This window comes from Xylophilus sp., assembly GCA_009914555.1.
Lineage (GTDB): Bacteria > Pseudomonadota > Gammaproteobacteria > Burkholderiales > Burkholderiaceae_C > WNDY01.
This window is the reverse complement of the sequence record WNDY01000033.1, coordinates 1-52,112: the sequence shown is the minus strand read 5'-3', so window position 1 is coordinate 52,112 and position 52,112 is coordinate 1. Positions and strand designations below refer to the sequence as shown.

The following is a 52,112-nucleotide window of genomic DNA, read 5'->3' as shown; positions in this document are numbered from 1 at the left end:
TCGCAACAGTGCCTGCTGCCTGAACTCCAGGCTGAACTCCTGCCCCTTTCTGCCTGCCTTGCTCTTGGTCATCGTCCACCTCCTATTGCGATAGTTAATCGCTTATAGGGGTGTCCGTGAAACGGGGGCAAGATCAAGGTTCGTCAGCCTGGCTGGGTCTCCGAGCTGATGGTCGCCTATTGGTAGCGCCGGTTTTGGAAATTCGATCGACGTTTACTGCGAGCACGCGATGGTTTGATATTCGATACCCTTGTCACGGGAAGTCGGGGGGCGTGAGAGCGCGTCGAATAGGTCAGGGATGATCCATGGATGATTTTGATCAATATTTGGCAAAAGCGTGCATTGCTCGCCTTTCTCTGGCGCACGATAGTGTTCATTCATGACATAGGATCGACGCGATGCGACGCATTTTCGCCCTTGTATGCCTTCTTGCGCTTTGGACGGGCCTCGCTCATGCGGCACCTCCGGCGAGTTATTTCGATGCACCCAAGGATGAAACGCCGCTCGCGGGCGGGGCGAGGATGATCACCATCGACACGCCCAAGGGAAAATTCCGGGTGTGGACGAAGCGTGTGGGCAACAACCCCAAAATCAAAGTCCTTCTCTTGCATGGAGGCCCGGGGGCCACGCACGAATACTTCGAGGTCTTCGATAGCTTTTTCCCGGGGCAGGGCATCGAGTATTACTACTATGACCAGCTTGGCTCGGCCTATAGCGATCAGCCCAAGGATGATTCCTTGTGGGATCTATCCCGTTTTGCTGACGAAGTGGAGCAGGTACGCCAGGCATTGCACCTGGACAAGGACAATTTCTACTTGCTGGGGCATTCGGCGGGTGGTGCCATCGCCATCGAATATGCCCTGAAGTACCAGCAGCATCTCAAGGGCCTGATCATCTCCGACATGATGGACAGCGGCCCGGCTTACGACGCGTATGCCCATCAGGTGCTCATGCCGGCCATGGACCAGGCCAAGCTCGCGAAACTGAAGAAGCTGGAAGCCGCTGGCAAGACGGAGGATCCGGACTATATGGGCATCCTCATGCCCGAGCATTACGAGAAACACATTCTCCGCATGCCGGCTGCGCAATGGCCGGATCCTGTGCTGCGTGCTTTCGCCCACCTCAACCAGCAGGTGTACGTGTCAATGCAGGGCCCCAGCGAGCTGGGCATCGGCAGCAAGATGGCCAAGTGGGATCGAAGCAAGGATCTGTCGAAGATCACCGTTCCTACGCTGGTGATCGGCGCCACTTACGACACCATGGACCCAAAGTACATGGCATCGATGGCGAAGAAGCTACCGCAGGGGCGCTTCCTCCTGTGTCCGAATGGTTCGCACCTGGCCATGTACGACGATCAGCAGGCCTACTTCACGGGCCTGATCAAGTTCATCAAGGATGTGGACGCGGGAAAGGCGATGCGTTGAGCGATGCCCGCGATCGAGGACGTCGGTCCTCGATCCCGATATGAAAAAGCCAGGATTGCGAAAAGCAATCCTGGCTCGAAATGACGCTAAATCTTTGGTGCCGGAAGTGGGACTCGAACCCACACGCTTTTAAGGGCGGCGGATTTTGAGTCCAGACGTATGGTCCAATAATTACAATAGCTTAGATCAATTTCCGGTCCGCAAACGCCATAAAATCATGGTGGGTTTCACCCGCGATTGCTCGATGTTGGCCATGAATTGCGGACCGGAATCCGGCTATTTTGTGGGGGTTACCTTGTCGCCCTTGCGCCTGCGCACATAGTGCTCGGTCATGGTGACCGTGGTGTGCCCGAGCTGGGCCTGGGCCTTTCGAATGTCCCCTGCCGAATCCGCCTTGTCGGTGCCGGCCTTCGCCCGCAGGTCGCGCATCTGGAAGCCCTTTGCCAGGGTGCCGGCCGCCTCCCGGGCGTTCCGGAAGTGGTCGTACAGCTGGTTGTAGGTCAGCGGCTGACCGTCCACGCCGACGATCAGGCGTGTGGCATGGACCGGGTAGGCGGCCTTTCTCGCGCGGATCCGTGCCAGCAGGGCAGCGAGCTGCCCTATGACCTTGATTCGGTTCTTGGCGTTGGTCTTCCCCTGCTTCACCTGGATGAAGCCATCCCGCACCATCGTCTCGTCCATTCTGAGCACATCACCCACGCGCTGCCCTGTGAGGTAGGCCAGGTCGAGCGCATCCTTCAGGGGCTCGGAAGCCTTGGCATAGACCGCCTCTAGAATCTCGTCCTCGATGTAAACGTCTCGCCCCGATTCCTTGTTGCCCTTGACGCCCGCACAAGGGTTTGCCTTGGACGTGTAGCCCTCTTCGCGTGCCCAGTTCCAGATATGCGAGAGGAGAGCCTTCTCGCGATTGGCCCGTACCTTGGCAGTCTGGCTCCGCCATTTCACGTAGCGCTTCACGTCGGACGGATCGATCACTTCGAGCGGCGCCGGCGGGTCGTTGAAGAACTCCTTGAGCTTGGCGATTTCCTGGACGTTGTCCTTCTGCGTGCGCGTAGCCTTCGTCGGCACCACCTCGGCAAGGTATCGATCTGCCACGTAGGCGAACGTTACCACCTGGGCGACGACGTCCTCCGAAGTCCGGCTGCGTTCCAGCTCGGCCCACTTCAGGATGGCAAGGCCATAGTCGCTCCCCAGGGGCTCCTCGCGGCGCGGAGATCCCCCAAGGTCATAGTAGTAATAGAGCGTCCCCGATGGCTTGCGTCGAGCGCGCAATCGGGGGATGGCGTCGGGGCGGGTAGAGCGTCGTCCCATATCAGGCGGCCTTGTTGGAAGTCCACTTCTTCGCTGGGCCGGCAGTGAGCTGATCCAGAGCCGTCCCCACGACGTTTGCCCAGGCGACCGAGGGCCACCCATCGGCGCGGATCGAGTGCCGTATGCCGTTCTTCCGCAGGTTCGCTAGAATCTTGCGCTTGGTCCCGGCGCCCGTCAATTCCTTGACTTCTTCGAGGCTCAAAAAGGGATGCGGCTCAGCGGCGCCCACGGCGCACCTCCTGGTTGATAGTCGCGAGGGTCCGGCGCACCATCGTCAGACCGTAATAAGTGGGGAGAGCGCCATGAAGATCACCCATGGTGAATTCGAGATCTACCTCGGCCTGCCCCTGATGGGGATAGACGGTAGGTGCGTGGTGGCTTGGGCCCTCTACCGCATGCCGAGGACGATGGGCGACCAGCCCGAATACCTGGGCGCGACAAACGGCATCTCCGACGAAGGCCTGGCCATGTCCACCGCGCTCGCGGAAAGCAGGCTCAAGGCCAACGAACTTGCCTAAGCCGTGTACCATCGGCGAACTGAGTTGAAAATCTAGCCGGGCTATGTCACAGAAAGAGGTCATTTCCGGGTTCGTTGGAGAATTCGTCTGGTCGGCTCGAGTGGAGTCGGTGGAGAGCCACCGATACCTTCTTGATGAGGTGCTCCTGGCCTCAGGCGAACGTGAAACAGTAGGCCTGCTCTTTGGAACGCTAGCGCAACTGCGCGAGTACGCACAGGAAGTCGCGGAAGTTATGGTCAGCTCACGCCCGCGTTCAAGCGATGAATGACCGGAAGCCCCCGGCGAATCCTGAACCTTGGATCTGCGAGCGCTGCGGGATGCCGGCCAAGCACCGCGTCCGGAAATTCGACGCGCAGGGCGAGTACTTCCCCTGCCAGGTCTGTTGGCATAGAAACGCCCTGCCGACCAACCCGTGGTTCGTCCGGCCGCCGTCCCGATGATTGCTGCCTCGGATTGCGCCAAGCGCAAGGGCTGAGGCACCATCGGCGCACTTAAATGGATGGGGAGTTCAGGCATGGGATGTGACCTAGCTTTTTGGAGCATGACAGTTGGGGACCTAGCGACGTGGTTTGGCGGACTCGCATCCGCAGCCGCAGCGTTTGCTGCCTTGAGGGCAGCTAAGAATGCTGTTGCTATCGCTCAGGTCCCCGCTAAACAGGCTGCGGACGATCGAGCGCGAACCGCTAGCATCTTTGCTAAACCTCTTATCCAGGAGCTCAGCGACATTCGAGATCGGGCCAGCAAACTTCCAAACGAAATTGAGAGCGCCTCGACGAAAGGTCCTGGAAGCGTAATTCCCTATATCGAAAGACAAACTCTCAATCCAATGCTGGCACTGTCGCAAGCAATGCCTTTCATTGATTGTTTCGGACCTGAATCGGCTGCACTTCTTATTTCTGTGATTGCAGCTAAGGGGGCGTATCAAGACCGAGTCAGCAGGCTCATTGCGATGCCTAGGCCAAGTGCATATGGCGTCGGTATGATGAAGGCTGTCGGCGAAGTGAAAGAGTGCGCCACGGAGCTCCACCTCGCTGCTGAAAAGGCGATCACCGCACTGGAAACGATAATTTCCTGATGCAGTACGCAGCTTACAATTAGCGATCGCATTAATCAGGATTCTATCCATTATTAGCGCTATCACGCCCCACCTCCCGCCCTGTCGATGAGGGCGCGCAGTGCGTCGGCACTGACGTACTTCCGCATCACGCCGTTGATCCTGAAATGCTGTACTTCGAGGCACAGCATTTCGTCTAGGCCCATGGCTTTTCTGCGCTGCTCACAAGATCCCAGCCAGCCCTCCCAGGCGCCACGAGTTGCGGAATACAGATAGTCGCCCGAGTCATCGCGGTGACAGCGATACCCATGACTATGCGCCCACGGCTCGAAATTCCAGCGCTCGATCTCCACCATCTCGGGGGTGAGGGTCATGGCTGGGGCTCCAAGTCGGCTTTGTGCATGCGCCAGTTGCGGCGATCCGTCTCCTTGCAATACCGCAGACGGTCGTCCCATGTGACCTCGATGCGCGCCGACCATGCGTCTTCGGCGGCAGCCGTCACGGTGCCAAGCGCGTTAGGCTTGGGCGATACGTAGAAAGGCGTGTAGCCACCGACGTAACGCACTCGGTCGCCTACCTTGAAATCAGCCATGTCCCGGCACCTCCTGTTCGGCACGCCACTCAGCCCAGCTCCAGTGCGTAGCCTTGTGGTGGGTCCATTCGGCCGTGTCGGCCGTAGGCTCAAAGGGAGGCTTGCCGGCGGTGCAGCGCTCGCACTTGCCTTCGTCGCCGCGATGCTGCTCGCAGAAGTACAGGCCGCACCCTTCGTTTCCGCCGTACGGCTCCTCGTCGCAGCACACGTACGACAGCCCGCGATCGATCTGCTTGCCGCATCCAGGGTGATCGCACGTCGCCGGCACGCCGTAGCCGATATCACGTTGCCATCGCTCGTCAAAACCGATTGCCCAGCTCATAGTCACCACTCCGTGCCAGCGAAGAAGCGAGGCGTAGGGTCGTTGTGGTCTTCGAGAGCAAGCTGCTCCCGGAAGGTACGCGTCAGCGACAGGTCGTTCTCGTCGTAGTAGAAAGGAGTGGAATCGAGAAGATCGTCGGAGAGTGCGTATACCTCATCCTCCATGCCCTCGCGCTCGCCATACTCTTCCTGGAACGCGGCGATCATCTCGGCTTCGGTGGCATCACCGATCCACCACTCGCAGTCGTCCATGTAGAAAATCCTAAGCATTGGGCACCTCCCTCGCGGCGGCGATCTTCGCGTCTTGCTTTGCGCACCAAGCCAAGAAGCTGTCTGCGTCGATGGGTGGAAGCCATCGTTCAGTCCCGTCAACACGCTTTATCCGAAGAATAAGCGTTCCGCTGATATCCGCCGATGGTTTGTCGAATGTGCTCGTGTCGATGAGCATGGGGCCGCATTTGACGTCGACCACGGTTACAAGCTCACCATGAGCCTCAAGTTGCTTTCCAATGCCAGGGTGACCTGGCCAGTTGCGCTTAGCCATGGCTCACCTCGGCGGCGATGTAGTTGGTCGTCATGCTGCGCTCCGGGCCGCTTGGATGGCGGCATGAAGGGACGCCATGGGCGCCTGCAATTCGGGCACTGAAATGCCGTTGTAGTAGAGGCATCCTTCGTCCCACTCGGTATGGTCGATGAGTGTCGATTGAAGCGCCGTTGCAGCGTCTATGAGATCTGATACTTGGTCGAGAATCTTCATGAGCGCGACAGCCGATTCATGTAACCCGTTCACCGAACAGGCATCAACCTCGCGACCAAGTGCTTCAACGACCGATGTTCTTAGTACATCACCCACGATCCACCCCCATCCGCCCGGCTGACGGGGCGGCGAGAGTTGCCATTGCCCGGTCGCGGCGCTTGGCGAACTCGTAGATGCCTCTGTGCATGCCGCACCAGTGCTCGTGAGTCGCCTGTTGAGCAGATTCCAGTTCAGACACCTGCTCATCGCTCGGATCGCCTGCTCCTTCGACCTGCTCAAACGCCAGGTTCTCGGCGTTCCGCGCTTCCATATAGTGCTCTACGTCCGTCACGAGATATCCGGCATGCTCAACCGCCCGACGCCACGGATTGTTGGGGTCGTTCAGCCCATCCGGCACAGCCTGTCGCGGGGCGATGTTGATATCACCGGCGACAATCGGAAAGGGAGTGTAGAAGTCGCCGTCCGGGTCCATCATTTCCTCGGCGGCCTCCTTCGCGTCTTGGTAGTCCAGCCAGATGCAGGTTTCGTCGAAGTAGGTGCCGCCCTGGTCATCGCGAAGCATCCAGCCGATGACATCGCCCCTTGTCTGCTCGGCAGGGTGGGATTCACCGGCCTTCGGCTGGGCGGCGAGCGCTTCAATGTCTTCACGGGCGTCGTTCACGTACTCCTTGACGCCGCGAAGAAACGAAAGGATCGCCGACTGGTGCTTTCCGGTTTCGATGTCTTCGACGGCGCTGGAGAGATCGCTAAGCGCCTTGTCTAGCTTCTGCACGATTGGCTCGCCAACTTCATCGGTCAGCGGAGTTACCTCGGCATCGCCCTGTACGCGCGGGGCGGCGAGCATCGCTTTGCGACAGTCATTCCAGCCCCGGCGATAGCCTTGGCCCGAAGTCATGTCATCGAATTCTCCACCGACCTGCTCGGACAGCCATTCCGGTGGCACCACATCCCCGCCCACTACATCGGGGGTGGGGGCGATAGCGGCGCGTTCGGCGAGCACGCCATTGATCGCGGCACGCAAAGCTTGCTGGGTGTTGTAGCCGAGATACGTGTTGTTGAAGGCTTCGTATGCTCGCCAAAGCTTGGGCGTCGGTCCGTTCACGACTTCCGGGATCAATTCGAAAGGATCGGACATCCCGGGCGCGGTGCTGGTCTTGTCGGTCATGGTCATCACCAGTCACTCCCGCAGAGCCAGCCGGGTTCGTCACCGTGCTCGGCGAGCATCTGGCGGATGCTGGTCATCTCGCCGGTCGGCTGCTCGTTCTCGTCGAATGCCGGATACTGCACATTCAGCTGCGCATCCGTCAGCTCCTCGGGATAACCTGCCGATGGCTTCGCTCCAGTAAGGTCATCCATTAGCTCGGCCGCATGCTCCGCGTTGGTCGCGGCATAGACTTCCGATTCGTTGCAGTAGAAAGCTTTCAGTAGGCCCGTCTTGTCGGTCATGCGGATGCTCCTTCCAGGGCTTCGCGGGCGATGTCGCTCCAGTGTTTCCATTCCGGGTTCAGTTCCGGCCCCTGGTTTGCGATCTTTACCAGGGCATTTCTCAGCCGGTCCCGCTCACCAAGCAAAGCAGCCACATTGGCGTAGATGACCACCTTGTGGTGGCAGTCAGGATTGAGCCGGTTGTGCGGATCGACGAGCAACCGACTTTGGAAAACCTTGTACGTTTTCACTTCGGCAACCTGGCTGGTCTTGTCGGTGGTCATGCGGATTCCTTTAAAATGGGACTTGCTCATTCCACGCATCGCAGCCATCAAGCTGCGCGCTTTCCGGTACGGTTTGCTTCCACTGCTGACACCAGCCATCCCGGAACTCGGCGCACTCCAGGCACGGCGTCAGCACCGGTAGTGACTCCATTGCCATCAAGGCGTTGCGCATCGCCTCGATCAGATGCAGGCGCTGGTTCGCGTTCGGCCTCTGCAAACTCATGCGCCAAGATCTCCGGGTACTTGTCGGTTTCGTCGACGGTGATGAAAAGGGGGCGCGGTAGCTGCCAAGCGAGCGGCAGGGCCTCTTCGATGGTCCGCGGGCACTGTTCGGCACTCCTCGCCTGCCACCAGCGCAGGGCCTTGGCTCTCGGCATGCCGGCGTGCTCGATGCAGACCCACTCGTTGAAGCGACGCATGCCGCACTGGTAGGTCACCTTGAGGGATGGAGTTTTGCCACCCTTCTCGTGCCTGGCGTATGCGACGGAATTCACAGGGTGCACGTGGATAGCCCGTTCGCGGCAATGGGAGAGCACCGGCGCATCCACTGGGCGGTCCGAATGGGCTGGGTCTAGGCTTCCCCAAACCTGCGTGCACTGATTCCCTTGAGCATCGCGACCTGGGCAGATGCGTGCCTGCATGGGAACTAGCTCCCTGCACTTGGGGCATTCCTTGGATGTGCCGCGCTCGACGTGCGCGGCCTTCCTTGGGCGCGCAGCTCGGACGCGGATCGCATCCACCGGCCCGTGCTCGAGCATATTCCCCGCGTAGTCCAGGACCAGGCAGTTTGGCTTGCCGCCGGACGCCAGGGCCGCCAAGCGCTCCGACAGCTCTTCGAGGTCATAGCCGCTCGCGTAAACCGGGCGGAAGCCTCGGCCTACCTGCTGGTAATACATGCCCGGAGACTTGGTCGGCCGCAGCATGGCGACCACGTCGATGATCGGGTTGTCATAGCCGACGGCAGCGACATTGACATTCACCATCCAACTGTACTTTCCGGACCGGTGACCGGAGAACGCATCGTCTCGACCGGCGCTCCCCTGGTGGACGATGCAGACGGTCTCCCCGTGTGCCAGTAGCGCATCCCTTACGGCGAGGGCGTGCTCCACGTTGACGCAGAAGGCGATTCCGCAACGCCTGCCCGTGGTGCGCGCCAGGAGGTCAGCCACGGTGCTGCGAACCAGCGGAAGCATGGCGCCGGCCAACTCGCCCTCGACGTATTCGCCGCCACGTAGCCGAACCGTCGACAGGTCCGGCAGCTGCCCCCCTTGACTGACCAACTGGGAGAGATAGCCGTCGTGAATCAGATCGCCGACGCGGGCCTCATAGGCGATATCGTTCACGACGTAGTTCGGTCCGCAGATCGGTACGGCCTTTCCCTGGAGGCGGTAGGGCGTCGCGGTCAGCACGATGACCCTAAGGTTCGCGTTGAACTTCTGGCACTCGCGGATGAAGGTCAGGTACATGCCATCGCCGCCGAGTGGGATGTCCTGCCCCTCGTCCACTACGAGCAGATCGAAACGGCCGAGCTGATGAGCTCGTTTGGCGACGCTCTGGATCTGCATGTACAGGATCTTGTTGAAGCGGTCTCGCCTGCGCAGGCCCGCGGCATAGATGCCAACGGGCGCCTCGGGCCACAGTGCCTTCAGCTTTTCGCTGTTCTGCTCCACGAGCTCTTGGCGAGGCGCCAAGATGCCAACGCGGCCGCCCCAGCCTTGAACGGCTTCCATGGCGATCGCAGCCATGAGGGGCGATTTGCCTGCGCCTGTGGGCAGGACCAGGGCTGGGTTGCCTTCGCGATTGCGGAGGAAGTCCCAGCAGGCGGTGAGGGCCTTTTGCTGGTAGGGGCGAAGTTTCATCACGCCACCTTCCTCGTGACCGCCGCACGGTGCTTGTAATGGGTGCCGCCGGCTATGCGACGCTCGCGAACTGTCTCATCCAGGTCGATCGAGATCTGGCGCCACAGTTCGAAGTGGCCGCGCTCCGCCGTGTACACACCGACCAACTCGTTATCGATCACATGATCAGGGGCCTCGACAGTCACGGTTCCGTCCGGCGCAATACAAACTGCCCGAGCCACGGCATATTCGACAACAAAGGCGGCAGCGCGCTCCGCGCAGCTTGATACGGTGTGCTTGCCAAGACGGCCACAGTTACGTTCGTTCATGAGTTTCTCGCGGAGTGATCGTGTGTGATGGGCCGGTGCATCGAGTCGCGATCAGGCCGCGTTCTCGGCGGGAACAAATCGCCCATCGAATTCATTCCGGATCTCGTTCGCCAGGCGGTCACCCAGCATCGCCAGCGACATAGCCGCCAATTCGCTCGACGCGAACGACCCAGGACCGCGGACGCCGTTGCGGAAAACTACACGCTCGGGCGTCGTGTACTCGATCCAGTTCTCGGTCTCGCTGGCGTCAGTCGCAGATCCCCAGCGAGAAAGGAGCGCTGGAATGTATCGATGCTCGTCGCACCCCGTCCTCTGGGCGTCGATAGGGATATCCGATTTCCAGCGAGCACAAGACCAACGGCCGTCGCCGTCGCGCTCCGGCGTCGCGTGGGCACACGTACGGCATGAGACGGAGGGCAGGGCGGTCCCATGGCACTGCGAGGCCATGACGCATGTCTTGCACTTCCAGAACGTCGCGTCGCCGCCGATTCTTGCCAGCGGCTCGCCCGCGAAGATGACCCGCTCCGCTTTGGCCTTTAGGCGCTCAGCCTCGGCATCGTCAGCGTCCGTACGGACGCTCGTAATCGGTAGGCGGCCGCCTGGTGATGTGCAAGTTAGATAGTGGCGATCCATAGCGCCGTAGTGCATGTAGAGGATTGCCTGGGCGTGATAGGTAGGGTTCCATGCGGCGAGCGCCGCCTTCTCCCCGTGCTTTTCCTTCGCCTTCGCCAGCTCGTGCGGGCCCTTCTCGCTGGCCTTGTTCTCCCACATATGCCAAGCCTTCGGAGCCTGGAGGATGCCCCGGATTGCCCCATCGATGTGGCCACGGAAGTGACCGCCAAGGTCGGAGAACCCGAACTGCTGACCCGTCGACGGGTCGAGCGTGTACAGCTCCACGCCCGGCACCATCCGAAGGCGATCGGCCATGAGATCCTCGGTGCGGTGACCATCCTCGAAGTTCATGAGGGATTTAGCGTCGAATCCACCGCCAGACGGGCCACACCAACGGAAGTTCCGCCACAGGAATGCCTCACACTCCATGCCAATCGCGGACATGCCTAAATACGGGCGCGGCTTTTGGAGGTTGTTTACATTCTGGACCGCGGCGTTGATCGCATCCAGAGTGGGGTCGTTGACGGCTTGAGTTGGGAGAAGGGCCATGTTCGGGTTCTCTTTCGATAGGGATGCCGGTCTATTCCCGGCGGTCACTCGATCTGTGGCTTTACGCGGAACTTGTATCGAGACTCCCCGCGCTGGCTTCTCGGCGAGTGGTGGATCGGCCGGAGCAGATCCACGTGAACTCGGTGTTGCCGCTTCCGACTACGCTCTCGCATTACCTGCGCGGCCATCCGCGCTTTGAGTCAGGTCGCAGCTCGCACCGAGCGGAGGTACCCGCCTTAAACCAGTGCCGGTGTTATGTGCGCCACCGCCGGCTGGGCTGATTTGATCAGGCTGCCTGGTTGCGCTTCCAAGGTGGCGTCTCGGCCGACTGGTTCGCGGCAGGTGCCGAGCTCGCGGCGCCGACGATCGGCGTAACACCCTCGATCTTTTTCCAGGCTTTCACTTCGTTGGCATCGCGATTCGTGACGTAGCCATTCTTCTGGCTGGTACCCGACGGGATGAACTCGACGCGAATGATGTGGGGCTTGTTGTGCAGCTCCTGGGAGTCGCGCGGATTCGCCACGCCGGTGGCTTCGCGGATGCTGGCGAACTGGCGGTTCGCGATTTCCTGAGCCTGTGCGTTCGGGGTTTTCAGGTTGAGACGTGCCCACACCTTGCGTCCCTTGTACTCGCCTTCGCTCACCTGGTAAGTGAGCTCGAGAAATTCGCCATCGCCGCTCTTGGTTGGCTTCATGTCGCTATCGACGATGACCGAGAGATACTCGCCGGTCGGGATGGCGCTGAATTCAGCTTGCGCCTCGGCATTGGGATCGTAAGAGCCAAAAAGGTTTGCCATGTTCGGGGTTCCTGTGCTTTCGTAGAGGATCGAGAGTTATGCCGCCTGCGCGGCGGGAGTCATCGCGTTGACGAGGGCACCCCAGGACAGATCGACGGTGTCTGGCATCCCATAACGGTTGCCGGCGATGAACGAGGGTTTGGAGTTGACGTGGAGTACGCGCCGGCCAGTTCCGATGCCACGTGCGCGCGTATTGTTGAAGCCGTCCTTTTCCTTCTTAATCGCCATCTCTTCCTGTGCGAATCCGATGATGTCGGCCCACTCGATGGCGAGACCCAGTGGACCCTTCTGGAGCTTCAGCTCGTAGCGATCGAAGGCCTCGACATCGGGCGCCTCGAAGCGCTTGACTGCGCTGTGTGCGATGAGAATGACGGCCTTGCCGTGATGCGCCCGAAGGTCGCTCAGCGCATCGAAGAAGCGACGCCAGTCGGCGTTGGCCTCGACATAGCCCTTCCCATAGCCGGGCTGCTCGATGGACGACCAGTTGTTGCGCTTGCATGCCGAGGCCCAGACCAGGGGCTCAAGCCAGTCAAGGGAGTCGACGACGACGGTGCCGAAATCCGATTGCTTGATCACTTCAAGCCAAGCCATGACGTCGTCAAAGGTTTCGACGACACGACCTTCGTTTACGGCGTCCGTCTCGATACCGGCCAAGCCGTCCTCAAGGCAGATAAAGACGGGCTTGTAGGTGCCGGCCGCGAAGGTGGTCTTGCCGACCTTCTGGGCGCCATGGATGACGACGCGCGGCGGCAGGCTGTTTCTCGTGGTTCGGGAGATTGAGGCAAGGCTGATGCTCACGTTAGTGCTCCGGGTTCGGGTTGTGGATTCAAGCAGCAGCCGCGAGGTCTTGAGGAATAGCCTCGATGCGGACGCTTGGTTTGGCCGGCTTGGAAGTGATGACCTGGGCGAGCAGTGCGTATGCTCCGGGCTGGTTCGATTGCATGTAGCGAAGGCCAGTGATCGAGAGGCTCGGCTTGTAGTTGATCACCTGATCGAACAGGTCGGTTGCGATCTCGTCCTTGACGGCCGATAGCGCAGCCTCGTCCACGGTCCGGTTGTAGCCGTAGGTGATCGAGACCTTGTAGTCGTTTCCCTTCATCGTCACTGAGCCCTCGTCTTTCGTGGGCAACAGTGAAATGAGCTCGTGCTCGGCCTCGATTCGGGCCTGAGTAGCCAAGAATTCGGTGCGCTTTGCCAGCTCGAGGTTGCGAGCGGCCAGATCGATCGGGTTCATGTTGATGGTTCCGAGTTATGCGGCAGCACGTGCCGGCGTCGGTGGCTGGTAGGTCGGGTCGTTCGCAGCGTGTCCTGCAGCGATCCGGACGATCAATGGCGTGCTCATGCGGCGTGCCTATCGATGAGGTTGTCGGAAGCGCTGCGCTCCAAGCGCTGCTTCGTAAGACCAATCACGCGTTCGGTCACTTCCTCCATATGACCGTCGATGAGGTCGCTAAGCGCCTTCTCGACATCACGCGGATCGGCGATGACAGTGCCACGCTCGGTCTCGATCTCGAATGGCGCGGCGACGAGGGCCGAGACCGAGTCGTTGGCCGGTGGAGCAAAGGGAGCGAGCGTGCGGGCGATAGTGGGGTGCATGCCTTTCATGGGGAGCCTCCTGGAGCAGGCAGGGCGGGGTATGCGATGCCGATGACCGCAACGGCCAAGATGGGAAGGACCAGGAACAGAATCGCGCGGCGCTCGTCAAAAGGTGCGGAGCACCACCAGGCGATGGCCGACTGGATGCGCTGCTCGACGCGGTCACCGCAGGCGATGAAGGCGTTCATGGCTGCGGCTCGCACGGCTGGTCCGTGACCTCGACGATGGGCGTCCCGGTCACGCCGATGGCGCCGATCTGCCGTGCCTTGTGTCCGCCGACGCACGTCGCCGTGTCGTTGGGCGAGGCGAGGGTGGTGCGACGCAGGTCCGGGCGAGCCTCGAACTGTCCGCACGCAGCAAGGGCAAGCACCGCGCCGCACAGCATGGCGATGACCATCCATCCGCCGCGCTGCTCAAGCCAGGTCTGGACGGCCGGCACTGACGACCGCGGGCTCACGGCGCACCCCCTACGCGGGCAGCATCAATCAGGCGGACGATGGGCAACAAAAATTGCAGTTGGCTGGATACGCCAGCCGCAGAGCTGCCATGCGCCCTTGTCGGAGCCGACTCGTGATGAGTCGTGACCTCATCCTCAATGTTGACGACGGTACGACCATCGTCCTCGCGCTTATACGTGGTCATAGCGACTGACCGTAGATATGGGTAAGGTTTCCGGGGACTCTTTGTATCTGAGCCGGGGCTTCATCGGGGTTGAGTACCGTGAGTGATCGATCGAACCAAACCACCCGGCCACGATTGCAGTCGTATTGGCTCACGCATGCAAGGGCGTGTTTTTCGAGAGATTCGACGGTGCTTCGCGTGACAATGTCCGAGTAGTCGCGGCCCCAGACCTCGCCATCACGACCCTCGAATCGGCTGTGAAGGTAAAACTCACGAAGAAAATCTTTTGCGGCCTCGAAAGACGGCATCGGTAGGGTCCGATCGCCACCGTTGACTACATCCACCTTCTTCTCGGTGCTCATGCCACGCTCCCCGCAACCTGATCAGCCGAGGCTTCGACAGCCAGCTTCATGTAATGGGCAACAGCACCACGACTGGAATCGTTGGCAGCGTCGTGCAGCATGGCGTTGTGCGCCAGGGCCAGCTCATCGCGGGCAAGCCGCACATGGAAGGCGACATCGCGGGGCAGGGTGACATCGTCTTCGACGGCCATGGCGAGCACATCGACCCCAGCTACGAGCGTCCCGGCGTACTGGGACACGGAGAACGGGGGCTTGGCCTTGGTCGAGCTGGTATGCAGTGCGTTGCGCATGGTCCTCTCCCTTGCCGGTAGGCCCGGCTTGGAAGAACGATAAGTCACCTAATCATACGGTGTCAAGTAGGCTAATCACTCGATCGTGCAAAATATCGATTGAGACTGATCCGGCGCGCGAGCGCCAAGGGATGGCGCATGCATGCGCTTTGTTAGATACAGGGGACAGGGACAATGAAAAATTACTTCATCGTGGCTGGAGTCGCGCTGCTTCTTTCTGGCTGCGTGAGTCCGGCGCAGCGCGCCAAGAATCAGGAAGAGATAGATGCTTCGGTGCCTTATTGCCAGACAGAAAAGCAGTGCAAGGTTCAGTGGGAGGCTGCGGCAACATGGGTTAGCCAGCACTGCGGAATGAAGATCCAGACAAGCACGGATTCGCTGATCCAGACATTTAACTCGCCACCGAATTCCCCAACCACGAGCTGCACCGTTACAAAGGTCCAGGGCCCCGGTCACCAGCAAGCTTTCACGGTGCATGTCGGATGCGCGAATATCTTCGGGTGCGTACCAAGCTCCAAGGACATGATCATCGCTTTCGGCGCGGCACTAAAGAACGCCGGCGCACCATTCCAGCCACTGCATGTGGGAGTGCAATTCCAGGCAGTCGACTCTCGAGGACGGCCGACCGTGGTACTAGCCGAGTCAATGGGTCTTGCAGTCAAGGCGGTGGAGAGTGGTGGTCGAGCACAGATGGCGGGACTGCTTCAAGATGATGTCGTCACCGGGATGAACGACAAGCGGATCCGAACCCTGGACGACTGGACGGACACTCTTGCCGCTTATGGCCCCGGAGATGTCGTGACCCTAAAAGTGCGGCGCGCCGGGCGAGATGAGTCCGTGTCCATGCCCCTCTGACGCCTAGCCAGCTACCGGCGGCGCCGCCGCCGGTGCTCCATCATGGTCCCGATCACTTGGCCCGGGTTGCCTGGGGTGACGCTGATCGTGGGCCAGTCCGGATTCAACGGTACTAGGTCGAAGAGATCTACTCCCGTGGCCTGATCCACGCCCCTGGACCGGTATTTCTTAAACGTCGCCGATTCATCGTCGTCGAGCTTTGCGACCACAAAATCTCCCGGCCGCGGCTTCACCGCCGGATCGATGATCACCACATCCCCCGGGCGGAACTCGTCCATCATCGACTCCCCATCGATGACTAGCGCGAAAGCTAGGCGCCCCAACTCTGCCGCCATACCGCGATCCACCCCTATCTGCTCCGACCCTTGACCCAGCGAGTAAGGGTCGACAGCGCCCTTGCCGTAGCCAGCCTGCACATAGCTGATAACGGGCACCATCCGGACGCCATCGTCCGCGAGAGTCATTCCGGGCGGGGCATCACCGTGCTCGCGCCTATCCTTACCAGTCCGCAGTAGACCAACAGGGACCCCGAGTGTCCCTGCCGCGAGCTCGAGTAGCGCGCCGCGAATGTTTGCAGGGTCGGTGACCCCCGCCTCCCAGTTGCTGATCGTTGCACCCGTGATGCCGATCTTCTTTGCAAAAGCGCGCTGGGAGAGGCCGGTGGCCTCACGTGCTGCCCGAAATCTTTCTGCGAACGTACTCATAGTGCTAAGAATACTTGGCAGATTGATTATTTCGCTTGACAAGTGAGTGATTAGGCGGCTTATCATGCACCACCATGACCAAGTCCGAATTGCTCAGTCGCCTTTGCATCCGCCAATCCGAACTGGCGCGCCTTCTTGGCGTCTCTCGTTCGGCTGTTGCGCAGTGGCCTGATGACCAGCCCATCCCTGAAAAGCAAGAGCTGAAGCTCCGTTACGAGCTGCGCCCCGACGTCTTCGGCGAGAAGGTGGCCTAACCCATGGTCGAAAAACTGATCAATCGCCGTGTCGCCATCATGGGCATCACGTTGATCGTCGATATGGACTCCGAGGGAAAGGAAGTTTATTCGGTGCTCGCGCATGGCTTCGACAACGGCGACATTGTCATCCCGATTCCCACTTTCGAGCTCGCTGTGGAAGCCGCTAGGGCGGCTGAAGCCGTGTGGACCAAGGAGGCGGATCCAGGCTCCTTCAGAGAGCAGCCCGAGCCGGAAGGGAAGGTGGCCTGATGTTTCGCCGATCTCGCCATCGAGTCGTAACGGCGGCGCCGCTCCGGGCTGGCGATGACCTTGTGATTTCAGTGCTCGAGCTGGGAGCAGGTGAGGACGCCGTTTCCCTCTTGAATGCACTGAAAGACCAATTTCCCGGAGTTCGACTTCACCTCTTGGTGGGCTTTGGGGAAAGCGTGGTCGTAAAGCAGCACGCCGAGCGTGATAGCGGTCATGGTGGTAGTGACGAGCCACTTCCAGTTGCTCCGGAGCCACTTCCGCACCCTCTCGATTCGGCGTCTCCACTTGGTCCGAAGGGAAATGTTGTGCAGCTTCGATACCTCTCCGGTAGCCGGGTCGTAGCCGTCTACGTCCCGCCAGAGAATCAGGGCAATGCGGTCGATGATTCTCACGGTACGGCTCCCTCAATGACCCATAAGGAGCAACGTGCCCGTGACCAGTGAAAAGTCCATGAGATTCCCCGTGTCGGTTGTTGGTGTGCTGGCGCATCCAGCATACCGCGCGGGGAGCCTCACCAATACCGCAGGAGCGGCCTGACATGTTCACGGACGCCCTGACCCTGATCGGCTTCGCCCTGGTGCTGGCGCCGGTCCTATCCATCAAGTTCCCAACTCCCGAGAGGCACCCATGAACTGGTCCCTGATCCTATCGATTGCGGCGCTGGCGCTGCTCGCGCTCATCAGCCTGGCTGGCACCCGCGTCATCCTCAGTCGGCTTGGCAAGGTCTCGTCTGCGATTCTAGGGAGCGGAGACACGGCGGATGAGGGTAGGAGACTCCCGAGCAGGGAAGTTGTTCGCTGCTCGGCAGATTGGCATACCCCATCACATGTCCAGCAAGAGCGTACCGCCGCCCCCGGTGCCGATGGCGCGGCCAATAGTGCAGCGAAGGCGAAGCTGGACAACAACGATGCGGCCATGGTTCGCCCGCGGGATGCGGAAGGGCCTTTCGTGGTCAACGCATCGTGCGTTTCTCTCCGCGACGCCACTCCCTCCGAAGTCGACCCGTCGCTGTCCGAGCAGATGGAGAAGATCGCCACGTCCGTGATTCGTAAAGCCATGGAGCCGGGCGGCTTGCTTTGGCGCAGCAGGAGATGAGTTCGTCGAGCGTCTCTAGGTAGGCGTCGATGCCGGCCCGTGATCCATTGGGCGATGCACCGATTGTCGCTTTGACATCGGTAAGCACCCCGCTCAGTGCCTCCGGCTCCGGGTGAGTAGATATCAAAAGGGCCATTGCGGCTTTCATTGCCGCGACTTCTCCCGCAATTCGCTCGATTTCCATGGGTTTCCCTTCGTTGGTTGTTGGTGGTGTCGCAGCTCGATTCTGCCACGAAGGCCAGCCCACCCATTCCGTACGCCGTGATGTCCATGGCGCAAGTGTCGCAACCACTGAGACAAACCGCATGAAGACCAATCCTCAGCCGTCCCGCGCCGTGGCGCTCATGGAGATCACCGCCCGCGCTGTGCTGGCTTCGCGCGAGGGCGTGGTGGGTTTTGCCGATCGTGTCGCGGACATCTACCTGACGACAGTGCCGGTGGACCAGCAGCGCGTGAAATTCCGGCCGATGGTTGGGGATATCCAACAGATCAGCGCGGCGCAGAAAGCCAACCGGCAAACCGTCGATCGACTCATCAAGGGCGAAGTCCTGTCATTCCCCATCGATCTGGAAGACGCATGGGTCTTGGCGCTTCCCGAGCCCCATCAGGCGGACGCGCTGCGCATGCTTTCCGGGCGCCTTGGGCTGCTGCCAGCCAAAGCGCGCAGTCCCCGCGAGGCCATGGAGAGCGTGGCTGACGCGACGCGTGCGTACGCCGACTTCATTGCTCGCATGGCTCCGATCATGGCCGACGGCGTGATCGACTCGCGTGACCAGCCATACCTCAAGCCTGCGCTAACCGAGTTGGCAGACCTGCAGGCCGCGCTGGCCAGTTTGCAGGCGCAGCTCACCGCGGCGCTACCCGGTGAGGGCGGCAAAGTCATTCCCATGCGTGGCGCAGCTTGATCCGCCGAAACCCAAAAGGCTCAGCGCAAACGCGTCCATTTCTCCCGTGCGTGAACGTGGCAGCCATTCAAGATGAACCCGCGTCACTGAGACGAGGAGATCCGCATGAACGCCCAAATGAAAGAGCCGCCGCGCGCAGCGAACTTGAGCCACACGCTGACCGGTTTCGAGTTGAGCAAGCGCTACACCGATCTGCTGAAAAAGTTCGACGCGATGTACGACTACATGAAGCTCGCCAACAAGACGCCGCCGTGCCTTCGCTTAAAGCGCGCGGACTTCGTTGATCTCAATGCTCTGGTCCGGAGCCAGTCTCAGGGGCAGCGCACCCTGGGTGCGCTGACGTACCGCGGCCTCCCCATCCTGTCCGCTGGAGAGTAACCATGGACGATCTTGACCGGGCAGAAGTCATCGAATCCCTTGAGCGTGAGGCCGCGCTGCGCCGACACGCGGCGCGTCCGCGAGTTGTCCCTGACTGCGAGTCGTGCGGCGAGGTGCCGGCGCACGTGACGTCAGCGGGCGTCACGTGGCGTTTCTGTGCCGACTGCGCGGCCGAACACCTGGCGATGAGGAAGGCGGCGTGAGCCAGCAGGTAGGTGCGCCGTATGACCCGTCTTGAACACGCCCTCCGCTATGCCGCGATGGGCTGGGCGGTCCTGCCGCTCCATTACATCAAGCCGGGCGGGCAGTGCAGCTGTGGTGACCCGCACGACGGCACGGGGCCCACGAAGCTGGCGGCCAATAGCGTAGGCAAGCATCCGTTCCAGCAGCTGGTGCCCCACGGCGTGCACGACGCCACCGTCGATACGGCGCGAATCACCGAATGGTTCACGTCGGTACCGCAGGCCAACATCGGCATAGCCACCGGCGCGGCCTCTGGCATCGACGTCCTGGACGTGGACCCACGCAACGGTGGTGACGACACCCTGGCCGTCCTGGAGCAGACGCGCGGCAAGCTGCCGGAAACGGCCATCGCCCTGACCGGCGGTGGTGGCTTCCATTACTTGTTCCGCCACGACGGATCTCGCCTGCGCAGCCCGGGTCGGGGCATCGACGTGAAATCCTCCGGCGGCTACATCGTGGTTGAGCCATCGACCCACGTATCCGGCGGCACCTACGCGTGGGAGGGGAGTGCCGATCCCACCGACGGCCAGATGATCGCCGACGCCCCCACGTGGCTACGCGCACCCGCCGTAGCCGTCGTGACCGGAGCACACATCAGTGGCGCAGGGCACCTGGATGCACAGCGCATCGCCGACCTGCGTGCCGCTCTCGAGCACCTGGCCGCCGATGAGTATCAGACCTGGATCTCCGTGGGACAGGCTCTCCACAGTACCGAGGCGCCCGAGGCCTTCGAGATCTGGGACACGTGGAGCCGTGGGGCGCCCAATTACGACGGCAGCACGTCGGCGAAGTGGCGTACCTTCCGCGCGAACGGCCCGCTGCACGTCGAGAGCATCTTCGTGTGGGCACGGGATGCCGGCTGGACCGGCGAGACAGCGCGCGTCGCTGTCCCGGCTTCCAACGTCATTCCCTTCGTCGCACCGCCCGCTCAGCACCCCCTGGACGACGCCACGCCAAGCCACCTGCTGCGCCTGCCGGGCGTGCTAGGCACCGTGGTTGATCTCTACAACCGGACAGCGCCCAAACCCCAGCCGCAGTTCGCCGTACAAGCGGCGCTGGCCCTGGGTAGCGTCGTCCTTGGCCGGCGATGGAAGACCACGCGCGACAACTGGTCGGCCATGTACTTCGTGAACGTGGCCAAGTCCGCGGCGGGCAAGGAGCACCCGCGCACGGTGATCGAGAGCATCCTCGAGGCGGCCCAACTGTCCCATCTCATCGGCGGGTCCGGCTACACCTCCACGGGCGCCGTGTTCTCCGCCCTTTATCACCAGCCGTCCCATATCGCGATCATCGACGAGCTGGGCGACCTGCTGGGCAATGCCCAGGCGCAGGGCAACTTCCACAAGCGGGAGTCGGTGACCGAGCTGGTCAAGTGCTGGGGTCTGCTCAATGGCTCACTGCGCCCGCAGGCGTACTCGACGATGAGCATGAAGCCATCCCAGCGCTCGGAGGCGATGCGGCGCGTCATCCACCGTCCGTCCCTGTGCATGCTGGGCATGACCACGCCCAAGACCTTCTACCAGAGCCTCACCGAGCAGAGCATCGAGGGTGGCTTTCTCAACCGCCTGCTGATCGTGGAGTCGTCCATAGGGCGGCAGATGTCCCGTGACGCGGATCCGCTGGAGGTGCCCGACTCGATCATCGAGTGGTGTCAGGCGGTGCGTGACGGCACGCAGGGGAATCTTACGGGCCTGGACATCGCGCCAGACCAAGTGCCGACTCCGCGCATCGTGGACTTCGACGCGGCCGCCGTGGCAGCGCTCAAGGAGTACGAGCGCGAGTGCATGGCCTCCATGGATGCCCTGGAGGCTGAGGGCCTGAGCGAGCTCGAGGGTCGATCGCGCGAGAAGGCCATGCGCACCGCGTTGATCATTGCCGTGTCGGACAGTGTGACCGTGCCGCGCGTGCGGAAGGAGCATGCGGACTGGGCGATCTCGTACGTCAGGCACTACACGCGGCAGACGATCGAGGCGGTGCGCAAGCACATGCACGGGAGCCAGTTCGCGCAGTGGCGTGCTGCGGTGCTTGAGGTGGTGCGCCGGGGCGGGATGCGTGGACTGACGGAGCGGGAGTTGGCAAAGAACTGTCGGACCTACGCCGGTCTCGAACCGCGAGTCCGCAAGGCCGTCACGGACAGCCTGCGAGCCGAGAACTTGCTGGATTGGGTGAACCTGGGCAAGGGAGCAAGTGGGCGGGGCAAAGAGCGCACAGCATGGCTGGCGACGCGGGAGGACGAAGATGCGGCTTGATCAGTTTGCAGCTAACCGGGGACGTTTGTTGTCCCCGGTTATAACCCATGGCGCACAAGGTCTAGAGCTAAATCGGGGACATTTTCACAGAGGGCATCTCCTTCCCCTAAAAAGCATGGGAGAGAGGGAGATTAAGGATATAGATAAGGGGGGTATGTTTTTGTCCACGATTATTGTCTACGCCTTGTGCCACAACAGTTATAACCGGGGACAGAGTTGCCCCCGATTTGCTGACGATTATTCCAACCCCATCCCTGCTGTGAGGCTCGCCCGATGAACACCGAGCACATCGAGGCGGTGCTGCTCATGCGGGCGGTGACGGGCGCGGAGATCGAGTGGCCCGAGCTGCGCTGGTTCTTCGCCGTGCCCAACGGCGGTCACCGCAGCAAGCGCGTCGCGGCGGAGATGAAGGCCGAGGGCGTGAGGGCTGGAGTGTCGGACTACCTGTTCCCGGTCCAGCGAGGCGGCTTCGTTGGCCTGGCGATCGAGCTCAAGCGGATCGACGGCGGCCGGACGAGCAAGGAGCAGCGGGACTTCATCGCGCACCTGCGGTCGCAGGGCTGGCGTGCCGAGGTGTGTCGTGGCTGGGAGCAGGCCTGGGCCGTGCTGCGTGACTACCTGGTCGCTGACGGGTGCGAGATGGAGGAGGCGGCTTGATGGGCGCGCCTCGCTCCGGAGCTGGGTCAGTCGCCGACGTCGAGGAAGCCGGCTGTCTTCGGCTTCTGCTGCTGCACCGCCTTCAGGGTCCTGTAAAACGCCTCCACAACGTCGCCTTCGAGCATGCTAGGCCTGGCCGTAATCAACGCAGCCGTCAACTGCGCCGCCACAAGCGCTTCAGTATTCGCATCCATCGTTTCATCTCCTATGGCGCCCCAATGGCGCGCGCAGACCATACCGTCCGGAGTCCCGCATGACCACCTTCGACACGTCCCGCCCGAGCTTCCGCGAGCGCGTCTACGCCCTGGCCGGCCGATCCACCTGGCGCGAGCCCACGAGCGGCGGGACGACGCACCTGCGGTCCATCCCCGCGGACCACATGATCGCTGCGGCGCTGTCCTTTGGACGGCGCAGCCCTGGCGACGTCGGTCCGGACATCGCGATCGACATGGCCACAGGCATCGCCGGGCACTATGGACGGGTCTGCGCCGCCCTGGGGCGCGCCCTGGGCGCTGACCGGTCGCGCTTGGTACGCCGGAACAGGGCCCACATCGGGCACGTCAGCATGGCGGCCTACAGCATGGTCCTTGGGCGAGCATGTCCGCCAGCGCCGGAGGGCATCGACGAAGACGAGTGGCGTGATCTCGTGGCGGGCGGGGCGCGGGTGCTGGAGCAGCTTGCCGAAGAAGCGCTGAGCTTGGCGGCGAGGCGGGCGAGGCGGGTGGCTTAGACGAACCGCAGGCGCTTCCACCGTCGAAGGGCTCGCCACGTGCGCTCAGCGAGGAGCATGAGACTGTAGAACACGCCAGCACCCTTCGCAGCAAAATAGATACCTGGCCGAACATTGGGCGGCACATGCGTGAGAGCGAGAGCAATGGCTATGACCGAGAGCACCGAGACCCAAAGCGAGAGCGTGAGGAAAGCCCACCGAGCTCGCTTTCTGACGATCCACCGCGCGAGCTTTCTATCGGTCCTCGCGATAGCTCTCGCGACCGGGCCATGGGGCTTGCGCGGCTTCTTGGCCGACAGCTTGGGCATCGTGTCCATCGTCATGGCCATCGTCGGCATGGTGTGCCTGGGAGCCTATCACCGGAAGCGCGGCCCCAGCTGTTGACATCAAACCCACGTGCACGAAACTTCCATCATCGGAGAGTTTTGTGTGGTGAATGCGGAGGCTGATCCGCAGAACGGTAGGGTACAGCCCGACTCGCAGAAAAGGAGCCGCCCGGCGAGTCACGCGAAAGCAGGGTGCATGGGTACAAGTTCGCTGGCAAAACGAGCCGCCCGCCAGCAAAGCCGGAGCCACAGCACCGGCCATCACACGATTCACTTATGAGCCCGGCCTGGTGCCGGGCTTTCTTTTTGGGGCATGGATTGGGAGATTCCCGGTCGTCCTCGCACCGCGCGAGCCCCAAATCCCCTGAGCCGGCCGACGCTGCGTGCGCCGAAGCCTCGCATGCGCGGGTGCCGGACCTATGGAGACCCCGCCATGCTGATCGGAATCGCCGGCCCCAAGCGCTCGGGCAAGACCACGCTGGCCGAGGGCCTGTGCCAGGTATTCGGACTCGAGCATCTGAGCTTTGCCGGCCCCATCCGGGCCTTCGTCGCATCGATCCTGGGTTGGAGCCTCAACGAGCTCGAGGCTAGCAAGGAGGAACAGGTCACCTGGCTGGATGGCATCACGCCAAGGCAAATGATGCAGACGGTGGGCACCGAGTGGGGTCGCCAGATGGTGCATGACCAACTGTGGGTTCGCTCGATGCTTGCCCGTATTCCCGACGAGGGTGGCGTCATCTCCGATGTCCGCTTCGAGAACGAAGCGAAAGCGATCCTCGACATGGGCGGCGTAGTGATCCAGCTATCCAGGCCGGGCACAGGGGCTGGCGATGGTCATGCCAGCGAGGTACCGCTTCCCGACGATTGCGTCACGCATCGCTGGGCGAATGACGGAAGCGCTCATGACCTCATCGCCGCCGGCGCGGTCTTTGTCGCCAAGCACTACGGCATCAAGGTCGAGTTCGCATGATCTGCCCGAAGTGCGGCAAGGACGAGGCCATCCGTAATGGCGCCGGTCGCTGCCTGTGTCGCGCTTGTGGGAAGTCCAGCATGGTTGGGCCTCGGCGCACCGATGGCGAAGTGTCGGAGGCCATGCAAGCGCGCCAAGGGTGGGCACCGGATCATGGCATCACGAGCCCACTACCGCTTGGGCAGAAGCTGCGAGGGACCTCCACGCTGATCGACAAGCGCACTGGCGAGCAGGTGCTGCAGTGGGTCAAGAGCAACGAGGACGCCGAGGAGCAGCACGCAGTCATGCAGGCTGCGATTGAGGCCATGGGCGAGCGCTTGCCGCGCGAAAAGGCGCGCAGAGCGCCGGCGGTGACCAACGCCGATCTCGCGAATGTGTACGTCCTCACCGACTATCACCTGGGCATGCTCGCCTGGGGCGAAGAGACGGGCGCCGACTGGGATCTGAGCATCGCCGAGGACATGCTGGTGAACTGGTTCGCCGCGGCCATGTCGCAGTCGCCAGCATCCGAGACCGGCATCTTCGCCCAGCTCGGCGATTTCCTGCATTGGGACGGCATGGACGCGGTCACTCCAACCAGTAAGCATCTCCTGGACGCTGACACACGCTTCCAGAAGCTCGTACGGGTGGCGATCCGGGCGATCCGGCGTGTCATCGGCATGCTCTTGGACAAGCACAGTCACGTGCATGTTCTGATGGCCGAAGGCAATCACGACATGGCCAGTTCTATCTGGTTGCGAGAATGGCTCCGGGCCATTTACGAAGACGAGCCGCGCGTGACCGTGGACGTGTCGCCCGACCCCTACTACTGCGTGGAGCACGGCAAGACCGCGCTGTTCTTCCACCACGGGCACAAGAAGCGACCCGCGGCAATCGACACAGTCTTTGCCGCCAAGTTTCGCGAGGTCTTCGGGCGCACCGAGCACGCCTACGCCCACATGGGCCACATGCACCACATCGACGTGAAGGAGACGAACCTCATGGTTGTGGAGCAGCACCGTACGCTTGCTGCACCTGATGCCCACGCGTCCCGCGGCGGCTGGATGTCGGGTCGCGAGGCATGCGTGATCACCTACTCGAGGCGATTCGGTGAAGTAGGGCGGGTAAGGGTTTCGCCGAAGATGCTGGAGGCGGCGTGATGCGCGTCACTGCAGCCATCGTCTTTGTTCTGTGTGGACATATGACGGCAGCGTTCTGGCTGCTCCTGTGGAAAGCCGTCGACCCGTGAGCGCCGATGACGACGGCACCTATGAGCCAGCGCCGGCCGGCCTCGCCGATGGCGATGTGCTGATCGCCGACCCAGTCGAATTCTACGAAGTGACGAAGTCCATTGCCGCCATGGTGCGGGGTGGGGCGCTCTTCGTCCTAGCTCGCGACACCCTGAAGTGGGTGAACGTCGAAGACCTCAACAAATCAGGTGCCGGCAAGTTGTCGGCCATCAAGGGCGGAGCCGATGGAGCAAAGTGAGCTGGCCCGGGAAGCGACCACAGCCGCATGGCGGGCCGCACCCATCGCAGGCGGGCTGGGTATCGTGAAGACCATGGACGCGTGGGGCCCGCAGGAGTGGTCTTACGTGCTGATTGGTGCGTACGCTGCCCTGCAGATTCTCTACCTCACCTGGAAGTGGCACCGCGAATGGCGTACGCCGAAGGTGTCGGCATGAAGGGGCGCGTTGCTGCGGCCATTGTGGCGCTGGCGATGTCGATCGCGGGCGGCCTTGTCGCGAACTTCGAGGGCACCAGGTATGCGGCCTATCCGGACCCGTCGACGAAGGGCGCGCCGTGGACGATCTGCGAGGGCCATACGCAAGGCGTCAAGGCCGGCGACGTCGCCACCCGTGCCCAGTGCGACGAATACCTACGCCAGGATCTCGCTGCGGCGAACGATGCCATCGACCGGTGCATCGTGACACCGCTCGGCGTCAACCAGCGTGCCGCCCTGATCTCGGCAGTTGTCAACGCCGGTCCGCCGCTCGTATGCGGCTCGACCCTCCAGCGCAAGGCCAATGCGGGCGACCTCGCCGGTATGTGCGCCGAGCTGTCGCGCTGGACCTGGGCCGCCGGCCGCCAGTTGCCCGGCCTCGTCCGTCGCCGCGCTGAAGAGCGCGCCTTGTGCGAGAAGTCCGCGTGAGTCCGCTCCGTGTTGCTGCTTGGGTCGCCGGTGTCGCGCTGCTCGTCGGCGCTTACTCGATGGGCCATCACCAAGCCACTGCCGAAGGAGCCGCCGCGCTTGCCGCATACCAACGTGGTGTCGCCCAGGACGCGGCACGAGAGGCTTCCGCCCGGCTGGATCGGTATCACGCCCAAGCTGTCGCCTTCGACATAACGGCTCACCAGTTCACCGAGGACCAGGCCCGTGCCAAAGCCGATTCTGACCGTGTTGCCGCTGATCTTCGTGCTGGCAATCTCCGCCTGCGCGACCGCTGGGCCACCCAGGTGCGTGCCAACGAAGTCGCCATTGCCGCCCGTGCCGGCGACGCTGATGCAGCCCCCGACGACCGAGCGGCGAGTGCGGGACGAATTGTTCGAGCCGCCGCCGAGTGCGACGCACAAGTCCGCGGACTCCAGTCCATCCTCTCCAAGGAGCGCGAATGAGCGATTTACATAAGCGACACCTCGCGGCGCTACGTAAGGCGGTGTCTGGCCTGCGATTCAGCGATTGTCCCGAGCTGTTCAAGGACATCGAGGCGACCAAGGCACAGATGCGCGCCGCCGGTCTCTCTGTGCCTGCGGCCATCGCCCGTCGATAACCCCATGACGGACGCGAAGAAGAAGGCGAACGGATCGTCGTGGGCGAAGGGTAGGTCGGGAAACCCGGGCGGCCGGTCGCCGCGCGTGGGTCCGAATGGCGAGACCCTCGCCCAGCTCGCCCGCGAGCACACCGCAGACGCTCTCGCGACCCTGGTGGCCGTCTGTAACGGAGAGGTTGGCAAGCCGGACAAAGACAATCCGAAGCTCACCATCATCGAGGCGAAGGACCGCATCAGCGCGGCGAACGCCATCCTTGACCGTGGCTGGGGTAAGCCCAAGGAGAGCGTCGACATCGATGCCAACGTAAAAGGTACGGGGCTGCCGGTGATCAATCTTACGGTGACCCGATCGGATCATGGCGGAGCTTGATCTAGCGCTGCACGCCAAGCAGACGACCGCCTTCGAGTCTACGGCCACGGAAATTCTCTACGGCGGAGCTGCGGGCGGAGGCAAGTCCCATCTTTTCCGCGTCGCCTCGATCATGTGGTGCGCGAACGTGCCTGGGCTGCAGGTGTACCTGTTCCGCAGGCTGTTCGACGACCTCTACAAGAACCACATGGAGGGACCGACGAGCTTCCTGGCGCTGCTCGGGCCGTTCATCGAAGGTGGTTACGTCAAGATCAACCTCTCCAAGAATTTCATCGAGTTCTGGAATGGATCGAAGATCCACCTGTGCCACTGCCAGCACGAAAAGGACGTCCTGAAGTACCAGGGCGCTGAAATCCACGTGCTGCTTATGGATGAGTTGACCCACTTCTCGGCCAAGGTCTATCGCTATCTTCGCGGTCGCCTGCGTTTGGGTGGCCTGAAGGTACCTGACGCATTTCGCGGGATGTTCCCCCGGGTGCTCGGCGGCACAAACCCCGGTGGCCCTGGCCACAACTGGGTCAAGGGCGGGTTCGTCGACATTGCGCCACCGCTTGCGATCACCCAAATGCCCAAGGAGGAGGGCGGCCTTCTTCGGCAATACATTCCGGCTCGTCTGGATGATAACCCGACGCTCCTGGAGAACGATCCGAACTACGCCGACCGGTTGGCGGGCCTCGGGAATGCTGCGCTCGTGCGTGCCATGCTCAATGGCGACTGGAACATCGTGGCCGGCGGCGCCCTGGACGACGTCTGGAGCGATCGCTGCATCGTGCCGAGGTTCCCGGTGCCTCCGAGCTGGTACATCGACAGGTCGTTCGACTGGGGAAGCGCCAAGCCGTTCTCTGTCGGTTGGTGGGCGGAGGCCGATGGAACTGAGGTGATCCTTCCCGGTGGCGCAAAGTGGGCTCCCGTGCGTGGCTCACTGATCATGTGCGGCGAGTGGTACGGCGCGAAGGCGCCAAACGAGGGTCTGAAGATGTCTCCACGGGATGTCGCAAAAGGCATCAAGGAGCGGGAGGTCAAGATGGTTGAGTCAGGCCATCTGCCTAATCTTCCCGTGCCAGGACCAGCGGACAACGCGATCGCGGCGGACACGCATCCCGGGGTGCCGACGATCGAGAAAGAAATGCTCGACGCTGGCGTGAAGTGGACCGAGTCGAACAAGAAGCCGGGAAGCCGGAAGAACGGCCTGGAGCTACTCCGCTCTCGCCTGCGCGAGTCTGCGAAAGACGCACCGGAGAGCCCTGGCATCTACTTCATGGAGCACTGCCGGAGCGTCATAAGCCACCTACCGGTGCTTCCGCGTGATGAGCGCGACCAGGATGACGTGGACTCGTCTGCGGAAGATCACGATTACGACATGGTTCGCTATCGCGTACTTGGCGTGAAGCGCATCACCGAAGTCAAACCCTTGAGAATGTGAAATGGTCCTAGCCGTAAACCACTGCGCTCCTGTCGTGAACGACATGCGTTGCGATTGGCGCTATACCGAGGCGCTCATGCGCGGCACGCGTGCGATGCGCGAAGGGCGCGAGCTGTTCATGCCTCGGTGGCCGAACGAGGAGGAGGAAGCCTACGAGGCTCGCATCGAGTCGGCGACGTTGCTTCCCGCCTATCGGCGCACGGTGTCGGTCATGTCGGGTAAGCCATTTTCGAAACAGCTGACCACAGCGGGCACCTCGGATGAGGTAGCGAAAGAGTGGAAGCCGTGGCTCGACGACATTGATCGCAACGGAGTCAGCCTGAACGTCTTCGCCGCCGAGATGATGGCCGAGATCGTGGCGCACGGCCTCGCCGGAATCTACGTAGACGTACCCATGGCGGCGGATGTCGCGGCTTCAGGCACCGGCACGCCAACCATTGCTGACGAGAGGGCCGCAGGTATCCGACCCTATTTCGTGCGCGTCAAGCACGATCAGATCCTCGGCTGGCGCCTGGACGACAAAGGTGGCCTCGCGATGCTTCGCTTCATCGAGTGTTACGAGCGGGAGGACGGCCCCTTCGGAACGGTCGTGACGGAGCGCGTGTGGGTGCTGACGCCAGGTCACTGGGAGCACTGGGAGGCGGCGGACGGAAAAATCTGGTCGATTGTCGCCAGCGGCGACACCTCCCTGAGCGTCATTCCCTTCGTTCCGATCTACGGAGAGAAGGTAGCGCCCATGGTGGGGCGACCGCCGCTCCTGGACCTCGCATTCCTGAACGTTAAACACTGGCAGAGCCAGAGCGACCAGGACACGATCCTGCACGTGGCGCGTGTGCCTATCCTGGCCATGATCGGTGCCGACGAGAACACTCAGCTCGTCGTTGGCGTCTCGGCTGCCGTGAAGCTGCCGACCGGTGCGGAGATGAAGTTCGTTGAGCACACCGGGGCTGCCATCACTGCGGGGGCCGACAGTATCAAGGCACTTGAAGAGCAGATGATCCAGACGGGGGCCGAGCTGCTTGTGCAGAAACCCGGCCACCGGACGGCGACCGAAGACTCCAACGACGCCGAAGGCAACAAATGTGACCTGCAGCGCATTGTCGAATCCTTCGAGGATGCGCTTGATCAGGCGTTCGTCTTCGCTGGCCTGTACGCCAAGATGGATCCGCCGCGCGTGACCCTATTCAAGGACTTCGGCGCGGCGACCCTCACCGACGCTAGCGCCCAACTCATTGTCACCATGCAGCAAGGTGGACTCATCACGAAGCAGACGGCGATTAGGGAGCAACAGCGCCGCGGCGTGCTGTCGCCGGATATCGATCCTGAGGTCGAGGCGGCCGAGGCTGCTGCCGAGGGTCCGGCGCTGGGTGAGATCGGGCAGGTTGGCCCGGGTGGTCCCGGCGGCACAGAAATGCCCTGATGCCAGCCGTCAACGCGTCCCTACAAGACCGGGCCATCGATCACGCCCACGACCTGCTGCGCTACAGCAACGGCGTGGTGCGGCGGATGATCGCGCTGCTCAACCGCACCGACAGCCGCCTCGTGGCGCAGCTGGCCGAAGCGCTTCTTCGAATGGAGCGTGATAGCTTCACGGTCCAGCGTCTCGATGCGCTTCTGGGATCGGTACGACAGCTCAATTCGCAGGCATACGCCGCCGTCCAATTTGCGCTCGAGGCTGACCTGAAGGGTCTATCCCGGGTAGAGGTCCTGGCGCAGCTTGGCTCGTTGACCTCGTCGGTGCCGTCAGCGGTTCGCATCCGATTCCCGATCGCGCGCGTGTCGGCGGACCAGGTCTACGCCGCGGCCATGGCGCGTCCCTTCCAAGGACGCCTGTTACGCGAATGGGCTGCGGGCCTGGAAGAGGGGCGAATGACCCTGATCCGCAATGCCGTCCGCGCCGGCGTCGTTGAAGGTCAGACGACGTCGGACATCATCCGGAGCATTCGGGGCACGCGGGCGAACGGCTACGCCGACGGCACGCTCAACCGCCCCCGGCGCGAGCTGGCCGCTGTCGTCCAGACCGCCGTCAGCCACACGGCCCAGACAGCGCGGCAGCAGGTCGTCAGCGCAAACGCCGATATCATCAAGGCCGAGGCGTGGGTGTCGACCTTGGACACCAAAACGAGCCCACCTTGCCGGATACGCGACGGCCTGAGGTATACGCCGGTCACTCATGAGCCTATAGGCCACAGCGTCCCATGGGGTGAGGGGCCGGGGCGCCTTCACTTCTGCTGCAGGTCGGTCAGCGTGCCGGTGGTCAAGTCGTGGCGTGAGCTAGGCTTCGACGCCGAGGACCTGTCTCCCGGGACTCGCGCCTCCATGGACGGGCAGGTGGCTGCTGACACGACGTACCCGGAGTGGTTTGGCCGGCAGAGCGCCGCCCGCCAACTCGACATTCTCGGGCCGGACCGATATCGGCTCCTCAAGGCGGGCAAGGTGGATTTCAGCCAGTTTTACGACGACAAGGGGCGGTGGCTTTCCATTGACCAGCTCGAGGACAGGGTCGCCAGGGCCAGCGCTTGACATACGGGTCGCGTGCGCAACAATCCCACAATGCCGAAATTTCGCGTCATCGACGGAACTCCCGCACCCGACACACCGGCTGAGAAGCAGCGCGAGCGCATCCGCAAGATGGCGTACAAGCACATGCCGTCATGCACCAGTTGCGGCGGTTCCGAGTACATCACGGCGCGCATCGGCAACGTACGAAGCAAGCTTTGCGTCATCTGCCTGACTCAGGGCAGGCGTCGCGTCATGGAATAGCGCATTTTCAATGCGGACCCGCTCGGGACCGCTGTGAACACCAAAGCCCCGCCCGCGCGGGGCTTTTTGTTTGCCCGATCGGCGGACGCCGAGGGCGCAACGGGCCGGATGGCTCAGACACTGGCCGGATGGCCCAGGAACCATCAATGAAACTGAAGCTGGACGAAGCGGGCAACGTGATCGTGCAGGACGGAAAGCCCGTCTACATCGCCGACGATGGCAAGGAAGTCGCCTTCGACGTGGTCGCTACGGTCGATACGATCAAGCGACTTAACGGCGAGGCCAAGGGTCACCGCGAAGGTAAGGAAGCGGCCGAGAGGGCGCTGAAGGCTTTCGAGGGCATCGACGATCCCGCCGCGGCCATCAAGGCCCTTAACACGGTCGCCAACCTTGACGCGAAGAAGCTGGTGGATGCTGGCGAGATCGACAAGGTCAAGACGGAGATCAGCAAAGTCTTCGAGACCAAGCTGGCCGACGCAGAGAAGCGCACCGGTGAACTCGAGGGTCAGCTCTACGCCGAAAAGATTGGCGGAAGCTTCTCCCGCTCCAAGGTGATCGCCGACAAGTTCGCCATCCCCGCTGATCTCGTTCAGGCACGCTTCGGCAATGCCTACAAGATCGAGGATGGGAAGGTCGTCGCCTACGACTCGCAAGGCAACAAGATCTACTCCCGCGCACGTCCCGGCGAACTTGCCGACTTCGACGAAGCCCTCGAAACACTCGTGGAAGCCTATCCCTACAAGGACCAGATCCTGAAGGGAACGGGCGCGAGTGGCTCGGGCGCCGGAAACAACGGCGGCTCCGGTAGCGGCCAGCGTCAGCAGGGTGATCTTGGCGGCAGCAAATCCGAGCGCACCGCCGCCGTGGCGTCGCGCTTCCCCGAATTGAAATAAAGGAAACACCATGTCCCTGTCGCAGATGCAGGTTTTCAACAAGTACATCATGCCGGTGACGATCGAGACGCTGGCGCAGATGGTCCAGAAGTTCAACGCCGCGAGCAACGGCGCGATCCGACTCACCACCGACGGTTTCGAAGGTGACTTTCTTCAGGAATCCTTCTTCGCCGCGATCCACTCGGCACAGCGCCGCGTCGATCGCTATGCGGCCAACGGCACGGCCAACCCGACCGACCTGACTCAGCTCAAGCACAGCTCTGTCAAGGTCGCCGGTGGCTTCGGCCCGATCCGCTACGAGCCGTCGCAGATGACCTGGCTGCAGAAGCCGACGGCCGAGGGTATAGAGGTCGCCTCGCGCAACTTCGCCGAGGCGCTTCTGGCTGACCAGCTGAACACGGCGATTGCCGCGCTCGTCGCTGCGATCAGAAACCAGTCGGCGGTCACCAACGACGTATCGGCAACTGGCGGCGTGGATTACGTCGCGATCAACGCCGCGCACGCGCTGTTCGGCGACGCCTCCGGAAATCTGGTGGCGCAGGTCATGACCGGCCAGATGTTCCACAAGCTGATCGGCCAGAACATCACCAATGCCGGCCACTTGTTCGACTCGCGCTCGGTCAACGTGGTCGACATCCTCGGTCGCCCGGTCATCGTGACCGACGCCCCGGCGCTTTACTCGGCTGCCACGACCACGCCGGCCGCCCCGGCCAAGCAGAAGGTGCTCTCGCTTGCCGACTCCGCGGCGATCGTTTCGGACGCCGGCGACGTGATCTCGAACGTTCAGACCGTCAACGGCAAGGAGCGCATCGAGACCACCCTGCAGGTCGACTACACGTTCGGCCTCGGCCTCAAGGGCTACACCTGGGACGAGACGAACGGCGGCAAGTCGCCGACCGACGCTGAACTCGCCACCGGCAGCAACTGGGACAAGGTCGCCACCAGCTACAAGGCGACGGCGGGCGTGATCACCATCGGCGACGCGGCCAAGTAACCCCACGAGGGGCCGGGTGACCGGCCCCTTTTCGAGGAACGTCTATGTCCGACCAGAAGTTCATTTACGAGACCCACCCGGTATCACCGGAGCGAAAGGCCCAGCTTCGCGCGCAAGGCTATCGCATCCGTGATGCAGCCTTTGCGCCTTCCGACTACGTCCACCCGGACGCACCGAAGGGTGGCAAGGAAGCCGAGTTGAACGCGACTCAGCTGAAGGAAGAGTTGACCAAGCGCAATATCGAGTTCGCAGGCAATGCGTCCAAGGTCGTCCTGAAGGAACTGTACGACCAGGCGATCGCCGACGAGGCAGCCGGCGGCACTGGCGCCTGATCCATGGCCCTGATCGTGGAGGATGGCACCGGCAAGGCGGACGCCGAGGCCTATATCTCGGTGGCCGACGCTGACGCATATTTTGCCGCTCGCGGCGATCTCGCTTGGGCCGCTCTCGACAATCAGGCCAAGGAGCAGGCGCTGCGAAAGGGCGCCGACTACATGGCGTCGGCATACGGGACCCAGTGGAAGGGCGAGCGCATCAGCCCGACGCAGGCGCTTGATTGGCCGCGCCGCTGCGTGCGCGTCGCTCGCTTCACCCTCCCCATGGCCGCCATTCCCCTGGCGGTATCCCGAGCGAACGCCGAGATGGCCGTGCGCTCGATCGGTGGTGACCTCCAAGCCGACGAGGCTTCTCAGGTCAAGCAAGAGACCGTGGGCCCGATCACGGTCATCTACTCCGATGGCGCTCGCCAGGGCGTCAGGTACGCCGCGGTAGACGGCATGCTGTCATCGCTTCTGCGTGGCGGCGGCGCCGGCTCGATACCGGTCGTGCGCGCATGAGCGCTTTCAGCTACGCCACCATGGCGGCGACTGCTTCCCGCCTGCTCAAGCGATTCGGTGCCAAAGCCTCGATTAGCCGCATCGTTGATGGTTCCTACGATCCAGCCACGGGTAACAACCCTGGCGGCACCCAGGTTTTTCCCACAGTTGCCGCGATCATCGACTACGAAGATCGACTCGTCGACGGCACCATGATCTTGCGCGGTGACCTTCGTGCGCTCATGGATCCTCGCGTGCAGCCGATTCAGGGCGACCGACTGACCTGGAAGGGAAAGAGTTTCGCGGTGATCTCAGTCAAGGCGGTGTCGCCAGCCGGATTGGTCGTGCTCTATGACGCACAGGTGCGCGGCTGATGCCCGGGTTTCGCGAGAGCGTATCGGGGTTCGCCAAGGTGACGAAAGAGCGACTTGACCAGCAGGTGCGAAAGATCACTCTGGACCTCTTCAGCGACATCATCATGAATTCGCCCGTAGGCAATCCAGAGAAGTGGGCCGTCAACGGGAGTGCGGTCCGCTACAACGAGCAGGTATCAGAGCACAATGCAGCCCTGCTCGAGGATCCCGCGAACCTGACCAAGAAGGGGCGCCTGAAGCCTGGGAAGAAGCTCAACGACGGCATGAACATCGTCGGGCCCGCAGGCTATGTCGGCGGCCGATTCCGAGGCAACTGGCAGACGAGCATCTCGGCACCCGTTTCAGGTGTCGTGGACCGTATCGACCCGACTGGGCAGGCGGCCGTGGGCGAGGCCAGTGCCAACATGGGCGGAGCAGGGACCGTGACCTATTTGGTCAACAACCTGCCGTATGCCCAGGCCCTGGAGTACGACGCGCACAGCTCCCAGGCGCCCGCTGGCATGGTACGCGTCGCCATGGCTCGCATTACCCAGAACATCCCCTCGATCATCAGGCGGTAAGTATGGCCGAATTCGAAATCAATGCTGCGCTTGTGAGGGCGTGGCAGGGGGCAGGGCTTCCCTATCCGACGGCGTACGAGGGTAAGGCCTTCACGCCAGAACAAGGGAAGCCCTGGGCCGCGCTCTACCTTCTGCCCGCGGGTACGGCGCCGGCCGGTATTGGCATTCAAGCCCCCCTTGAACACGTAGGTATCCTTCAGGTCGACCTGAACCAACCGCTGGACGCGGGCGCACCGGTGATGCTGAAGGATGCCGACGCTGTCTCATTGCGGTTCACCCCCGGCGCGTCTTTCGAGTTTGGAGGCACGAAGGTCAACATCGAGCGCTGCACGCGCTCATCCATTCGCCGGTCGGAAGGCTGGCTTACCCTGTCGCTGTCCATCCGTTACCGGAGCTGGCAGCACCGCGTCACCCCGTAACGGAGAACACCATGACCGCTGGCATTGCCGCATCCGGCGCTCGCGCCGCGTACTTCTATGCCCTGGAGAATGCCGACGGCACGCTCCCGGCGAATCCGGCGTTCAAGCCGATACGCCTCACCCAGAACGGCTTGCAAGAGCAGGCCAACGACATCCAGTCGAACGAACTGGTGCCGGATCGCCACCGGCGTGCCGCGCGGCGCGGTGCCACCAGCGTCAGTGGCGATATCGTCGGCGAACTGTCCTTCGGCACCTTTGACGACCTGATCGAGGCCGCCTTCTGCGGCACCTGGGCCAACAACGTCCTGAAGACCGGGGCGGTGCGTCGCGGCTTCGCCATTCTGAAGCGCAACCTCGACATCAACGTCGACACGATCTACCGCGGCTGCCAGATCAACACCCTGAAGTTCGCCTGCCCGCTACAGGAAAAGATCACGGTCACCTTTTCGGTCGTCGGCAAGTCCGAGGAGTCGTATACGGTGCCGGCCGGCGCCACCTTCGCCCAGCCGACCACGACCGACTACATGACGACGTTCGATGGCTCACTGGCCATCGATACGACGGACCTGAACTCTGCCACCGACCTGAATATCACCCTGGCGAACAACATCGAGGCCAAATACAGCCTCATGAATCGCCCGGCCTACGCGATGAAGATCGGCATGATCGACGTCACCGGTGATCTGTCGGCCTACATCGAGGACGACTCGCTGAAGCAGCGCTACCGCAACGAGGTAGACACCGAGATGGCGGTCACCATGACCGACAAGGCGACGTCGGGCAATTCCTACGTCCTGACGCTTCCCCGTCAGCGCTTCACCTCGGCGCAGGACAGCTTCAACGGCGACGACCTGGGCATCCAGCAGCTGAACATCCGGTCGCTCTACGACACGACCTCCACGACCGAGTTGCAGATCAAGCGCGTTGCTTACGTGCCGCCGGCCCCGCCGCAGGGCGGCTGATCCCTCCATCCAAGGAAAGAAACGTGACCGATACCCAGACCACGACCAGCCCCGACCTGTCGGCGTTCGCCACCCGAAAGACCTTCAATGACGGCGTACGCGTGCCTCTTTCCCTCCCGGATGGCACGCCGACCGATCGCTTCCTGTTGGTGCGAAACTTCCGCTCCGATGCCTACCGGGCGAAGCTTGCCGAGATTCGCGATCGCATCGCCGAGGGCGGGAAGCCCAGCGAGGCCCAGCGCGAGGCCGACCGCATCGCCCTGATATCGAGCCTGGTCGTCAGTTGGAACTTCGATTCCGAATGCTCGCCGGTGAATGTTGCCGCGTTCCTTGCGGACGCGCAGATCGTCGCTGAGCAGGTCGACCGCGTTGCGATGGACGACGAGCGTTTTTTCGGCAAAGGCTCGAAGCCTTCTACCGATGGGTCGAAGGTGAGCTGAAGCTCGATGTAGTCCGGGGCAAGCGCACGGTGCGGGAACACCTGCATGCGCACTGGAAGTCTTCGGGCAAGAAGCCGGCGGCGCTGACGAAGCATGGCGAGTGCCCGGAGGGTTTCGAGCCCCTCATGGACGCCTTCCACCGGCTCTCCCGTCAGCGCCGCCGGAGCATGGGCGCCGAGCCCCTGTCGCACACCGAGATCGAGGCCTTTCAACGTTTGGAGGGTCTCACGATGCGCCCGTGGCAGATCCAGGCCATCGAGCAGATCGACGCCTACTGGCGAACCACCCTGACGTGATGAGGTCCGCATGACGGATGAAACCGCCCGCCTAGTCGTCGCCGTCGACAGCACCTCGGCGGGCAAGGCGACCGACGTCCTGGACTCGATGACCGCATCGGCGGGTAACGCGGAGGCTATGGTCGAGGCTCTGTCGAAGGCCTTTGGCCCAGTCGCGGCCGAGATCGCCAAGCTGACGGCGGCGATCGATCGGCAGGTGTCGTCGTATGCCTCGCTGGACAGCGCTGGCCAGAAGGTCGCCGCGACGAGCGAACAGGCGGCGAAGGCAGCCGAGACGCAGGCCCAGGCAACGGAGGCCTTGGGCGAGACCGCCGATCAGGCGCGCGAGCGCATCCGGGCGATGGTCTCTGCGTCGCTCGACCAGGTGCGCGCGGACGCCGCCGCCATCGAGGCGACGCAGCGCCGTAGCGACGCGAGCCGGACCGTGGCGGCCGATCTCAACTCGGAGGTCAACTCCGTCCGGCGGGCGCACGAGTCGATCGAGGCGTTTCGCCAACGCAACCAAGAGGCCGAGAAGGCGTCTCGTGGTGCGGCGTCTGGAGCGGACGAGCAGCGCGTGGCGCTCGACAAGCTGCTTAAGCAGATCGACCCGACGATCTCGGCCCTGGAGAAGCTGGACAATCAGGAAGCGCAGCTGAAGAAGTTCAGGTCGGCCGGCTTGATCGGCGGCGACGATTTCGACCGCTTCATGACGACCATTCAGCAGCGTCGCAAGGATGTTTCCGATGTCGGCGAGGCCATGCATGGCTTCTCGCTCAACACGGCAGCAGCACGGCGCGAGGTCGGCACGCTCGTCAGCGAGCTTGCGCGTGGCAACTTCGGAGACTTCCAGCGTTCGCTGATTACGCTCGCTGGTGACACTGGGATCTTCACGGCGCTGCTGTCGCCGGCGGCGATTGGCGTGGGTGCTTTGGCGCTTGCGATCGGTGGCCTGGCCGCAGTCTCCATCGCCGGCTACAACGACCAGCAGCAGATCACCAAGGCGATCATTGCCACGGGCGACGCGGCGGGTGTCACCGCCACGCAGGTCAACGGCATGGTCGCGGCCATCGGTGGCAACACGGGCCAGTACGGGAAGGCGCGAGAAGCACTTCAGGCGCTGTTGGAGTCAGGCCGCCTCACTGGCGACAGCCTTCAGCAGGCCGGACAGCTCGCCGTGGACATGGCGGAGGTGACCGGTAAGAGCGTCGGCGAAGCCGTCCAGCACATCATCTCCCTGCGGGATGACCCGGTGAAGGCTGTCCGGGCTCTGGACGAGCAGTACAACCTCCTGACGGCGACCCAGTACGAGCACATCAAGGCGCTCGTGGACCAAGGGCAGCAGGAGCGCGCTGTTGCTGAAATTCAAGAGATCGAGGCTGGTAAGTTCTCGGAGCGCCGCAAGAAATACGAGGAGGATCTGGGATATCTGGCGAAGAGCTGGCGGTCGGTCCGGGATGCGATCGCGGAGACGCTGGAGAAGGAAAAGCAGATCGGCAGCGGGTCGGACGATGCAAAGCTCTACCAACTCAATCTGAAAATCGGCGACCTAAAGGGAACCCAGGTCGGCGGCCGAGCCATGACGGATCAGGCTGTTGCCGAGCGTTTCAAGAACTCCGGCAGCCCTCTACTCGATCAGTATCAGGAGCTTCTCGACCAGAAGCACCAGATCACCGTCAAGCAGGCACTCGACGAGTGGACTGAGCAACAGGGGGAATACGACAAGCGCATTCAGGACGAAGGCAAAAAGGCCTCCGACGTACTCGACGACTACGCCCGCCGCGCCAAGAGCGACGAGGCCAAAGCCAAGGACATCGCGAAGGTCAAGGAGGCTACCCAGAAGGCACTCGCCGCTCGCCCTCAGGACAAGGCCGCCATCGAGGCCCAGCAGAAGGACGCGCTCAAGTTCATCGAGCAGCAGTACACCGACAAGGCGGGCAATAGCGCGTCCAAAGCGCTGGACACGGCCGAAGTATCCTCCGAGGCATCGGCTTTCAAATCCGCGCTTGCCCAGATCACAACTTCTTACGCGAATGCCCAGAAGGAGCTGGACGCGCAGCGCAAGTCCGGTGCCGTCTCGGAGGAGGCCTACTATCAGCAGTCCCGGGATCTACTGTGGCGCGGCGAAGCCGAGCAGGTGACGGCTATCCAGGCGGAGATGGCGCGCCTGCAACAGCGGAAGGTCGCGGGCGCCGACAAGGTGAAGAACGATCAGCGTGTCGCGGAGCTATCCGCCGAGGCACACAAGATTGAGGCCGACGCCATCAGTCGGGACAACGTGCTCGTGCAGGAGGCTGCAGCGGCAAAGGAAAAGGCAGCGCGTGCGATCCAGGCCTATGTAGACGCGCTCGGCCGGCAGGAGGCCGCGGCGCGTGCCGACGCCGACTTGCAGGTGCAGCGCCTGTCCATGGGCGATCGCGAGTTCGCGAACATGCAGCGACTCGTCACGATCCGCCGGCAAGGTGCCGACGAATTGGTGCGCCTGGCGTCGCAGCTGAGCAACAAGCAGATCGACCAGTCCACGTATGACCAGCAGGCGGCCGCGCAGCAGGCCAGCACGGACCGCTTGGTGCAGATCGAGCAAGACGGACAGCAGCGTGTCGCAGCGGCACGCGAGGACTGGGTTACCGGATCTCGCAAAGCCATGGCGGACCTCCAGGATCAGGCGACGGACGCCGCCGGCGCCTTCGGCTCGTTCGTCAGCTCGGTGAACGGCGGCCTGTCGGATTTCCTGGTGAACGCCGCGACGAAGGGCAAGGCGAGCATCAAGGGCTTCGTCAGCTCGGTGCTCACCGAGGTCGCGCGCCTCGAGGCGAACCGGGCGGCCGCATCGCTGATCAGCTACGGATTGAGCTTCATACCTGGGCTTGGCGGCGGGTCGATGCCGTCCACCACATCGTCAGGAAGCTTCAGCCTGTCGGGCGGGACCTATTCGGGCAGCGGGTCGATGGCGACCACGTGGGGCGGCTACCGCGCCGGCGGTGGTTCGACGTCGCCGAACAGTGCTTATCGCGTGGCGGAGCAGGGCCCTGAGGTGTACCGGACGCCAGGCGGGCAAACGTACCTCCTCACTGGCCAGGAGGGCGGCAGCGTGTCACCCATGCAAAGCGGTGGCGGCGCGAGCGGCCCCGCCGCCGGCGGCACGCAGGTGAATGTCACCGTCAACGTGGCCAGCGACGGCTCAACATCGGGTCAGGTGGATCCGAAAAACGCCGGCGAGTTTGGGCGTGACCTTGGGCAGCAGATGCAAACCGTCGCGGATCAGGCGATCGCCCGAGCCATGATGCCCGGCGGCAAACTCTGGAGGCAGCAACGTGGCTGACGTTTTCGACTTCACTGTGGACGCCGGCACCAACGGTACGACCACTTTTCGGGTGAAAAAGGCCCAGTTCGGCGACGGCTACACGCAGCGCGCGGCGGATGGAATCAACAACTCCACAAGGAAGTGGAACATCACGGTGGCGGACAAGTACGACTTCGAAGTCCAGCCGATCAAGGCGTTTCTCGACGCCCATGGCGGCGCCCGATCGTTCCTCTGGACGCCGCCCAACGGTGTCCAGGGCCGGTATGTGTGCGAGACCTACAACGAGTCGCCGGCGATCGCTGGCCTTACCACGCTCACCGCCGTCTTTGAGGAGAGCTTTGCTCCATGAGCTTCTACGCTGACATCCAGAGGCTCGAGCCGGGCGCATGGGTCGAGCTGTTCGAGATCGATTTGCGACCGATCACCGGCGGCGTCGACGACATCCTGCGGTTCCACGGCTATACGCAAATCGGCCCCATCACTTGGCAGGGTGTCGCCTACGAGGCGTGGCCAGTCCAGGCCCAGGGTTTCCGCATGGACCCCGAGCAGCCGCCCGTACCGACGCTATCCGCCGGCAACATCGATGGTCGCCTGACGGCGCTGTGCCTCGCCTACCAGGACCTCGTCGGCGCAAAGCTGCGGCGCCTGCGCACGCTGGGCCAGTACCTGGACGCGGTGAACTTCCCTGAAGGCAATCCTTCCGCCGACCCGGACCAGGGCGCGCCGCCAGAACTGTGGTTCCTGGAGCGCCGCTCCGCCGAGGACAAGACTCAGGTCACCTGGGAGCTGTCGAGCCCGATGGACTTCGGAAATCGCCAACTGCCGGGTCGCCAGATCATCGCCAACGTGTGCGGCTGGCTCGCCATTGGCGGCTACCGTGGCCCGTACTGCGGCTACACGGGGCCGCCGGTTGCCAAGTCGGACGACTCCCCCACGACTGACCCTGCGCAGGACCGCTGCGGCGGGCGCCTGACCTCCTGCCGCCTGCGCAACTGGCCGGGCGGCGAGCTGCCCTATGGGTCTTTCCCCGCCGCGACGCTGATCAAATGACGCCCGAGACCGAAGCCGCGATCCACGCTCACGCGGTGGCCGAGTACCCGCGCGAGTGTTGCGGGGTCATCGTCGTGCGAAAGGGTAGGGAGCGGTACATCGCCTGTCGCAACGTGGCGACCACGCCGCAGGATCACTTCGTTCTCTCGCCGGCGGACTTCGCCGCTGCCGAGGATGAGGGCGAGATCACGTCCATCGTCCACTCCCACCCGGACGTGCCCGCGAGGCCGTCCGAGGGCGATCGCGTCGCCTGCGAGCGGTCGGGACTGCCCTGGGTCATCGTGAGCGTCATGGCGGGCGATGCTGGCCCCGCACCGGCCGACACGCAGGTCATCGAGCCGACCGGCTACGAGGCGCCCCTGGTTGGCCGCCAGTGGGCGCATGGCGTGCTCGACTGTTGGGCCTTGGTCCGGGACTGGTACGCCCGTGAGCGCGGCGTTGAGCTGCCCGATCCGCCCCGCGCGGACGGCTGGTGGAACGACGGAGTCTCAGCTCTGTACAACGACCGCGTGCTGAGGGATGCTAACCTCGTGCCCGTTGGTGCGGACGCGCTCGCCCCTGGCGACGTGATCCTCATGCAGATCCGCTCCGGCAACCAGGTGCCGAATCATGCCGCCGTGTACCTCGGCGATGGCCAGATCCTCCATCACCTGCACGGTCGCCTCAGCTCCCGAGACATCTACGGGGGATATTGGCAGGAGGTCACCCGGTCGGTTTGGCGGTGGGGCGGGTAGAATCGGACTTCCTGTTTACGTTAGGGGCGTATATGCGAACTCGGATAGTGGCGTTAGCCTTGATGCTGTATGGAATCGCCGGTTGCGCGAGTGTTGACGAGCTGCGCAAGAAGGAACCGGCGGCACATCTAGTATCTTCCGGGACGTCCGTGGAGAAAGTAGCGTCCTGCATTTCCACCGCGTGGAATAATCAGCGAATTGGCATAGAGTCAAATGGCGCGAGCCTTCGCCGTGACGGTGATGACTACGTTGTCGTGTCGCCGGCGTCTGGTACGCCGTCTGAAGTAGCGGTTGTTAGCAAAGCAGGCGGAACTTCAACCGTATCGATATTCGCGCAGGCCGCACTTGATGTCGGTGGTCGGACAAGAAAACGAACTGACGCGGCAAGAAGCTGCATGTGAGAAGAACCCCGCATAAGCGGGGTTTTTTTATGAGGAGAAAGTATGGGCGCGACAACGATCCTACTTACGGGTGAGGCTCAACAGAAGTTCGGTCGCGAGTTCAAGCTGCACCTCGATACCAACTCGCCTGCGGAAGCGATCCGAGCGCTTTGTGCGGTGGTCGATGGCTTCCGGGCCTATATTGCCGGAGCCAAAGCCAGGGGAATTGAGTTTGCGATTTGGCGCGGCAAGGGCAAAGGGGCGACAAACATAAGCGCCGAGCAGTTGCGGGAGCCGGCAGGCGGCGTCATCCGTATCGCGCCGATCCATGTCGGCTCGAAGAGCGGCGGCGTGCTTCAGACGATCGTTGGCGCCGTGCTTATCGTGATCGGTGGACTGATCGCTGCCTCGCCGGTAGGAACGGCAATTGCCGGTGTAGGCCTGTCGATGGTCGCCGGCGGCGTCGTCCAGATGCTCAGCCCGCAGCCGCGGCTCAACAAGAGCGCCGATCCATCCCAGAACCAGGCCAGCGATATTTTCAACGGCTCGGTCAACACCACAGCCCAGGGCAACTGCGTCCCCGTCCTCTACGGCGGCCCGATGGAGATCGGAAGTGTGGTGATCTCGGCAGGCATCGAGGCCCAGGACTACAGCTCCAGGCCATCGAACGTCGGCATGGGCACGAACAATGGCGCTCAGAAGATGACGCCATACGATCCCGACTGAATCAACCGCCTTCACGAACCCCGAGCCCGCCATGAGCGGGCTTTTTTATGGGCGAAACAAACGTATGGGCATCAAGCCTCACATCACTGGCGCCAAGGGCGGCGGCGGTCAGCACACGCCCGTAGAGGCGGCCGACACGCTCCGCTCCATCTCCTACTTCCAGATTGAAGACGCCATATCTGAGGGCGAGATCGTTGGCCTCGTCAACGGCCTTCAGTCCGTCAAGCTCGACGGCACGCCTGTGGCGAACGCGAACGGGACGCTGAACTTCACCGGCGTCAGCGTCCAGCTGCGCACCGGCACGCAGGATCAATCCTATGTGCCGGGCTACGGGGATGTGAAGAACGAGATCGGCGTCCAGACCGAGCTGAAGTCGGATGCGCCGTGGGTGCGCGCGGTGTCGAACGTTGAGCTGTCGGCGGTAGCTATCACACTCCAGGTGGATGCGCTTCAGCAGAGCAACACCAAGAACGGCGACATCAACGGCTACACCGTGCAGTACTCGATCGATGTTTCCACCGACGGTGGTGCGTACCAGACGGTCCTGAACAGCGCTTTCAGCGGAAAGGCATCGAACCCCTACCAGCGCACGCACCGTATCGACCTTCCGCGCGCGATGACGGGATGGAGTGTCCGGGTCCGTCGCCTAACGGCTAATGCCAACAGTGCGACCACGGCAGACACTACGCGCATCATCTCGATCACCGAGATCATCGACGCCAAGCTGCGCTACCCGAACACCGCCTACGTGGCGATCAGCGGCGATGCGAGCCAGTTCTCCAATGTGCCGGCGCGGTCGTACGTGTGCTTCGGGCGCATCCTCCGCGTTCCGGCCAACTACGATCCGAAGACTAGGGCCTACAACGGCACCTGGGATGGCTCGTTCAAACCCGCTTGGACCGACAATCCGGCGTGGATCCTGTACGACATGATCCTGAACAACCGGTATGGTCTTGGCGACCTGGTCGATGCCTCCCTGGTGGACAAGTGGGAGCTATACCGGATCGCCCAGTACTGCGATCAGTTGGTCGGTGACGGGAAGGGTGGCCAAGAGCCGCGTTTTCGGTGCACGGCGTACCTGCAAACTCGCCAGGACGCGTTCAAGGTTCTTGGCGACATGGCCTCGATCTTCCGCGGCGTCAGCTACTGGATGGGCGGATCGCTCGTCACTGTGGCCGACATGCCATCGGACCCGGTGTACCCGTACACAGCGGCCAATGTCATCGATGGCCAGTTCACCTACCAGAGCAGTGCGCGGAAGACGAGGTTTTCAACCGCGCTGGTGACCTGGAACGACCCGGCCAACAACTACAAGCAGGCCGTGCAGTACGTCGAGGACGCCGCCGCGGTTGCTCGATATGGTCTCCAGCCGACCGAGTTCGTTGCCATCGGCTGCACGAGCCAGGGGCAGGCCCACCGCGCCGGCAGATGGGCAACAACAACGAGTCAGGTCGAAACGGACTCGGTCACGTTTGCCGTCGGCCTCGATGGCCTCCGTTCGGCACCTGGGCAGATCATCACGGTGCAGGATCCGGATCGCGCTGGCGCACGCCAAGGCGGTCGTATCAGCGACGCGACGCAAAGCATGGTGACCGTGGACCGGGCGCCCGACCAGATCGCCAAGGGCGACACGCTGACGGTGGTCCGCCCTTCCGGTGTCTCCGAGACGCGCACGATCAGCCAGGTCGACGGCGCGAAGCTGTATGCCTCCCAGCCTTTCACCGAGATCCCGGTGGCGCAATCCGTATGGTCTGTCGAGAGCGCTTCGCTGGCCCTGCAGACGTTCCGCGTGTTGTCGGTGACTGAGGACACCTCGGGCGACAAGATCCAGTTCACGATCAGCGCGATCCAGCACAACGCGAGCAAGTTCGACCATATCGACGACGGCGCCATGATCCAGGTGCCGCCGATCAGCAAGTTGCCCGTAGGCACGCAGGTGCCGCCGACGAACGTCCGGGTGAGCAGCCACGTGGTGGTGGAGCAGGGCATCGCCAACAACGTGATGACGATTGAATGGGACGCTGCAGGCGGTGCGGCGCTCTACAAGGTCGAGTGGCAGAAGGACAGTGGCCAGTGGATTCAGGCTGGCACGGTGGCCACGACGTCGGTCGACGTAGTCGGGATCTACACCGGCACGTATGTAGCCCGGGTGACCGCCCTCAACACGGGTAACACGCCGTCCCTCGCGGCGCTGAGCCAGCCGACGCCGGTCGTCGGCAAGACGGGCGTTCCGCCGCGCTTGGCGAGCCTCGCGTGCGAGACTTTGATCTTCGGCATCCGCGTCAAATGGTCGTTCCCCGACGGCGTTACGGACACTCAGCGTACGGAGATCTGGGCTAACACGTCGCCGCAACGTCCGGACGACCCCGCCGCGAACCCGGCCCCGTATCACATGGGCGACTATGGCTACCCGACCAGCGGCACCGAGCTGCATGGCCTCATGGCCGGTACGTCCTTGTACTTCTGGGGACGGCTGATCGACAAGGCAGGGAACATCGGTCCGTGGTATCCAGAGGCGGGGGCCATCAAGGGCCAGAGCAGCAGCGACGCGGCACCGATCCTCGAGCTCCTGACGGGCCAGATCGAAAAGGATCAGCTTGCGAAGGACCTGCGGGACACCATCGACTCAGTCGACGACCTCGCCGCCTTTGTCCAGCCGCCTACGCCGTGGGACGCCGAGCTGGCGTATCACAAGGGCGACGTCGTCAGCCTGGACGGTCGCATGTACCGCGCCCTGGTTGATGTCGCCGCCGGCGGCGCGAAGCCGGGTACGGACGAGGCGGTGTGGCGGGACGTCGGCGCTGTCGAGCAGACGGCGGCGGGTCTGGCCATGCAGTTGTCGGACACGACGCTCAAGGTCGAGGAGCTGGACGGTGAGGTGCGCGCCACCGCCACCAAGACCGACGCCGTCTACGCCCAGGTCAACCCGACCCCCGTCGGCGTCGACCTGGGCGACAAGGTCGGCGTGGACAACCCGATCAAGGCGGGCTGGGTCGCCCGTGTGCTGGCCGAGGTCGACAGCGATCACGCGCTCGGCTATCGGATCGAGACGACGCAGGCCCAGATCGGTGATGTGCGGGCGGCAGTGACCGAGGAGACGAAGGCTAGGGTCGAGGGTGAGCAGGCGATGGCGTCACGCGTGACGACCGTCGAGGCCGCCGCAGGGGATGCCAAGGCTCAAGCGCAGCAGGCCATCAACGTCACCGCGGCGCTCGATGGCAAGGTGTCGGTCACGCTGACCTCGAAAGTGGCAATCACGGCCGACGGTCAGTACTACACCGCCGGCTACGCGGTGGGCATCGACAACAGCAGCGGCACCGTGCAGTCGCGTTTCTTGGTGGTGGCGGACCGCTTCGCGATCCTTCCGACCGCCGGTGGTGGCTCGGCGGTATCCCCTTTCGTCATCCAGGGCGGGCAGACGTTCATCAGCCAGGCTTTCATCGGTCAAGGCTGGATTACCAACGCGATGATCGCGAACGCATCGATCGACAACGCCAAGATCACGGGCGCGATCCAGTCGGACGCGATGGATGGAACAGGCCAACCGCTATGGAGGCTGGACAAGAGCGGGCAGCTCGGTCTCCGGGCAACGTCGGGATCGGGCCGCGTGGAAATCGATGGCACGGGAGGTCGTGTGTACGACGCGAATGGCACGCTCCGCGTGCGCTGGGGAATCTGGGGGTGATATGGGAATTGGAGTGCAAACGTTTGATGCGCAGGGGCGTCAAGTTATGGGCGGGGAGACGCGCATCAGCCGCCTGATAGGAATGATTGATTGCAACCCGGCGGGAGGAAGCGTGAGTGACGTGAATTTCTCACAAGGGACGCCCTGGGCATTGTGCGTGCCTGCGGAATCCTACAGCTCATACACCGTTATCGCTTACGCCTCGATCTCCGGCGGTACGGTCAACTACACGGCATCGAAGGTGAAGTGCCGTTTGCTTTATGGGACGTTCTGATGTCCGCGGGCATCCAACTCATCGGTGCGTCCGGAGCGTGGCAGGCGGATGAGTCATTCGCATCGCTGGCGCTTCGTATCCAAGGCACGGCGAAATTCAGCACGGTGACGGGCGCGCCACCGTTCAACTTGGCCGTAACTGCTCAGGTCACTGCTCAGGGGGATGCGCCGGTGATCGCCGTAAGGGCGGACTTCGCGATTGTCTTGACGGGTTGCTACGTCAACGGCACTACGTGGCAATGGAGTTTCGCAGCTCCTGACAACGCGCAGGACGGCCACAACGCGGGAAGAGAGTTCGCTTGGTTCGTGTTCGATCGACCTCTCGACCTGGGATCGCAAGCGGGCCTACAGGTCTTCGATGCTCAGGGCCGAATGACTTTCGACGGCATGCAGCGATATCTGCGGGTTGCGGGCGTCGTACCTGGATCACAAGGCGGCCAACCTGGAAGCCTGGACTTCCCTGGAATCACGACAGCGATGATCTTCACGCGCGTAGCGATCGTCACGAGTGTTTTTCAGCCAACGCCGGGTTCGCCCTACGTAGATCAAGTGAGTTTTTCTGGAGCGCGGGTTGACGGCACGAGCGTGCGGGTTGTGAGCTTCAGCGCACATTTCTTGCAGGGCATTGTGCCTCCCGGTGGTCCCTATCCGGCTATCCCTGCTGGCGATGTTCTCGTCGCCGATGTGAGCAACTACTGAGGAAAATGCATGGCAATGAACATCCAGCGTGTAAATTTCGATCCGGTCACCGGCGACAGCTACACGGCAGCGTTTCGAAAAATTGACCTCGATGTCGGGGAGGTAGCGAAGGCTATCGACGGCGACGGATCGGCGGATAGCGGTATTGAAAATCGCATCGGTATTGCTGAGCAGAAGCTCTCGAGACTCGGAAATTCGTCGACGCGAAATGTTGGCGCGGTAGCCGGCACAGTTGCTGCTGGCGACGATCCAAGAATCAAGGTCGTCGGCACCACTGCCGGCACCGTCGCCGCAGGTGACGACACCAGGATCACGGGTGCGTTGCCCAAATCGGGCGGATATATGACTGGCGGTATCAAAACGGCGTTGGCGGCGAACGCCCTGTTGATTGACGGCCCCTCATCCGGGGGGAGGGTGATCGGCACGAAAGACGCGGCCATTGCCCCCATGCGGATCAATAGCACGCAAGAGAGCGGCGCTAGCAACCCGGCAGCGGCGGCCTTCCTTTGCCTGTATAGGAACGGTTACCAGGGCGCATATTTCGGCCTTAGCGGGACCGGCAATCTGGCATTTGGAGGTTGGTCTTTTGGCGACGTGGAGTACATGCTCCACCACGCCGGCGTGGACGTGCTGCCTTCGGCCGACAATGCCCGCAGTGTCGGAAACTCATCGCTGCGATTTTCCCAATTGTACGCGGTCTCCGGCACGATCAACACGTCCGACCGAGACTACAAGACGGACATCGTGGACACGACGCTCGGCCTGGATTTTGTGCGGTCGCTCCGGCCGGTCAGCTACAAGCTGCGAGAGGCTGAGAAGATCTCGACGCGCGAGCAGACGGGCACGACGACGCACCTGGAGCCAACCTACGACGCTGATGGCCAGCCGGTGGTCGACGAATCAGGGCACCCGGTGATGCGCGCAGTCACGATCCCTGTAATGGAAGAGGTGCTTACGCCTCGCCCAGGGAGGCGCGATCACCAGGGCCTCATCTCGCAGGAGGTCGCGGACGCGCTGCGCGCCGCGGACATCGACCCGGCGACGTCTGGCATCTGGTCCGGTGGCGATCCCGAAGTCCCCGGCAGCCCTGAGGGGTTGCGATATGAGGAGCTGATCGGGCCGCTGGTGCGGGCGGTCCAACAGCTCGCCGCGCGCGTCGATGCGCTGGAGGGCGGGGTGCACGCGTAGCTCATCGGGTGAGACGGCGCCGGCGTACGCTCGCCGGCATGCCCATCCGAGCCGCCGCCGTCGAGATCATCTGGCGCCCCGTCATTGGCGGGTCGGCCAATCTGGTGGGCACGATCGACGGCGTCGAGGTGGGGTACGTTGGTCAGCGGCCCAATGGGATGTGGGTATCGAAGGTGATGCATAGGGCTGACTGGGCTCGGCATCTGGAAGCCCTCGTCGGCTCAGAGGCGCAAGGGTGCCGCATGGTCGAGCGCTGGCTGGCCCATCACCCGCTGGACGTGCAGCAGCTCCGGCGAGACCGCGAGGCCTGGAAGGAGTCCATGAGGCTGTCACCACCCGCTCTGGCGCGCGCTCGCCTTGCCGGTGAGCAGCGGGTGGGTCGCAACGCGCCTGGCATACGCCGCGCAACTGGGCTGCCCTGGTAGCCGTAGGTGCTTATCCCTGGGATCGTCGCTACCGTCGATGATGAGGCGACGCCATCGATCACGCGCCGATATCCAACGCACGACATGGCGCATGGCTAGCTCGGGGCGCTCGACCTCATAGGGGACGACCTCGATGAAGCGCATGCCGTCCGGGCACACGACCACGTGCCACGCCCCGCGCCCGCGGCGCAGCCATGCGAAGTCCATGGATTGCCAAGGCGACTCCATGTGCGCGGCCCACTGCACGGCAGGCCAGCCGCTGGCCGCACGCCGCAACCACTGCACCTTGATCTCGACCCTTTCCATCTTCGCCTCGTTCCGGGGCCAACCAGCCTACGCCGCCCAAATCTCGCCGCGCGAGACACGTCGGGGTGTACGCTGGTGACTCAGCTTCCGGAGCCCCGCCATGTGTTACTCCGCCCAGGTCCAGGCCAAGTTCAAGGAGTACCGCCGACTGGGCGGCGAGATGGACATCAAGGAGTTTGTCGCCCTGGCGGAGCGGTCGGCCAAGTCAGGGCGCTGGGTGACCGACGTGCCGAAGGCGCTGCGCAACTCGTTCATGGATGCCGATCCCAACGACGCCGAGCAGCAGGAGGCGAGGGCAGCTGCTCTAGAGGCGTACCGGGCCACGGCGGCCAAACATGAGCAGGAGATCGCCACCCAGACGGAGCGGCTGATGCAGGCCGAGGCCGTGCTCGCCGGCCCGCGCCCGACCAAGAAGTCGACCAACGACAAGCGCGTGGCCACCAACCGTATCGCCGCAGCGCGCGCCAAGCTTGCCCAGGTTGAGGACTACGCCACGGGCGAGGGATTCCAGAGGATCTGGCCGGGCCACTACGCTCCGGTACTCATCCGCGATCCAGCCACCGGCCAACGCATGGTGGTCCCGATGCGATACAGGGTTCGGCTGAAAGGCTGGACCGTTGAGGACGAGTTGCAGAAGCCCGGCACCTACAACGCACGCAAGGACAAGCTGTCGACGGTGTGGCGCGGGCTCTGGGGCCACAACCATGGCATCGTCCAGGCGCGGCGCTTCTACGAGGCCGTGCGCCTCGCCGACCTCGAGCGGCGCGACCTCGCTCCAGGCGAGCCCGAGACCTCAGTGGAGATCGAATTCCGGCCGGAGCCCGAGCCGGAGGAGGGCATGTACCTGGCGTGCCTGTGGAGGTACAGCCCGCCCACGGAAGACGAGCCCGGCTTCTACAGTTTCGCGGCGATCACCCGAGATCCGCCGGCAGAGGTCGCGGCCGCCGGCCACAACCGGTGCATCATCGCCATCAAGCCTGAGCACCTCGAGGCATGGCTACACCCGGATGCCAAGCGCCTGGGCGAGCAGCTGTCCCTCCTTGAGGATCCGATCGATGCGTACTTCGAGCATGCGGTGGTCGGTAGCGAGGCTTAGTCGGTGCTGATAGCTGGATAACGGCGGGGGCGTACGCTCTTTATTGGAATCATGACAGCTTGAGACGCACTAGGGGCCACAACATATTGGGTTGCATGAGGTCGGTCCTCCCTATATATTGACGGCGGGCCTGTGAAGACCATCCGCGCCCTATTCAGCCCACCTGCCGCCCACTGGTAGGATTGGGCTACAAGTGTCGACGGCGCTTAATTGAGTCGAAAACGTTGACCGCTGCTAATTAATTGATAGTTATGCAGTTTTTATTTGAGTGGGATACGGATGAGAGAGTGGCTGAACAGGGCGACCGCCCTTCTCGATGAGTCTCGCAATGGCGTGCCGCTCGAGCTGAATGAGCTGGATTGGAAGCAGACCCTGTCGCCTGACAAGGGGCGCATGACGGAGCATCTGTCGGCATTTGGCAACATGGCTGGAGGAGGCTTTCTCGTCTTCGGTTTGAACAATGATGCAGTGGCGGTTGGGGTGCCACCAGAGGACATCGACGGAATTGTTCTCAAGTTGACGAATCTGGCGCGAGATGCTGTGGACCCTCCGCTTCATGTAGACCATGGCGTCGCAGAGATCGATGGCATGCCTCTTGATCTTGCCCCCGTTTCACGGACACCCCTATAAGCGATTAACTATCGCAATAGGAGGTGGACGATGACCAAGAGCAAGGCAGGCAGAAAGGGGCAGGAGTTCAGCCTGGAGTTCAGGCAGCAGGCACTGTTGCGAGCGGCCACAGAAGGGGTAACCACGGTGGCTCGTGATCTGGGGTTGCAGCCTGCCCAGCTGTACAGTTGGCGCGCCCAGGCGCGGCGGCACGACCAGGACGATCAGGCACAACGCTTGGAGTTGGCCGAACATGCACGGCTCAAACGTGAAGTGGCGCGGCTGGAGGAGGAGAACGCTTTC

At 62.8% G+C, this 52,112-nt stretch carries 72 protein-coding genes; 46 read left to right on the top strand and 26 right to left on the bottom strand.

Features of this window, described 5'->3' with window-relative positions; translation table 11 throughout:
* Window positions 1–398: 398 nt before the first annotated feature.
* Window positions 399–1,424, top strand: coding sequence for a proline iminopeptidase-family hydrolase (locus GAK38_RS14970; RefSeq protein ID WP_325345451.1), 1,026 nt, complete (start codon window positions 399–401; stop codon window positions 1,422–1,424).
* Between the two features lie 276 nt (window positions 1,425–1,700).
* Here GAK38_RS14970 and GAK38_RS14965 read toward each other — a convergent pair whose 3' ends face one another.
* Together GAK38_RS14965 and GAK38_RS14960 are read right to left on the bottom strand one after the other, a co-directional pair.
* Window positions 1,701–2,735 carry a tyrosine-type recombinase/integrase gene (locus tag GAK38_RS14965; protein WP_325345449.1) on the bottom strand — a complete coding sequence of 345 codons (1,035 nt, stop codon included), beginning with the start codon at window positions 2,733–2,735 and terminating at the stop codon, window positions 1,701–1,703.
* A 1-nt stretch (window position 2,736) separates the two neighbouring features.
* Window positions 2,737–2,964, bottom strand: a complete 228-nt coding sequence (locus GAK38_RS14960) for a DUF4224 domain-containing protein (protein ID WP_325345447.1) — start codon at window positions 2,962–2,964, stop codon at window positions 2,737–2,739.
* Between the two features lie 73 nt (window positions 2,965–3,037).
* Here GAK38_RS14960 and GAK38_RS14955 point away from each other — a divergent pair, with 73 nt between their 5' ends.
* Window positions 3,038–3,253: a hypothetical protein gene (locus tag GAK38_RS14955; RefSeq protein WP_325345445.1), complete on the top strand. Its 216-nt coding sequence runs from the start codon at window positions 3,038–3,040 to the stop codon at window positions 3,251–3,253.
* Between the two features lie 541 nt (window positions 3,254–3,794).
* The gene (locus GAK38_RS14950) at window positions 3,795–4,328 is read left to right on the top strand and encodes a hypothetical protein (protein ID WP_325345443.1); all 534 of its coding nucleotides are present in this window, start codon (window positions 3,795–3,797) and stop codon (window positions 4,326–4,328) included.
* 62 nt (window positions 4,329–4,390) lie between these two features.
* Here the strand turns inward: GAK38_RS14950 and GAK38_RS14945 are convergent, their stop codons facing one another.
* The 20 genes from GAK38_RS14945 to GAK38_RS14850 all read right to left on the bottom strand — a co-directional run bounded on the left by GAK38_RS14945 (window position 4,391) and on the right by GAK38_RS14850 (window position 14,679).
* Window positions 4,391–4,681 carry a hypothetical protein gene (locus GAK38_RS14945; RefSeq protein ID WP_325345441.1) on the bottom strand — a complete coding sequence of 97 codons (291 nt, stop codon included), beginning with the start codon at window positions 4,679–4,681 and terminating at the stop codon, window positions 4,391–4,393.
* Window positions 4,678–4,899: a hypothetical protein gene (locus GAK38_RS14940; protein WP_325345439.1), complete on the bottom strand. Its 222-nt coding sequence runs from the start codon at window positions 4,897–4,899 to the stop codon at window positions 4,678–4,680. Before GAK38_RS14940 ends, GAK38_RS14945 begins: the two co-directional genes overlap by 4 nt.
* Window positions 4,892–5,221: a hypothetical protein gene (locus GAK38_RS14935; RefSeq protein WP_325345437.1), complete on the bottom strand. Its 330-nt coding sequence runs from the start codon at window positions 5,219–5,221 to the stop codon at window positions 4,892–4,894. Before GAK38_RS14935 ends, GAK38_RS14940 begins: the two co-directional genes overlap by 8 nt.
* Window positions 5,222–5,223: 2 nt before the next feature.
* Complete coding sequence (locus GAK38_RS14930; RefSeq protein ID WP_325345436.1) at window positions 5,224–5,472, bottom strand: hypothetical protein; 249 nt, start codon at window positions 5,470–5,472, stop codon at window positions 5,224–5,226.
* A 10-nt stretch (window positions 5,473–5,482) separates the two neighbouring features.
* Window positions 5,483–5,764: a hypothetical protein gene (locus GAK38_RS14925; RefSeq protein WP_325345434.1), complete on the bottom strand. Its 282-nt coding sequence runs from the start codon at window positions 5,762–5,764 to the stop codon at window positions 5,483–5,485.
* A gap of 30 nt (window positions 5,765–5,794) precedes the next feature.
* Window positions 5,795–5,977 (bottom strand): hypothetical protein, encoded by a 183-nt coding sequence (locus GAK38_RS14920; RefSeq protein WP_325345432.1) that lies wholly within the window; start codon window positions 5,975–5,977, stop codon window positions 5,795–5,797.
* Between the two features lie 88 nt (window positions 5,978–6,065).
* Window positions 6,066–7,142, bottom strand: a complete 1,077-nt coding sequence (locus GAK38_RS14915) for a hypothetical protein (protein WP_325345431.1) — start codon at window positions 7,140–7,142, stop codon at window positions 6,066–6,068.
* A 5-nt stretch (window positions 7,143–7,147) separates the two neighbouring features.
* On the bottom strand, window positions 7,148–7,423 hold the full coding sequence (locus tag GAK38_RS14910; RefSeq protein ID WP_325345429.1) for a hypothetical protein: 276 nt from the start codon (window positions 7,421–7,423) through the stop codon (window positions 7,148–7,150).
* On the bottom strand, window positions 7,420–7,686 hold the full coding sequence (locus tag GAK38_RS14905) for a hypothetical protein (RefSeq protein ID WP_325345427.1): 267 nt from the start codon (window positions 7,684–7,686) through the stop codon (window positions 7,420–7,422). Before GAK38_RS14905 ends, GAK38_RS14910 begins: the two co-directional genes overlap by 4 nt.
* A 47-nt stretch (window positions 7,687–7,733) precedes the next feature.
* The gene (locus GAK38_RS14900) at window positions 7,734–9,545 is read right to left on the bottom strand and encodes a DEAD/DEAH box helicase (protein WP_325345425.1); all 1,812 of its coding nucleotides are present in this window, start codon (window positions 9,543–9,545) and stop codon (window positions 7,734–7,736) included.
* Complete coding sequence (locus tag GAK38_RS14895; RefSeq protein ID WP_325345423.1) at window positions 9,545–9,853, bottom strand: hypothetical protein; 309 nt, start codon at window positions 9,851–9,853, stop codon at window positions 9,545–9,547. The genes GAK38_RS14900 and GAK38_RS14895 overlap by 1 nt, the downstream gene beginning before the upstream one ends.
* Before the next feature lie 51 nt (window positions 9,854–9,904).
* Window positions 9,905–11,014 carry a hypothetical protein gene (locus GAK38_RS14890; protein WP_325345421.1) on the bottom strand — a complete coding sequence of 370 codons (1,110 nt, stop codon included), beginning with the start codon at window positions 11,012–11,014 and terminating at the stop codon, window positions 9,905–9,907.
* 286 nt (window positions 11,015–11,300) lie between these two features.
* Window positions 11,301–11,810 (bottom strand): DUF669 domain-containing protein, encoded by a 510-nt coding sequence (locus tag GAK38_RS14885; protein WP_325345419.1) that lies wholly within the window; start codon window positions 11,808–11,810, stop codon window positions 11,301–11,303.
* Window positions 11,811–11,846: 36 nt separating this feature from the next.
* Window positions 11,847–12,608, bottom strand: coding sequence for an ATP-binding protein (locus GAK38_RS14880; RefSeq protein WP_325345417.1), 762 nt, complete (start codon window positions 12,606–12,608; stop codon window positions 11,847–11,849).
* Window positions 12,609–12,636: 28 nt separating this feature from the next.
* On the bottom strand, window positions 12,637–13,044 hold the full coding sequence (locus GAK38_RS14875; protein ID WP_325345415.1) for a DUF7173 family protein: 408 nt from the start codon (window positions 13,042–13,044) through the stop codon (window positions 12,637–12,639).
* Window positions 13,045–13,148: 104 nt separating this feature from the next.
* Window positions 13,149–13,415 (bottom strand): hypothetical protein, encoded by a 267-nt coding sequence (locus GAK38_RS14870; RefSeq protein ID WP_325345413.1) that lies wholly within the window; start codon window positions 13,413–13,415, stop codon window positions 13,149–13,151.
* A complete protein-coding gene (locus GAK38_RS14865) occupies window positions 13,412–13,594 on the bottom strand; it encodes a hypothetical protein (RefSeq protein WP_325345411.1) in 183 nt (60 codons plus the stop codon). The genes GAK38_RS14870 and GAK38_RS14865 overlap by 4 nt, the downstream gene beginning before the upstream one ends.
* Window positions 13,591–13,803: a hypothetical protein gene (locus GAK38_RS14860; RefSeq protein ID WP_325345409.1), complete on the bottom strand. Its 213-nt coding sequence runs from the start codon at window positions 13,801–13,803 to the stop codon at window positions 13,591–13,593. The genes GAK38_RS14865 and GAK38_RS14860 overlap by 4 nt, the downstream gene beginning before the upstream one ends.
* A gap of 241 nt (window positions 13,804–14,044) precedes the next feature.
* Window positions 14,045–14,389: a hypothetical protein gene (locus tag GAK38_RS14855; protein WP_325345407.1), complete on the bottom strand. Its 345-nt coding sequence runs from the start codon at window positions 14,387–14,389 to the stop codon at window positions 14,045–14,047.
* Window positions 14,386–14,679: a hypothetical protein gene (locus GAK38_RS14850; protein ID WP_325345405.1), complete on the bottom strand. Its 294-nt coding sequence runs from the start codon at window positions 14,677–14,679 to the stop codon at window positions 14,386–14,388. The genes GAK38_RS14855 and GAK38_RS14850 overlap by 4 nt, the downstream gene beginning before the upstream one ends.
* A gap of 174 nt (window positions 14,680–14,853) precedes the next feature.
* Here GAK38_RS14850 and GAK38_RS14845 point away from each other — a divergent pair, with 174 nt between their 5' ends.
* Window positions 14,854–15,534, top strand: a complete 681-nt coding sequence (locus tag GAK38_RS14845; protein ID WP_325345403.1) for a PDZ domain-containing protein — start codon at window positions 14,854–14,856, stop codon at window positions 15,532–15,534.
* Between the two features lie 11 nt (window positions 15,535–15,545).
* Here the strand turns inward: GAK38_RS14845 and GAK38_RS14840 are convergent, their stop codons facing one another.
* Window positions 15,546–16,238, bottom strand: a complete 693-nt coding sequence (locus GAK38_RS14840; RefSeq protein ID WP_325345401.1) for a LexA family protein — start codon at window positions 16,236–16,238, stop codon at window positions 15,546–15,548.
* A 74-nt stretch (window positions 16,239–16,312) separates the two neighbouring features.
* On the opposite strand from GAK38_RS14840, the gene GAK38_RS14835 reads away from it, so the two are divergent.
* Together GAK38_RS14835 and GAK38_RS14830 are read left to right on the top strand one after the other, a co-directional pair.
* A complete protein-coding gene (locus tag GAK38_RS14835; protein WP_325345399.1) occupies window positions 16,313–16,492 on the top strand; it encodes a hypothetical protein in 180 nt (59 codons plus the stop codon).
* A gap of 3 nt (window positions 16,493–16,495) precedes the next feature.
* Window positions 16,496–16,744: a hypothetical protein gene (locus GAK38_RS14830; protein WP_325345397.1), complete on the top strand. Its 249-nt coding sequence runs from the start codon at window positions 16,496–16,498 to the stop codon at window positions 16,742–16,744.
* A gap of 68 nt (window positions 16,745–16,812) precedes the next feature.
* Here GAK38_RS14830 and GAK38_RS14825 read toward each other — a convergent pair whose 3' ends face one another.
* Window positions 16,813–17,136 (bottom strand): hypothetical protein, encoded by a 324-nt coding sequence (locus GAK38_RS14825; protein WP_325345395.1) that lies wholly within the window; start codon window positions 17,134–17,136, stop codon window positions 16,813–16,815.
* Between the two features lie 235 nt (window positions 17,137–17,371).
* On the opposite strand from GAK38_RS14825, the gene GAK38_RS14820 reads away from it, so the two are divergent.
* From GAK38_RS14820 to GAK38_RS14795, 6 genes are all read left to right on the top strand, one after another.
* On the top strand, window positions 17,372–17,839 hold the full coding sequence (locus tag GAK38_RS14820; protein WP_325345393.1) for a hypothetical protein: 468 nt from the start codon (window positions 17,372–17,374) through the stop codon (window positions 17,837–17,839).
* Between the two features lie 305 nt (window positions 17,840–18,144).
* Complete coding sequence (locus tag GAK38_RS14815; RefSeq protein ID WP_325345391.1) at window positions 18,145–18,744, top strand: hypothetical protein; 600 nt, start codon at window positions 18,145–18,147, stop codon at window positions 18,742–18,744.
* A gap of 105 nt (window positions 18,745–18,849) precedes the next feature.
* Window positions 18,850–19,122, top strand: coding sequence for a hypothetical protein (locus tag GAK38_RS14810; protein WP_325345389.1), 273 nt, complete (start codon window positions 18,850–18,852; stop codon window positions 19,120–19,122).
* A 2-nt stretch (window positions 19,123–19,124) separates the two neighbouring features.
* On the top strand, window positions 19,125–19,325 hold the full coding sequence (locus GAK38_RS14805; RefSeq protein ID WP_325345386.1) for a hypothetical protein: 201 nt from the start codon (window positions 19,125–19,127) through the stop codon (window positions 19,323–19,325).
* A 21-nt stretch (window positions 19,326–19,346) separates the two neighbouring features.
* Complete coding sequence (locus tag GAK38_RS14800; protein WP_325345384.1) at window positions 19,347–21,614, top strand: bifunctional DNA primase/polymerase; 2,268 nt, start codon at window positions 19,347–19,349, stop codon at window positions 21,612–21,614.
* A gap of 273 nt (window positions 21,615–21,887) precedes the next feature.
* Window positions 21,888–22,271, top strand: coding sequence for a VRR-NUC domain-containing protein (locus GAK38_RS14795; protein ID WP_325345383.1), 384 nt, complete (start codon window positions 21,888–21,890; stop codon window positions 22,269–22,271).
* A 26-nt stretch (window positions 22,272–22,297) separates the two neighbouring features.
* On the opposite strand, the gene GAK38_RS14790 is transcribed toward GAK38_RS14795, so the two are convergent.
* Window positions 22,298–22,465, bottom strand: coding sequence for a hypothetical protein (locus GAK38_RS14790; RefSeq protein WP_325345381.1), 168 nt, complete (start codon window positions 22,463–22,465; stop codon window positions 22,298–22,300).
* A gap of 59 nt (window positions 22,466–22,524) precedes the next feature.
* On the opposite strand from GAK38_RS14790, the gene GAK38_RS14785 reads away from it, so the two are divergent.
* From GAK38_RS14785 to GAK38_RS14635, 31 genes are all read left to right on the top strand, one after another.
* Window positions 22,525–23,001, top strand: coding sequence for a hypothetical protein (locus GAK38_RS14785; RefSeq protein ID WP_325345379.1), 477 nt, complete (start codon window positions 22,525–22,527; stop codon window positions 22,999–23,001).
* 150 nt (window positions 23,002–23,151) lie between these two features.
* Window positions 23,152–23,385, top strand: a complete 234-nt coding sequence (locus GAK38_RS14780; protein ID WP_325345378.1) for a hypothetical protein — start codon at window positions 23,152–23,154, stop codon at window positions 23,383–23,385.
* Between the two features lie 375 nt (window positions 23,386–23,760).
* Window positions 23,761–24,297, top strand: a complete 537-nt coding sequence (locus GAK38_RS14775) for a deoxynucleotide monophosphate kinase family protein (protein ID WP_325345377.1) — start codon at window positions 23,761–23,763, stop codon at window positions 24,295–24,297.
* Entirely contained in the window at window positions 24,294–25,436 is a 1,143-nt protein-coding gene (locus tag GAK38_RS14770) for a hypothetical protein (protein ID WP_325345375.1), read from the top strand. Before GAK38_RS14775 ends, GAK38_RS14770 begins: the two co-directional genes overlap by 4 nt.
* Before the next feature lie 85 nt (window positions 25,437–25,521).
* Window positions 25,522–25,764: a hypothetical protein gene (locus GAK38_RS14765; RefSeq protein ID WP_325345373.1), complete on the top strand. Its 243-nt coding sequence runs from the start codon at window positions 25,522–25,524 to the stop codon at window positions 25,762–25,764.
* Window positions 25,765–25,932: 168 nt separating this feature from the next.
* Window positions 25,933–26,427: a lysozyme gene (locus GAK38_RS14760; protein ID WP_325345371.1), complete on the top strand. Its 495-nt coding sequence runs from the start codon at window positions 25,933–25,935 to the stop codon at window positions 26,425–26,427.
* Window positions 26,424–26,891: a lysis system i-spanin subunit Rz gene (locus GAK38_RS14755; RefSeq protein ID WP_325345369.1), complete on the top strand. Its 468-nt coding sequence runs from the start codon at window positions 26,424–26,426 to the stop codon at window positions 26,889–26,891. Before GAK38_RS14760 ends, GAK38_RS14755 begins: the two co-directional genes overlap by 4 nt.
* Complete coding sequence (locus GAK38_RS14750; protein ID WP_325345367.1) at window positions 26,888–27,046, top strand: hypothetical protein; 159 nt, start codon at window positions 26,888–26,890, stop codon at window positions 27,044–27,046. The genes GAK38_RS14755 and GAK38_RS14750 overlap by 4 nt, the downstream gene beginning before the upstream one ends.
* Before the next feature lie 4 nt (window positions 27,047–27,050).
* The gene (locus GAK38_RS14745) at window positions 27,051–27,416 is read left to right on the top strand and encodes a hypothetical protein (protein ID WP_325345365.1); all 366 of its coding nucleotides are present in this window, start codon (window positions 27,051–27,053) and stop codon (window positions 27,414–27,416) included.
* Window positions 27,403–28,839, top strand: a complete 1,437-nt coding sequence (locus tag GAK38_RS14740) for a terminase large subunit domain-containing protein (protein ID WP_325345364.1) — start codon at window positions 27,403–27,405, stop codon at window positions 28,837–28,839. Before GAK38_RS14745 ends, GAK38_RS14740 begins: the two co-directional genes overlap by 14 nt.
* Before the next feature lie 43 nt (window positions 28,840–28,882).
* Window positions 28,883–30,259: a DUF4055 domain-containing protein gene (locus tag GAK38_RS14735; protein WP_325345453.1), complete on the top strand. Its 1,377-nt coding sequence runs from the start codon at window positions 28,883–28,885 to the stop codon at window positions 30,257–30,259.
* A complete protein-coding gene (locus tag GAK38_RS14730) occupies window positions 30,259–31,362 on the top strand; it encodes a phage minor head protein (protein ID WP_325345362.1) in 1,104 nt (367 codons plus the stop codon). The genes GAK38_RS14735 and GAK38_RS14730 overlap by 1 nt, the downstream gene beginning before the upstream one ends.
* Before the next feature lie 30 nt (window positions 31,363–31,392).
* Window positions 31,393–31,602: a hypothetical protein gene (locus GAK38_RS14725; protein WP_325345360.1), complete on the top strand. Its 210-nt coding sequence runs from the start codon at window positions 31,393–31,395 to the stop codon at window positions 31,600–31,602.
* A gap of 146 nt (window positions 31,603–31,748) precedes the next feature.
* Window positions 31,749–32,495, top strand: coding sequence for a DUF6651 domain-containing protein (locus GAK38_RS14720; protein WP_325345358.1), 747 nt, complete (start codon window positions 31,749–31,751; stop codon window positions 32,493–32,495).
* 10 nt (window positions 32,496–32,505) lie between these two features.
* Window positions 32,506–33,489 (top strand): major capsid protein, encoded by a 984-nt coding sequence (locus GAK38_RS14715; protein ID WP_325345356.1) that lies wholly within the window; start codon window positions 32,506–32,508, stop codon window positions 33,487–33,489.
* 44 nt (window positions 33,490–33,533) lie between these two features.
* Window positions 33,534–33,821, top strand: a complete 288-nt coding sequence (locus tag GAK38_RS14710; protein ID WP_325345354.1) for a hypothetical protein — start codon at window positions 33,534–33,536, stop codon at window positions 33,819–33,821.
* Between the two features lie 3 nt (window positions 33,822–33,824).
* Complete coding sequence (locus tag GAK38_RS14705; protein ID WP_325345353.1) at window positions 33,825–34,325, top strand: DnaT-like ssDNA-binding protein; 501 nt, start codon at window positions 33,825–33,827, stop codon at window positions 34,323–34,325.
* Entirely contained in the window at window positions 34,322–34,678 is a 357-nt protein-coding gene (locus GAK38_RS14700; RefSeq protein ID WP_325345351.1) for a hypothetical protein, read from the top strand. The genes GAK38_RS14705 and GAK38_RS14700 overlap by 4 nt, the downstream gene beginning before the upstream one ends.
* Window positions 34,678–35,238 (top strand): hypothetical protein, encoded by a 561-nt coding sequence (locus GAK38_RS14695; protein WP_325345349.1) that lies wholly within the window; start codon window positions 34,678–34,680, stop codon window positions 35,236–35,238. Before GAK38_RS14700 ends, GAK38_RS14695 begins: the two co-directional genes overlap by 1 nt.
* Before the next feature lie 2 nt (window positions 35,239–35,240).
* On the top strand, window positions 35,241–35,657 hold the full coding sequence (locus tag GAK38_RS14690; protein ID WP_325345347.1) for a phage tail terminator-like protein: 417 nt from the start codon (window positions 35,241–35,243) through the stop codon (window positions 35,655–35,657).
* An 11-nt stretch (window positions 35,658–35,668) separates the two neighbouring features.
* A complete protein-coding gene (locus GAK38_RS14685; protein ID WP_325345345.1) occupies window positions 35,669–36,619 on the top strand; it encodes a phage tail tube protein in 951 nt (316 codons plus the stop codon).
* Between the two features lie 23 nt (window positions 36,620–36,642).
* Window positions 36,643–37,059: a hypothetical protein gene (locus tag GAK38_RS14680; RefSeq protein ID WP_325345343.1), complete on the top strand. Its 417-nt coding sequence runs from the start codon at window positions 36,643–36,645 to the stop codon at window positions 37,057–37,059.
* A gap of 29 nt (window positions 37,060–37,088) precedes the next feature.
* Complete coding sequence (locus GAK38_RS23955) at window positions 37,089–37,355, top strand: phage tail assembly chaperone (protein WP_443089222.1); 267 nt, start codon at window positions 37,089–37,091, stop codon at window positions 37,353–37,355.
* Between the two features lie 10 nt (window positions 37,356–37,365).
* A complete protein-coding gene (locus GAK38_RS14670) occupies window positions 37,366–40,656 on the top strand; it encodes a phage tail length tape measure family protein (RefSeq protein ID WP_325345340.1) in 3,291 nt (1,096 codons plus the stop codon).
* Window positions 40,649–40,987: a phage tail protein gene (locus tag GAK38_RS14665; RefSeq protein WP_325345338.1), complete on the top strand. Its 339-nt coding sequence runs from the start codon at window positions 40,649–40,651 to the stop codon at window positions 40,985–40,987. Before GAK38_RS14670 ends, GAK38_RS14665 begins: the two co-directional genes overlap by 8 nt.
* Window positions 40,984–41,688: a phage minor tail protein L gene (locus GAK38_RS14660; RefSeq protein ID WP_325345336.1), complete on the top strand. Its 705-nt coding sequence runs from the start codon at window positions 40,984–40,986 to the stop codon at window positions 41,686–41,688. Before GAK38_RS14665 ends, GAK38_RS14660 begins: the two co-directional genes overlap by 4 nt.
* Window positions 41,685–42,422 carry a C40 family peptidase gene (locus GAK38_RS14655; protein WP_325345334.1) on the top strand — a complete coding sequence of 246 codons (738 nt, stop codon included), beginning with the start codon at window positions 41,685–41,687 and terminating at the stop codon, window positions 42,420–42,422. The genes GAK38_RS14660 and GAK38_RS14655 overlap by 4 nt, the downstream gene beginning before the upstream one ends.
* A gap of 443 nt (window positions 42,423–42,865) precedes the next feature.
* Window positions 42,866–43,528: a tail assembly protein gene (locus tag GAK38_RS14650; protein WP_325345332.1), complete on the top strand. Its 663-nt coding sequence runs from the start codon at window positions 42,866–42,868 to the stop codon at window positions 43,526–43,528.
* Between the two features lie 31 nt (window positions 43,529–43,559).
* Entirely contained in the window at window positions 43,560–47,213 is a 3,654-nt protein-coding gene (locus tag GAK38_RS14645; RefSeq protein WP_325345330.1) for a host specificity protein J, read from the top strand.
* Window positions 47,214–47,486: 273 nt separating this feature from the next.
* The gene (locus GAK38_RS14640; RefSeq protein ID WP_325345328.1) at window positions 47,487–48,185 is read left to right on the top strand and encodes a hypothetical protein; all 699 of its coding nucleotides are present in this window, start codon (window positions 47,487–47,489) and stop codon (window positions 48,183–48,185) included.
* A gap of 9 nt (window positions 48,186–48,194) precedes the next feature.
* Window positions 48,195–49,373: a tail fiber domain-containing protein gene (locus GAK38_RS14635; protein WP_325345326.1), complete on the top strand. Its 1,179-nt coding sequence runs from the start codon at window positions 48,195–48,197 to the stop codon at window positions 49,371–49,373.
* 329 nt (window positions 49,374–49,702) lie between these two features.
* On the opposite strand, the gene GAK38_RS14630 is transcribed toward GAK38_RS14635, so the two are convergent.
* On the bottom strand, window positions 49,703–50,104 hold the full coding sequence (locus GAK38_RS14630) for a hypothetical protein (protein ID WP_325345324.1): 402 nt from the start codon (window positions 50,102–50,104) through the stop codon (window positions 49,703–49,705).
* 100 nt (window positions 50,105–50,204) lie between these two features.
* Here GAK38_RS14630 and GAK38_RS14625 point away from each other — a divergent pair, with 100 nt between their 5' ends.
* The 3 genes from GAK38_RS14625 to GAK38_RS14615 form a co-directional block, all read left to right on the top strand.
* Complete coding sequence (locus tag GAK38_RS14625; RefSeq protein ID WP_325345322.1) at window positions 50,205–51,200, top strand: SOS response-associated peptidase family protein; 996 nt, start codon at window positions 50,205–50,207, stop codon at window positions 51,198–51,200.
* 333 nt (window positions 51,201–51,533) lie between these two features.
* Window positions 51,534–51,830, top strand: coding sequence for an AlbA family DNA-binding domain-containing protein (locus GAK38_RS14620; protein WP_325345320.1), 297 nt, complete (start codon window positions 51,534–51,536; stop codon window positions 51,828–51,830).
* 30 nt (window positions 51,831–51,860) lie between these two features.
* Window positions 51,861–52,112, top strand: a 252-nt coding sequence (locus GAK38_RS14615; RefSeq protein ID WP_291781585.1) for a transposase, incomplete at its 3' end; no start/stop codon positions are given.

What these genes read in the sequence shown, in the direction of transcription:
- GAK38_RS14710 (WP_325345354.1), top strand. Translation starts at nt 33,534, where the DNA reads ATGTCCGACCAGAAGTTCATTTACGAGACCCACCCGGTATCACCGGAG.
- GAK38_RS14950 (WP_325345443.1), top strand. Translation starts at nt 3,795, where the DNA reads ATGACAGTTGGGGACCTAGCGACGTGGTTTGGCGGACTCGCATCCGCA.
- GAK38_RS14770 (WP_325345375.1), top strand. Translation starts at nt 24,294, where the DNA reads ATGATCTGCCCGAAGTGCGGCAAGGACGAGGCCATCCGTAATGGCGCC.
- GAK38_RS14930 (WP_325345436.1), bottom strand. Translation starts at nt 5,472, where the DNA reads ATGGACGACTGCGAGTGGTGGATCGGTGATGCCACCGAAGCCGAGATG.
- GAK38_RS14845 (WP_325345403.1), top strand. Translation starts at nt 14,854, where the DNA reads ATGAAAAATTACTTCATCGTGGCTGGAGTCGCGCTGCTTCTTTCTGGC.
- GAK38_RS14640 (WP_325345328.1), top strand. Translation starts at nt 47,487, where the DNA reads ATGTCCGCGGGCATCCAACTCATCGGTGCGTCCGGAGCGTGGCAGGCG.
- GAK38_RS14915 (WP_325345431.1), bottom strand. Translation starts at nt 7,142, where the DNA reads ATGACCGACAAGACCAGCACCGCGCCCGGGATGTCCGATCCTTTCGAA.
- GAK38_RS14810 (WP_325345389.1), top strand. Translation starts at nt 18,850, where the DNA reads ATGAACGCCCAAATGAAAGAGCCGCCGCGCGCAGCGAACTTGAGCCAC.
- GAK38_RS14660 (WP_325345336.1), top strand. Translation starts at nt 40,984, where the DNA reads ATGAGCTTCTACGCTGACATCCAGAGGCTCGAGCCGGGCGCATGGGTC.
- GAK38_RS14780 (WP_325345378.1), top strand. Translation starts at nt 23,152, where the DNA reads ATGACCGAGAGCACCGAGACCCAAAGCGAGAGCGTGAGGAAAGCCCAC.
- GAK38_RS14730 (WP_325345362.1), top strand. Translation starts at nt 30,259, where the DNA reads ATGCCAGCCGTCAACGCGTCCCTACAAGACCGGGCCATCGATCACGCC.
- GAK38_RS14715 (WP_325345356.1), top strand. Translation starts at nt 32,506, where the DNA reads ATGTCCCTGTCGCAGATGCAGGTTTTCAACAAGTACATCATGCCGGTG.
- GAK38_RS14890 (WP_325345421.1), bottom strand. Translation starts at nt 11,014, where the DNA reads ATGGCCCTTCTCCCAACTCAAGCCGTCAACGACCCCACTCTGGATGCG.
- GAK38_RS14850 (WP_325345405.1), bottom strand. Translation starts at nt 14,679, where the DNA reads ATGCGCAACGCACTGCATACCAGCTCGACCAAGGCCAAGCCCCCGTTC.
- GAK38_RS14795 (WP_325345383.1), top strand. Translation starts at nt 21,888, where the DNA reads ATGAACACCGAGCACATCGAGGCGGTGCTGCTCATGCGGGCGGTGACG.
- GAK38_RS14870 (WP_325345413.1), bottom strand. Translation starts at nt 13,415, where the DNA reads ATGAAAGGCATGCACCCCACTATCGCCCGCACGCTCGCTCCCTTTGCT.
- GAK38_RS14650 (WP_325345332.1), top strand. Translation starts at nt 42,866, where the DNA reads ATGGGCGCGACAACGATCCTACTTACGGGTGAGGCTCAACAGAAGTTC.
- GAK38_RS14965 (WP_325345449.1), bottom strand. Translation starts at nt 2,735, where the DNA reads ATGGGACGACGCTCTACCCGCCCCGACGCCATCCCCCGATTGCGCGCT.
- GAK38_RS14655 (WP_325345334.1), top strand. Translation starts at nt 41,685, where the DNA reads ATGACGCCCGAGACCGAAGCCGCGATCCACGCTCACGCGGTGGCCGAG.
- GAK38_RS14670 (WP_325345340.1), top strand. Translation starts at nt 37,366, where the DNA reads ATGACGGATGAAACCGCCCGCCTAGTCGTCGCCGTCGACAGCACCTCG.
- GAK38_RS14725 (WP_325345360.1), top strand. Translation starts at nt 31,393, where the DNA reads ATGCCGAAATTTCGCGTCATCGACGGAACTCCCGCACCCGACACACCG.
- GAK38_RS14840 (WP_325345401.1), bottom strand. Translation starts at nt 16,238, where the DNA reads ATGAGTACGTTCGCAGAAAGATTTCGGGCAGCACGTGAGGCCACCGGC.
- GAK38_RS14895 (WP_325345423.1), bottom strand. Translation starts at nt 9,853, where the DNA reads ATGAACGAACGTAACTGTGGCCGTCTTGGCAAGCACACCGTATCAAGC.
- GAK38_RS14775 (WP_325345377.1), top strand. Translation starts at nt 23,761, where the DNA reads ATGCTGATCGGAATCGCCGGCCCCAAGCGCTCGGGCAAGACCACGCTG.
- GAK38_RS14935 (WP_325345437.1), bottom strand. Translation starts at nt 5,221, where the DNA reads ATGAGCTGGGCAATCGGTTTTGACGAGCGATGGCAACGTGATATCGGC.
- GAK38_RS14925 (WP_325345434.1), bottom strand. Translation starts at nt 5,764, where the DNA reads ATGGCTAAGCGCAACTGGCCAGGTCACCCTGGCATTGGAAAGCAACTT.
- GAK38_RS14860 (WP_325345409.1), bottom strand. Translation starts at nt 13,803, where the DNA reads ATGGTCATCGCCATGCTGTGCGGCGCGGTGCTTGCCCTTGCTGCGTGC.
- GAK38_RS14750 (WP_325345367.1), top strand. Translation starts at nt 26,888, where the DNA reads ATGAGCGATTTACATAAGCGACACCTCGCGGCGCTACGTAAGGCGGTG.
- GAK38_RS14815 (WP_325345391.1), top strand. Translation starts at nt 18,145, where the DNA reads ATGAAGACCAATCCTCAGCCGTCCCGCGCCGTGGCGCTCATGGAGATC.
- GAK38_RS14910 (WP_325345429.1), bottom strand. Translation starts at nt 7,423, where the DNA reads ATGACCGACAAGACGGGCCTACTGAAAGCTTTCTACTGCAACGAATCG.
- GAK38_RS14865 (WP_325345411.1), bottom strand. Translation starts at nt 13,594, where the DNA reads ATGAACGCCTTCATCGCCTGCGGTGACCGCGTCGAGCAGCGCATCCAG.
- GAK38_RS14745 (WP_325345365.1), top strand. Translation starts at nt 27,051, where the DNA reads ATGACGGACGCGAAGAAGAAGGCGAACGGATCGTCGTGGGCGAAGGGT.
- GAK38_RS14900 (WP_325345425.1), bottom strand. Translation starts at nt 9,545, where the DNA reads ATGAAACTTCGCCCCTACCAGCAAAAGGCCCTCACCGCCTGCTGGGAC.
- GAK38_RS14905 (WP_325345427.1), bottom strand. Translation starts at nt 7,686, where the DNA reads ATGACCACCGACAAGACCAGCCAGGTTGCCGAAGTGAAAACGTACAAG.
- GAK38_RS14760 (WP_325345371.1), top strand. Translation starts at nt 25,933, where the DNA reads ATGGCGTACGCCGAAGGTGTCGGCATGAAGGGGCGCGTTGCTGCGGCC.
- GAK38_RS14955 (WP_325345445.1), top strand. Translation starts at nt 3,038, where the DNA reads ATGAAGATCACCCATGGTGAATTCGAGATCTACCTCGGCCTGCCCCTG.
- GAK38_RS14940 (WP_325345439.1), bottom strand. Translation starts at nt 4,899, where the DNA reads ATGGCTGATTTCAAGGTAGGCGACCGAGTGCGTTACGTCGGTGGCTAC.
- GAK38_RS14740 (WP_325345364.1), top strand. Translation starts at nt 27,403, where the DNA reads ATGGCGGAGCTTGATCTAGCGCTGCACGCCAAGCAGACGACCGCCTTC.
- GAK38_RS14685 (WP_325345345.1), top strand. Translation starts at nt 35,669, where the DNA reads ATGACCGCTGGCATTGCCGCATCCGGCGCTCGCGCCGCGTACTTCTAT.
- GAK38_RS14700 (WP_325345351.1), top strand. Translation starts at nt 34,322, where the DNA reads ATGAGCGCTTTCAGCTACGCCACCATGGCGGCGACTGCTTCCCGCCTG.
- GAK38_RS14875 (WP_325345415.1), bottom strand. Translation starts at nt 13,044, where the DNA reads ATGAACCCGATCGATCTGGCCGCTCGCAACCTCGAGCTGGCAAAGCGC.
- GAK38_RS14790 (WP_325345381.1), bottom strand. Translation starts at nt 22,465, where the DNA reads ATGGATGCGAATACTGAAGCGCTTGTGGCGGCGCAGTTGACGGCTGCG.
- GAK38_RS14945 (WP_325345441.1), bottom strand. Translation starts at nt 4,681, where the DNA reads ATGACCCTCACCCCCGAGATGGTGGAGATCGAGCGCTGGAATTTCGAG.
- GAK38_RS14695 (WP_325345349.1), top strand. Translation starts at nt 34,678, where the DNA reads ATGCCCGGGTTTCGCGAGAGCGTATCGGGGTTCGCCAAGGTGACGAAA.
- GAK38_RS14920 (WP_325345432.1), bottom strand. Translation starts at nt 5,977, where the DNA reads ATGAAGATTCTCGACCAAGTATCAGATCTCATAGACGCTGCAACGGCG.
- GAK38_RS14720 (WP_325345358.1), top strand. Translation starts at nt 31,749, where the DNA reads ATGAAACTGAAGCTGGACGAAGCGGGCAACGTGATCGTGCAGGACGGA.
- GAK38_RS14645 (WP_325345330.1), top strand. Translation starts at nt 43,560, where the DNA reads ATGAGCGGGCTTTTTTATGGGCGAAACAAACGTATGGGCATCAAGCCT.
- GAK38_RS14970 (WP_325345451.1), top strand. Translation starts at nt 399, where the DNA reads ATGCGACGCATTTTCGCCCTTGTATGCCTTCTTGCGCTTTGGACGGGC.
- GAK38_RS14830 (WP_325345397.1), top strand. Translation starts at nt 16,496, where the DNA reads ATGGTCGAAAAACTGATCAATCGCCGTGTCGCCATCATGGGCATCACG.
- GAK38_RS14855 (WP_325345407.1), bottom strand. Translation starts at nt 14,389, where the DNA reads ATGAGCACCGAGAAGAAGGTGGATGTAGTCAACGGTGGCGATCGGACC.
- GAK38_RS14690 (WP_325345347.1), top strand. Translation starts at nt 35,241, where the DNA reads ATGGCCGAATTCGAAATCAATGCTGCGCTTGTGAGGGCGTGGCAGGGG.
- GAK38_RS14630 (WP_325345324.1), bottom strand. Translation starts at nt 50,104, where the DNA reads ATGGAAAGGGTCGAGATCAAGGTGCAGTGGTTGCGGCGTGCGGCCAGC.
- GAK38_RS14800 (WP_325345384.1), top strand. Translation starts at nt 19,347, where the DNA reads ATGACCCGTCTTGAACACGCCCTCCGCTATGCCGCGATGGGCTGGGCG.
- GAK38_RS14785 (WP_325345379.1), top strand. Translation starts at nt 22,525, where the DNA reads ATGACCACCTTCGACACGTCCCGCCCGAGCTTCCGCGAGCGCGTCTAC.
- GAK38_RS14885 (WP_325345419.1), bottom strand. Translation starts at nt 11,810, where the DNA reads ATGGCAAACCTTTTTGGCTCTTACGATCCCAATGCCGAGGCGCAAGCT.
- GAK38_RS14625 (WP_325345322.1), top strand. Translation starts at nt 50,205, where the DNA reads ATGTGTTACTCCGCCCAGGTCCAGGCCAAGTTCAAGGAGTACCGCCGA.
- GAK38_RS14805 (WP_325345386.1), top strand. Translation starts at nt 19,125, where the DNA reads ATGGACGATCTTGACCGGGCAGAAGTCATCGAATCCCTTGAGCGTGAG.
- GAK38_RS14635 (WP_325345326.1), top strand. Translation starts at nt 48,195, where the DNA reads ATGGCAATGAACATCCAGCGTGTAAATTTCGATCCGGTCACCGGCGAC.
- GAK38_RS14835 (WP_325345399.1), top strand. Translation starts at nt 16,313, where the DNA reads ATGACCAAGTCCGAATTGCTCAGTCGCCTTTGCATCCGCCAATCCGAA.
- GAK38_RS14735 (WP_325345453.1), top strand. Translation starts at nt 28,883, where the DNA reads ATGCGTTGCGATTGGCGCTATACCGAGGCGCTCATGCGCGGCACGCGT.
- GAK38_RS14705 (WP_325345353.1), top strand. Translation starts at nt 33,825, where the DNA reads ATGGCCCTGATCGTGGAGGATGGCACCGGCAAGGCGGACGCCGAGGCC.
- GAK38_RS14820 (WP_325345393.1), top strand. Translation starts at nt 17,372, where the DNA reads ATGAACTGGTCCCTGATCCTATCGATTGCGGCGCTGGCGCTGCTCGCG.